Source organism: Rhodothermus bifroesti (genome assembly GCF_017908595.1).
In the GTDB taxonomy this organism is placed as follows: Bacteria; Bacteroidota; Rhodothermia; order Rhodothermales; family Rhodothermaceae; genus Rhodothermus; species Rhodothermus bifroesti.
The window spans coordinates 57,672-115,342 of sequence record NZ_JAGKTL010000003.1 but is presented as its reverse complement, the minus strand read 5'-3'; the positions used below and the strand labels follow the sequence as shown (position 1 = coordinate 115,342).

General features: G+C 56.2%; 49 protein-coding genes and 2 tRNA genes (1 of these 51 only partly in view). 11 read left to right on the top strand and 40 right to left on the bottom strand.

Features of this window, described 5'->3' with window-relative positions:
• Window positions 1–51: 51 nt before the first annotated feature.
• The 26 genes from nadD to J8E65_RS07290 form a co-directional block, all read right to left on the bottom strand.
• Window positions 52–642 carry a nicotinate (nicotinamide) nucleotide adenylyltransferase gene (gene nadD / locus J8E65_RS07415; protein ID WP_210375131.1) on the bottom strand — a complete coding sequence of 197 codons (591 nt, stop codon included), beginning with the start codon at window positions 640–642 and terminating at the stop codon, window positions 52–54.
• 9 nt (window positions 643–651) lie between these two features.
• Window positions 652–1,476 (bottom strand): outer membrane protein assembly factor BamD, encoded by an 825-nt coding sequence (locus J8E65_RS07410; RefSeq protein ID WP_210375130.1) that lies wholly within the window; start codon window positions 1,474–1,476, stop codon window positions 652–654.
• Between the two features lie 73 nt (window positions 1,477–1,549).
• A complete protein-coding gene (locus J8E65_RS07405) occupies window positions 1,550–2,989 on the bottom strand; it encodes an ABC transporter substrate-binding protein (protein ID WP_341481747.1) in 1,440 nt (479 codons plus the stop codon).
• Window positions 2,980–4,548: a glutamine-hydrolyzing GMP synthase gene (gene guaA / locus J8E65_RS07400; protein ID WP_210375129.1), complete on the bottom strand. Its 1,569-nt coding sequence runs from the start codon at window positions 4,546–4,548 to the stop codon at window positions 2,980–2,982. Before guaA ends, J8E65_RS07405 begins: the two co-directional genes overlap by 10 nt.
• Window positions 4,549–4,553: 5 nt before the next feature.
• On the bottom strand, window positions 4,554–4,937 hold the full coding sequence (gene gcvH / locus J8E65_RS07395; RefSeq protein WP_210375128.1) for a glycine cleavage system protein GcvH: 384 nt from the start codon (window positions 4,935–4,937) through the stop codon (window positions 4,554–4,556).
• Window positions 4,938–4,968: 31 nt separating this feature from the next.
• Window positions 4,969–6,324, bottom strand: coding sequence for an acetyl-CoA carboxylase biotin carboxylase subunit (gene accC, locus J8E65_RS07390; RefSeq protein WP_210375127.1), 1,356 nt, complete (start codon window positions 6,322–6,324; stop codon window positions 4,969–4,971).
• A gap of 31 nt (window positions 6,325–6,355) precedes the next feature.
• Window positions 6,356–6,904, bottom strand: a complete 549-nt coding sequence (accB, locus tag J8E65_RS07385; RefSeq protein WP_210375126.1) for an acetyl-CoA carboxylase biotin carboxyl carrier protein — start codon at window positions 6,902–6,904, stop codon at window positions 6,356–6,358.
• Window positions 6,905–6,927: 23 nt separating this feature from the next.
• On the bottom strand, window positions 6,928–7,506 hold the full coding sequence (gene efp / locus J8E65_RS07380) for an elongation factor P (RefSeq protein WP_210375125.1): 579 nt from the start codon (window positions 7,504–7,506) through the stop codon (window positions 6,928–6,930).
• Between the two features lie 158 nt (window positions 7,507–7,664).
• Window positions 7,665–8,465 (bottom strand): bacillithiol biosynthesis deacetylase BshB1, encoded by an 801-nt coding sequence (gene bshB1 / locus J8E65_RS07375; protein ID WP_210375124.1) that lies wholly within the window; start codon window positions 8,463–8,465, stop codon window positions 7,665–7,667.
• A 3-nt stretch (window positions 8,466–8,468) separates the two neighbouring features.
• Window positions 8,469–11,189 (bottom strand): leucine--tRNA ligase, encoded by a 2,721-nt coding sequence (gene leuS, locus J8E65_RS07370; protein ID WP_210375123.1) that lies wholly within the window; start codon window positions 11,187–11,189, stop codon window positions 8,469–8,471.
• Between the two features lie 91 nt (window positions 11,190–11,280).
• Window positions 11,281–11,967, bottom strand: a complete 687-nt coding sequence (locus J8E65_RS07365) for an HD domain-containing protein (protein WP_210375122.1) — start codon at window positions 11,965–11,967, stop codon at window positions 11,281–11,283.
• Window positions 11,968–11,970: 3 nt separating this feature from the next.
• Window positions 11,971–13,611: a bacillithiol biosynthesis cysteine-adding enzyme BshC gene (gene bshC, locus J8E65_RS07360; RefSeq protein WP_210375121.1), complete on the bottom strand. Its 1,641-nt coding sequence runs from the start codon at window positions 13,609–13,611 to the stop codon at window positions 11,971–11,973.
• Between the two features lie 99 nt (window positions 13,612–13,710).
• Window positions 13,711–14,298: a bifunctional nuclease family protein gene (locus J8E65_RS07355; RefSeq protein WP_210375120.1), complete on the bottom strand. Its 588-nt coding sequence runs from the start codon at window positions 14,296–14,298 to the stop codon at window positions 13,711–13,713.
• A gap of 52 nt (window positions 14,299–14,350) precedes the next feature.
• Window positions 14,351–15,463, bottom strand: coding sequence for a histidinol-phosphate transaminase (hisC, locus tag J8E65_RS07350; protein WP_210375119.1), 1,113 nt, complete (start codon window positions 15,461–15,463; stop codon window positions 14,351–14,353).
• 14 nt (window positions 15,464–15,477) lie between these two features.
• Entirely contained in the window at window positions 15,478–16,812 is a 1,335-nt protein-coding gene (gene hisD / locus J8E65_RS07345; protein ID WP_210375118.1) for a histidinol dehydrogenase, read from the bottom strand.
• 116 nt (window positions 16,813–16,928) lie between these two features.
• Window positions 16,929–17,327 carry a DUF3276 family protein gene (locus J8E65_RS07340; RefSeq protein WP_210375117.1) on the bottom strand — a complete coding sequence of 133 codons (399 nt, stop codon included), beginning with the start codon at window positions 17,325–17,327 and terminating at the stop codon, window positions 16,929–16,931.
• Between the two features lie 149 nt (window positions 17,328–17,476).
• On the bottom strand, window positions 17,477–18,319 hold the full coding sequence (locus J8E65_RS07335; protein WP_210375116.1) for a purine-nucleoside phosphorylase: 843 nt from the start codon (window positions 18,317–18,319) through the stop codon (window positions 17,477–17,479).
• Entirely contained in the window at window positions 18,316–20,775 is a 2,460-nt protein-coding gene (locus J8E65_RS07330) for a PP2C family protein-serine/threonine phosphatase (protein WP_210375115.1), read from the bottom strand. Before J8E65_RS07330 ends, J8E65_RS07335 begins: the two co-directional genes overlap by 4 nt.
• Window positions 20,772–21,884, bottom strand: coding sequence for an AI-2E family transporter (locus tag J8E65_RS07325; RefSeq protein WP_210375114.1), 1,113 nt, complete (start codon window positions 21,882–21,884; stop codon window positions 20,772–20,774). The genes J8E65_RS07330 and J8E65_RS07325 overlap by 4 nt, the downstream gene beginning before the upstream one ends.
• Before the next feature lie 4 nt (window positions 21,885–21,888).
• A complete protein-coding gene (locus tag J8E65_RS07320) occupies window positions 21,889–22,551 on the bottom strand; it encodes a regulatory protein RecX (RefSeq protein ID WP_210375113.1) in 663 nt (220 codons plus the stop codon).
• Complete coding sequence (locus J8E65_RS07315; protein ID WP_210375112.1) at window positions 22,548–23,426, bottom strand: DUF4249 family protein; 879 nt, start codon at window positions 23,424–23,426, stop codon at window positions 22,548–22,550. The genes J8E65_RS07320 and J8E65_RS07315 overlap by 4 nt, the downstream gene beginning before the upstream one ends.
• Window positions 23,423–26,056, bottom strand: a complete 2,634-nt coding sequence (locus J8E65_RS07310; protein WP_210375111.1) for a TonB-dependent receptor — start codon at window positions 26,054–26,056, stop codon at window positions 23,423–23,425. The genes J8E65_RS07315 and J8E65_RS07310 overlap by 4 nt, the downstream gene beginning before the upstream one ends.
• A gap of 72 nt (window positions 26,057–26,128) precedes the next feature.
• Window positions 26,129–27,262: a FecR domain-containing protein gene (locus tag J8E65_RS07305; protein WP_210375110.1), complete on the bottom strand. Its 1,134-nt coding sequence runs from the start codon at window positions 27,260–27,262 to the stop codon at window positions 26,129–26,131.
• A gap of 75 nt (window positions 27,263–27,337) precedes the next feature.
• Entirely contained in the window at window positions 27,338–27,877 is a 540-nt protein-coding gene (locus tag J8E65_RS07300) for an RNA polymerase sigma factor (RefSeq protein WP_210375109.1), read from the bottom strand.
• A 71-nt stretch (window positions 27,878–27,948) separates the two neighbouring features.
• Window positions 27,949–28,431 (bottom strand): asparaginase domain-containing protein, encoded by a 483-nt coding sequence (locus J8E65_RS07295; RefSeq protein WP_210375108.1) that lies wholly within the window; start codon window positions 28,429–28,431, stop codon window positions 27,949–27,951.
• A gap of 37 nt (window positions 28,432–28,468) precedes the next feature.
• The gene (locus J8E65_RS07290) at window positions 28,469–28,900 is read right to left on the bottom strand and encodes an archease (RefSeq protein ID WP_210375107.1); all 432 of its coding nucleotides are present in this window, start codon (window positions 28,898–28,900) and stop codon (window positions 28,469–28,471) included.
• Window positions 28,901–28,945: 45 nt separating this feature from the next.
• Here J8E65_RS07290 and J8E65_RS07285 point away from each other — a divergent pair, with 45 nt between their 5' ends.
• The 4 genes from J8E65_RS07285 (at window position 28,946) to smc (ending at window position 35,125) form a co-directional block, all read left to right on the top strand.
• The gene (locus J8E65_RS07285) at window positions 28,946–29,617 is read left to right on the top strand and encodes a phosphoribosyltransferase (RefSeq protein ID WP_210375106.1); all 672 of its coding nucleotides are present in this window, start codon (window positions 28,946–28,948) and stop codon (window positions 29,615–29,617) included.
• An 81-nt stretch (window positions 29,618–29,698) separates the two neighbouring features.
• A tRNA-Leu gene (locus J8E65_RS07280) sits at window positions 29,699–29,783 on the top strand.
• A 284-nt stretch (window positions 29,784–30,067) separates the two neighbouring features.
• The gene (gene csx2, locus J8E65_RS07275; RefSeq protein WP_210375105.1) at window positions 30,068–31,270 is read left to right on the top strand and encodes a TIGR02221 family CRISPR-associated protein; all 1,203 of its coding nucleotides are present in this window, start codon (window positions 30,068–30,070) and stop codon (window positions 31,268–31,270) included.
• 297 nt (window positions 31,271–31,567) lie between these two features.
• On the top strand, window positions 31,568–35,125 hold the full coding sequence (gene smc / locus J8E65_RS07270) for a chromosome segregation protein SMC (RefSeq protein ID WP_210375104.1): 3,558 nt from the start codon (window positions 31,568–31,570) through the stop codon (window positions 35,123–35,125).
• Here smc and J8E65_RS07265 read toward each other — a convergent pair.
• Both J8E65_RS07265 and J8E65_RS07260 read right to left on the bottom strand, forming a co-directional pair.
• A complete protein-coding gene (locus tag J8E65_RS07265; RefSeq protein ID WP_210375101.1) occupies window positions 35,122–35,412 on the bottom strand; it encodes a hypothetical protein in 291 nt (96 codons plus the stop codon). The two genes, smc and J8E65_RS07265, sit on opposite strands and share 4 nt — an antisense overlap.
• Before the next feature lie 175 nt (window positions 35,413–35,587).
• Window positions 35,588–36,016 (bottom strand): FKBP-type peptidyl-prolyl cis-trans isomerase, encoded by a 429-nt coding sequence (locus tag J8E65_RS07260; RefSeq protein ID WP_210375100.1) that lies wholly within the window; start codon window positions 36,014–36,016, stop codon window positions 35,588–35,590.
• A 181-nt stretch (window positions 36,017–36,197) separates the two neighbouring features.
• On the opposite strand from J8E65_RS07260, the gene J8E65_RS07255 reads away from it, so the two are divergent.
• The 3 genes from J8E65_RS07255 (at window position 36,198) to J8E65_RS07245 (ending at window position 38,344) form a co-directional block, all read left to right on the top strand.
• Complete coding sequence (locus tag J8E65_RS07255; RefSeq protein ID WP_210375098.1) at window positions 36,198–37,787, top strand: sodium:solute symporter family protein; 1,590 nt, start codon at window positions 36,198–36,200, stop codon at window positions 37,785–37,787.
• Between the two features lie 5 nt (window positions 37,788–37,792).
• On the top strand, window positions 37,793–38,083 hold the full coding sequence (locus J8E65_RS07250; protein WP_210375096.1) for a hypothetical protein: 291 nt from the start codon (window positions 37,793–37,795) through the stop codon (window positions 38,081–38,083).
• Between the two features lie 117 nt (window positions 38,084–38,200).
• Window positions 38,201–38,344 carry a hypothetical protein gene (locus tag J8E65_RS07245; RefSeq protein ID WP_210375467.1) on the top strand — a complete coding sequence of 48 codons (144 nt, stop codon included), beginning with the start codon at window positions 38,201–38,203 and terminating at the stop codon, window positions 38,342–38,344.
• A gap of 2 nt (window positions 38,345–38,346) precedes the next feature.
• Here the strand turns inward: J8E65_RS07245 and J8E65_RS07240 are convergent, their stop codons facing one another.
• The 5 genes from J8E65_RS07240 to mrdA form a co-directional block, all read right to left on the bottom strand.
• Window positions 38,347–39,228, bottom strand: coding sequence for a cell division protein FtsX (locus tag J8E65_RS07240; protein WP_210375095.1), 882 nt, complete (start codon window positions 39,226–39,228; stop codon window positions 38,347–38,349).
• Between the two features lie 3 nt (window positions 39,229–39,231).
• Window positions 39,232–40,098: a prephenate dehydratase gene (gene pheA / locus J8E65_RS07235; RefSeq protein ID WP_210375093.1), complete on the bottom strand. Its 867-nt coding sequence runs from the start codon at window positions 40,096–40,098 to the stop codon at window positions 39,232–39,234.
• 2 nt (window positions 40,099–40,100) lie between these two features.
• Window positions 40,101–41,792 (bottom strand): arginine--tRNA ligase, encoded by a 1,692-nt coding sequence (gene argS / locus J8E65_RS07230; protein WP_210375092.1) that lies wholly within the window; start codon window positions 41,790–41,792, stop codon window positions 40,101–40,103.
• 66 nt (window positions 41,793–41,858) lie between these two features.
• Window positions 41,859–43,115 (bottom strand): rod shape-determining protein RodA, encoded by a 1,257-nt coding sequence (gene rodA, locus J8E65_RS07225; protein WP_210375090.1) that lies wholly within the window; start codon window positions 43,113–43,115, stop codon window positions 41,859–41,861.
• Between the two features lie 3 nt (window positions 43,116–43,118).
• Window positions 43,119–44,969, bottom strand: a complete 1,851-nt coding sequence (mrdA, locus tag J8E65_RS07220; RefSeq protein WP_210375088.1) for a penicillin-binding protein 2 — start codon at window positions 44,967–44,969, stop codon at window positions 43,119–43,121.
• A gap of 298 nt (window positions 44,970–45,267) precedes the next feature.
• Here mrdA and J8E65_RS07215 point away from each other — a divergent pair, with 298 nt between their 5' ends.
• On the top strand, window positions 45,268–48,357 hold the full coding sequence (locus J8E65_RS07215; protein WP_210375086.1) for a BamA/TamA family outer membrane protein: 3,090 nt from the start codon (window positions 45,268–45,270) through the stop codon (window positions 48,355–48,357).
• 2 nt (window positions 48,358–48,359) lie between these two features.
• On the opposite strand, the gene J8E65_RS07210 is transcribed toward J8E65_RS07215, so the two are convergent.
• Window positions 48,360–49,160 carry a PhzF family phenazine biosynthesis protein gene (locus J8E65_RS07210; protein ID WP_210375084.1) on the bottom strand — a complete coding sequence of 267 codons (801 nt, stop codon included), beginning with the start codon at window positions 49,158–49,160 and terminating at the stop codon, window positions 48,360–48,362.
• 142 nt (window positions 49,161–49,302) lie between these two features.
• Between J8E65_RS07210 and J8E65_RS07205 the strand changes: the two genes are divergently transcribed.
• The 3 genes from J8E65_RS07205 to J8E65_RS07195 all read left to right on the top strand — a co-directional run bounded on the left by J8E65_RS07205 (window position 49,303) and on the right by J8E65_RS07195 (window position 52,523).
• A complete protein-coding gene (locus tag J8E65_RS07205; RefSeq protein ID WP_210375083.1) occupies window positions 49,303–50,397 on the top strand; it encodes a quinone-dependent dihydroorotate dehydrogenase in 1,095 nt (364 codons plus the stop codon).
• A gap of 72 nt (window positions 50,398–50,469) precedes the next feature.
• Window positions 50,470–52,368: an AMP-dependent synthetase/ligase gene (locus J8E65_RS07200; protein WP_210375081.1), complete on the top strand. Its 1,899-nt coding sequence runs from the start codon at window positions 50,470–50,472 to the stop codon at window positions 52,366–52,368.
• Between the two features lie 81 nt (window positions 52,369–52,449).
• Window positions 52,450–52,523 (top strand) — tRNA-Pro (locus J8E65_RS07195).
• Window positions 52,524–52,636: 113 nt separating this feature from the next.
• Here J8E65_RS07195 and J8E65_RS07190 read toward each other — a convergent pair.
• The 6 genes from J8E65_RS07190 to J8E65_RS07165 all read right to left on the bottom strand — a co-directional run.
• A complete protein-coding gene (locus J8E65_RS07190) occupies window positions 52,637–53,542 on the bottom strand; it encodes an SMP-30/gluconolactonase/LRE family protein (RefSeq protein WP_237181771.1) in 906 nt (301 codons plus the stop codon).
• A 71-nt stretch (window positions 53,543–53,613) separates the two neighbouring features.
• Window positions 53,614–54,267: a glycosyltransferase family 2 protein gene (locus tag J8E65_RS07185; protein ID WP_210375079.1), complete on the bottom strand. Its 654-nt coding sequence runs from the start codon at window positions 54,265–54,267 to the stop codon at window positions 53,614–53,616.
• A gap of 85 nt (window positions 54,268–54,352) precedes the next feature.
• Window positions 54,353–55,381 (bottom strand): sugar kinase, encoded by a 1,029-nt coding sequence (locus tag J8E65_RS07180; RefSeq protein WP_210375077.1) that lies wholly within the window; start codon window positions 55,379–55,381, stop codon window positions 54,353–54,355.
• 20 nt (window positions 55,382–55,401) lie between these two features.
• The gene (locus J8E65_RS07175) at window positions 55,402–56,046 is read right to left on the bottom strand and encodes a bifunctional 4-hydroxy-2-oxoglutarate aldolase/2-dehydro-3-deoxy-phosphogluconate aldolase (RefSeq protein ID WP_210375075.1); all 645 of its coding nucleotides are present in this window, start codon (window positions 56,044–56,046) and stop codon (window positions 55,402–55,404) included.
• Between the two features lie 6 nt (window positions 56,047–56,052).
• A complete protein-coding gene (manD, locus tag J8E65_RS07170) occupies window positions 56,053–57,261 on the bottom strand; it encodes a D-mannonate dehydratase ManD (protein ID WP_210375070.1) in 1,209 nt (402 codons plus the stop codon).
• 16 nt (window positions 57,262–57,277) lie between these two features.
• Window positions 57,278–57,671: the final stretch of a TRAP transporter large permease gene (locus tag J8E65_RS07165; RefSeq protein WP_210375068.1), read on the bottom strand. Its footprint extends 908 nt past the window's final position; 394 of the gene's 1,302 nt are visible here — the last part of the coding sequence; its start codon lies beyond the right edge, outside the window — the gene reads right to left on this strand; its stop codon occupies window positions 57,278–57,280.

The window sequence follows — 57,671 nt, the reverse complement described above, 5'->3', positions numbered from 1 at the left end:
CCGGGCAAGGCGCATAATGTAATTGGAATAAAACACAAAATTTTTTCTCTGTCAAGTTTGATATAATCGATGTGTGTAAATATAGTGTCGGACAGGGTCAGGAACGAGGTAGCGAATAGATCGGCCTTGGCGGCAGCGCTGTCGGATTTCGGTAGCCGATATTTCCAAAAGTGGGGCTTCGACAAACGTAACGTGTTGCAAAAAGCGCGGATCGACGTCTTCTAGGGTTGTCCCAGGCCGACGGTAGACCAAAAGCTTAGCGCGCCGGATGATCTCTTCTGGTTCGCGCCAGGTATGAAACGTACGCAGATTATCTTCACCGAGAATGAGCAGTATTTCCCCCTCAGGATAGTGGATTTGTAGCTGGCGGAGGGTATCGATGGTGTAAGAACGGCCGCCGCGCCGGATCTCCAAATCGGAAACGGCAAAGTGTGGATGGCCTTCGATAGCCAGTTGCGTCATCGCTAGCCGGTGGTGCGGCTCGGCCAGTTCTCCTTCGTTTTTATGAGGAGGAAAATGGCAAGGCATCCAGAGGACCTGGTCGAGCCGGGCTTGCTCGCGTACCTGTTCAGCCACGATCAGGTGAGCCAGGTGTGGGGGGTTAAACGAGCCGCCAAAAAGTCCAATGCGGAGACGGGCCATAGGCCGTCTTTAAGGTTGCGTTCGCCCTTGGGCCAGTGAAGCTGCGCCGAGTTCTTTGAGGTGACGCTGCGCTTCGGCATAAAGGGTTTCAGCTGTTTGCAGCAAGGGGCTATCGGGGAAAAGTTGCAACAGGCGTTCGTAGAGTTCAATGGCACGCTGGTAGCGTTCGGGCTGGCGCGTGCGCACGCTCTGATTTGCAAAAGCGATGTAGGCCTGCATTGCACCCACCAGTGCATCATCGGCCCAAGGAGTGTCCGGATAGCGATCGAAAACGGCTTCGTACGTTACTGCTGCAGCTTCGTAGAGCTCTCGGCGTTCGTAGAGCCTTGCAGCTTCGTACTGCTTACGGGCCAGTTTTGCCCGTAGCTCGGCAATTTTCTGCGTGGCATCGGCTACCCGCTCGTGATTGGGGTAGCGATCGATAAAAAGCTGAAAAGCCTCGATAGCTCTGCGCGTGTCGGTCTGATCTAGCTCATACGGGGGCGACAGGTTGTAGTAGCACATCGCCCGTTCGTATTCGGCCTCTGGCACGCGGGGGTCGCTGCGGTGGATCTGGGTAAAACGCTCGTATTCGCTGGCGGCCAATAGGTATTCCTGGTTGCGGTAATAGGCACGTGCCAGATAGAACTGGGCATCGGCGGCCCACTCGTGCATGCGACCATAGGTAAAAACTGCCTGGAAATACTCAATGGCCCGGGCGTATTTACCTTGGTTGTACAAAGTCATTGCCCGCTCATACGCTTCTTGAGGGGAGTTATGACGCAATCTTCCGCTGCCGGCACACCCAAGCAGCATCAGGATAAGCAACACACCGTAGCGGCTTATGCGTTGCATTTGGTTTACTTTTGGCATAGCGGGCCACTGATGGCGACTGGTACGTAAAGGATTCAGGCCGGTTCCGTGGGCTTTAGCGCAGAAGTTCCAGACGACCATCCCGATAGCGATGGAAATAAAGCGCTCGGTTAACCTGTCCCCCTTCAAAATGCAGCCGTACACCTAAACCTTGATATGGGGGAGCTTCACGCAACCGGTCGGGCAAATCGCCCAGCGCGCTGCGCTCTGGCAGATGCTGCAGCAGAAAACGCGCTACATCGTAGCCTACATAGGCCAGCCGGTCGGGCTGTTGACGACGCAGCGCCTGGTATTGCTGTTGAAACGACCGCACCTCAGCGCGCGTCGAGTCCACCCAAAAGTCGTTACTAAAGGTCAGCTGGTAGCGACTGGCCTGGCGCGGGGCTTGCACCTCACGCCAGGCTGCGTTGCCCAAAATGCGCATTGAAACGCCTGCCCGCTCCAGGCTGCTCAAGGCTGCTTGCCCCAGTGCAGGCGCTTGCGCACCCGAAAGGGGTAAATACAGCGCTTCGACCTGCCGGAGCGTGTCTTGGCCAATTTGCTCGACCAAATTGCCATAGGCTTGCGCATTAGGGAGGAGCTTATAAAAGACCACATGTGCCCCTAATCGCAATGCTTCAGCTTGAAAAGCCTCTGCCATGTGCTCTGTGGTCGGATCATCAAACAGCGCGGCCACGCCTAACTGCCGCAGTCTTAGACCATAGACGGCCATCCGGGCCATGAGCTGTCCACGGACAGAAAGCGTTGGATTGGCCTGAAATACCCAACGCCGACCACGTGAGACGGCAGCGTCGGTTGCCAACGGGGCAATCAGCACAACGCGAAGCTGCTCGGCGACTTCTGCCGCAGCGATAGCTTGTTCGCTGTAGAGCGGCCCGATCACAAGGTCGGCTTTCTGATCTTGAACCAAGCTGCGCAAAGCAGCTTGCACCTGCGCTGGCGTGGTTCCTGCATCCCGAAATACCATGCGCACCGGTGCAAGGAGGCTATCTGCATTGCGTGCAGCAACTGCCAGTCGGATGCCATCGAACAGCGACTGGGTTAGCACTGCATTTTCGGCATCTATCGGCAATAGGATCCCCAGCGTAATGGTCTGGGCCTGGCGTTGCTGCCAGGCTTGCGCCGCTTCAGCCAGCTGCTCCAGCTGCTGCGCTTGGGCAAGATACTTACTGGTAGGATAGCGGGCTCTAAACGCCTCTAGCCAGCTGCGCACCTGTTCATATTCCCCCAGCCGATAGAGCGCCTTAGCGGCCATGATCCAAGCTGCGGTCGTCTTGCGATGCAGCGGATAGGCTTCAACGACGTGGCGAAACTGCCGATAGGCTAGGCCGTAGTTGCCGCGCTCAAAGGCTTCAAGGGCTTGCGCAAATTCGCTTTCAGCCGCTTCAATGCGCGGAATTTCCGTCCGCTGAGCAGCCGTTTCTAGCGCGCTCAGGGCAAGGAGCAGCCCAAACAGGGTGCCGCAGCTTCGGTATATCCAGTGCCTTACTCCCACTCGATGGTAGCCGGTGGTTTGGAGCTGATGTCGTAGACTGCCCGGTTGATCCCACGCACTTCGTTGACAATCCGGTTGGACACGTAGGCCAGAAACTCGTGCGGCAGCCGCGCCCAGTCGGCCGTCATGCCATCGAGGCTTGTAACCGCACGCAAAGCACATACATACTCATAGGTGCGCTCGTCGCCCATCACCCCCACCGTCTGCACCGGCAGCAGCACAGCAAACGCTTGCCAAACCTGATCGTACAAGCCGTGGCGCTGCAGCTCTTCGATAAAGATCGCGTCTGCTTCACGCAGCAAGTCCAGCCGCTCTTGGGTTACAGGCCCAAGCACCCGAACGGCCAGCCCTGGTCCCGGAAACGGATGGCGATGCAAAATAAGTTCAGGCACTTGAAGTAAACGTCCAATGGCGCGGACTTCGTCTTTAAACAACTCGCGGAAGGGCTCGATAATCTCGAAATTCAACTGCTCGGGCAAACCGCCTACGTTATGATGCGTCTTGATTGTAGCCGATGGTCCTTTGTAAGAGACGCTTTCGATAACATCCGGGTAGAGCGTGCCTTGGGCCAGAAAGCGTGGCCGGCGGCCTAATTCCCGGGTTAGCTCTTGGGTGGCTTGCTCAAAGACCTCGATAAACGTAGCGCCGATGATCTTTCGCTTCTGCTCAGGGTCCGTAACGCCTTGCAGCCGGGACAAAAACAGCGACCCAGCATCGACAGCCTTCAGTCGGATATGAAAATGATCGCGAAACGTCGTGATCACCTGCGCAGCTTCACCCTTACGTAGCAGGCCATTATCCACAAAGATGCAGGTAAGCTGATCCCCTAAAGCCCGATGCAGCAAAACAGCAGCAACCGAAGAGTCTACGCCCCCAGAAAGTCCGAGAATGACATGCTCGTCACCCACACGGGCACGTACTTCGGCCATTTTTTCTTCAATGAAGGCCGCAGGAGTCCAGTCTCCCCGGCAGCCACAAATCTTAAGCGCAAAGTTTTGCAAGATCTGGCGGCCGTAGTCTGTATGGACCACTTCAGGATGGAATTGGACGCCGTAGAGCGGGCGATCTAAGGCACGCACAGCGGCGATAGGTGCATTCTCGGTATGGGCAATGATGGTAAACCCTTCAGGTAAGCGCGTTAGGTGGTCGCCGTGGCTCATCCACACGGTTGTCCCTGAAGGTACACCCGCAAATAGGTCCTCCGCCTCATCGATATGGAGATGGGCCCGCCCAAACTCGCGGCGCGCGGCACGCTCGACGCTTCCCCCCAGCGTGTGCGCCATAGCCTGCAATCCGTAGCAGATGCCCAGTACGGGCAGGGGCGAGCCGTCCTCCCGTTGTAGTTCCAAAAGCGCCTGGGGCAGCTGAGGTGCACCAGGATCATAAACCGAGCAGGGTCCACCCGAAAGGATCAATCCTTTGGGGCGAAGCGCAGCGACTTGCTCGGGCGTAAGGGTGCACGGGTGGATTTCAGAATAGACGCCCACCTCGCGCACGCGTCGCGCAATAAGCTGTGTATATTGGGAGCCGTAATCAAGAATAACAATTTTCTCATGCATGGCCTTTAGCCCACCATCGCCGCATAAGCTTCGGCCGAAAGCAGTGTTTCTAGCTCAGCCGGATCTTTCAGCACAATGCGGATCATCCACCCTTCGTCGTAAGGCGACTGGTTTACCAGTTCTGGATGGTTTTGCAGTGCCGTATTGATGGCAACAATCGTCCCCGAAACCGGCATGTAAAGCTCAGAAACCGTCTTCACGGCCTCTACGGTTCCAAAGACTTCATCTTTGGCCAGTTCGGTGCCTATCGGCTGCAGTTCGACGTAAACAATATCGCCCAGCTCTCGCTGGGCAAAGTCGGTAATGCCTATGGTAGCCTCTTTGCCATCGGCCTCAAGCCGCAGCCACTCATGTTCTTTGGTGTAGCGGAGGTTTTCAGGAAATTCCATAGCAGCTTCTGATTGGATAGACAGCGCTTAGCTATGAAGCCGGTTCTGGTTGCAACCGGAACGACTCCAAAAAGCGGGTATCAAAACGGCCTTCCTGAAAGTCAGGATGCATCAGCAGTTGACGGTGAAAAGGAATCGTGGTATGTACGCCTTCGATGACAAACTCCTCTAAGGCCCGAAGCATACGCCGAATAGCCTGGGCCCGCGTCGGCGCATGCACAATAAGTTTAGCAATCATCGAGTCGTAGTGAGGCGGAATGACATAGCCTGCGTAGACATGGGTATCCACGCGCACGCCGGGACCTCCTGGTGGATGAAACACGGTGATCATGCCCGGCGAAGGGCTAAAGTTGCGAAACGGATTCTCTGCATTGATGCGACACTCAATGGCGTGTCCTTCCAACCGAAGGGAGGCTTGAGGTGGTAGCGGCTCGCCCATAGCAATGCGCAGTTGCTGCTCGATCAGGTCAAGTCCCGTCACCTCTTCGGTCACAGGATGCTCTACCTGGATGCGAGTGTTCATCTCCATGAAGTAGAAGTTGCGCTCGGCATCGACAAGAAACTCGATCGTGCCTGCACCTTCGTAGTTAACCGCCTGGGCACCGCGGACAGCTGCCTCGCCCATTCGTTGGCGGAGTGCTTCATCGACAATGGGGGAAGGCGATTCTTCAAGCAGCTTCTGATGCCGGCGTTGAATCGAACACTCGCGCTCTCCTAAGTGGATGACATTGCCCTTGCCGTCGCCCAGCACCTGAATTTCGACATGGCGCGGCTGCACGATAAACTTCTCTAAGTAGACGTCAGGTCGGCCAAAAGCCGCTTCTGCCTCTGTTCGGGCTGCATTGAACTGGCGTGCAAAGTCTTCTTCGCGATGGACAATACGCATACCGCGCCCGCCTCCCCCAGCCGCTGCCTTAATCATCACCGGATAGCCAATCTCAGCTGCAATGCGCATGCCTTGCTTGACGTCTTCGATGATGCCATCTGAGCCTGGCACCACCGGAACACCTGCTTTGCGCATGGTTTCTTTGGCTAGGCTTTTATCGCCCATAAGCCGTATGGCCTCAGGAGAAGGGCCGATAAACTTGAGGCCATGATCAGCACAAATTGCACTAAATTCGGCATTTTCTGAAAGAAAGCCATAGCCCGGATGAACGGCATCGGCGCCCGTGACCTCGGCAGCTGCAATGATCCGATCGATGCGCAGATAGCTCTCGGAAGAGGGCGGAGGGCCAATGCAGACCGCTTCATCGGCAAAACGCACGGGAAGGGAATCCCGATCGGCGGTGGAATAAACCACCACCGTTTTCAGACCCATCTCTCGACAGGTGCGGATCACCCGCAAGGCGATCTCTCCCCGATTGGCAATCAGAACCTTACGAATCACGGTAGTCCAAGGGGCAGCTCCAGACCACAACTTAGTCGAGGGCAATGACAAACAAGGGCTGGTCGTATTCGACAGGTTGGCCGTTTTCAACCAGGATCTCTTTGACCACACCAGCTACCTCGCTTTCGATCTCATTCATGAGCTTCATCGCCTCGATGATGCACAACACATCGCCTGGCTTCACCCGATCGCCGACCTCCACAAAGGGGTCAGCATCGGGAGAAGGTGCTCGGTAGAAGGTACCGACAATCGGCGCCCGAACCACATGGGTCTTGGCCTTTGTGACGACCGAGGCGCCGTCTGAGGTACTCTGATTCGGCGTTACGGCTGGTGGGGTTTCAGGTGCAGGCGGTGCCTGGGGGGCTGGTGCAACCGGGGCAGGCGCAGTGGGCACCACAGTAGGTGACGGTAGCGCCTGAGGCATAGCATACATTGGATAGGGCAGCGAGGCCGGCTGCATCACAATAGCCGGTGCGTTCTTGCGAATGACCAGCTTGAAGTCTTCTTCCTCGATCTCTACTTCAGCTACCCCACTTTCTGCCACGATTTTAAGTAGTTCGCGAAGCCGTTCCAGGTCCATGGTTTACACTGGGTTGGTGAAGATTAGCCGGCCTCTGCCGTGGCTACGCGGGTAATGTACTCACCGGTTTCGGTATTGACGCGTACCACATCCCCTTCGCTGATAAACAGAGGCACTTGAATTACCGCACCACTTTCCAGCCGGGCCGGCTTGGTAGCCCCCGTAGCGGTATCGCCGCGTACACCAGGCTCGGTTTCAACGACGCGGAGCTCTACGTGCTTGGGAATTTCTACCGTAATCGGTGTTTCGGTTTCGGCATGCACCAGAATATCGGCTTCTCCCCCCTCTTTGAGGAAGGCACGGTTCGGAACCAGATCCGGCGAGAGGGTGATCTGTTCGTAGGTTTCCAGGTTCATAAAGTGCATGCCCAGTTCGTCTTCATAGAGGAACTGGTGGGGCCGCCGCTCAACGCGTGCCGTTTCCACCCGTTCGCCTGCCCGGAACGTGTTGTCGACCACACGGCCGGTACGGACGTTTTTCAGCTTGGTCCGCACGAAAGCCCCGCCTTTCCCAGGCTTTACGTGCAAGAACTCGACAATTTGCCAGATATCGCCGTTCCAGACAATCGTCAGGCCATTTCGGAAATCGCTCGTGTCCGCCATCGGTTGCCTGCAGATCGTTTTGGTGGTAAGGTGGGAAGAGCAATATAGCCTGCCGGTCGCCTTAGTGTCAACGAAGCGGTCCCAGCAGTCAGAGTGGATAGCAAACTGGAGAGCCTGGGCTTGGTCTCCCGGCTCATCAAGATTTCACGGTTAGAAGCTTAGCGATAGGGTTTTTCATACTGCAAGACGGCCATCAGATCGCGTACGCCAAACGGCCCATGCCGGTACAAAAAGGGCTCTCCGTAGACAGCGCCGATCTGGTAACCATAGGTGCGTGCCCGTGCTTCAATCCATTGAAAAAAGGTAGGATTGGAGACAAACGTCTCGGGTTCGTCCTCAGAGGGCACATAGTCGGGGTTATAAAACTGAGAGCGAAAAGCCTGTAGGGCTTCCAACCGCTGTGGCCACACCTCGGTCACATCGACCACCAAGGTAGGGTCAAAAGGTACTGCCTGCATGTAGTGCAGCACGTGATGTGGCCTCCAGGGTTGCTGGGGATTTCCCTGTTCATCAAAGGTTTCAATGCGCCGAAGACCGGCAAAAAATATGGCCGATGTGGCCAGTTGTGCTGCAGCGCTGTGATCCGGATGGCGGCACTCGGGTGCATTAATCAACACAATATGGGGACGGTAGCGACGGATGACGCGGATGACGGCTAGCCGCTGTTCAGCGGTATCGGCCAGCCCACCATCCGGAAGCCCCAGGTTTTCTCGGACGGCCAGACCAATAATGCGGGCTGCCTCGGTGGCTTCTTGCAAGCGCCCTTCGGGGGTCCCCCGTGATCCCAGTTCGCCCTGCGTTAGGTCTACAATCCCAACCCGGTAGCCCTGTCGGACCAGCAGGCATACCGTCCCCCCAGCACACAGCTCGACATCGTCGGGATGCGCAGCCAGAGCGAGCACATCCAAAGGCCGCTCTGGTTCTGGATCCTCGAGCAGCACCAAGCGACGGCTTTCCATCGATCAGCCTACTACAAAATTGACAATACGACCTGGTACGTAAACCGCCCGTCGAATCTGCTTCCCATCCAAGTAACGCGCTACATTCTCATGCTCTCGGGCGATGGCCAGCACGACTTCCTGATCGGCTGTGGCCGGTACGCGCACTGTAGCCCGGAGTTTGCCATTGACCTGCACTGCGATCTCCAGTTCCTCGACTTGGAGATAGGCTTCGTCGACCTCCGGCCAGGGCTCGTAGGCCAGCGATGTGGTGTGCCCAAGCCGTTCCCAAAGCTCTTCAGCCAAATGCGGGGCAAATGGGCTCAGCATCAGCACAAAAGGCTCGGCTACTGCCCGCGGGAAAACCTCCCATTTGTGCGCTGCGTTGACAAACTCCATCATAGCCGCGATAGCCGTGTTGAAGCGCATGGCCTCAATATCGTCGGTAACCCGGCGTAGCGTTTGGTGCAACAGCTGGAGCTGCGGGCGCGTAGGCTCGGCCTCTGAGACTTGAAGCGCACCTTGGGCTTCGTCCACATAAAGACGCCAAACGCGGTTTAGAAAGCGGGCTACCCCCTCGACGCCTTTGGTGCTCCATGGCTTGACCTGCTCGAGCGGCCCCATGAACATTTCATAAAGCCGCAAGGCATCGGCACCATACTGCTCAACCACATCATCGGGGTTAACCACGTTGCCGCGGCTTTTGCTCATCTTATAGGCTCGGGCTTCAATGCGGATCTCTGGCTGTGCACGCAGGACAAACCCTGTGGCTTGCTTTTCGACCTCGTCTTCGCTGAGCCGAACGGCTTCAAGCTTTTCGCCGGTACGCACGTCAACCCCGTCATCTACATGCTCAGCCGATACCCAGCGTCCCTGGGCATCTCGAAACGCGGTGTACTCCAATTCCCCCAGAATCAGCCCTTGATTGACCAGCTTCATGAAAGGCTCCGGCGTAGAGACCAGCCCGAGGTCATAGAGCACCTTATGCCAAAAACGTGCGTAGAGCAAGTGCAACACTGCGTGCTCAGCACCCCCAACGTACAAGTCGACAGGCATCCAGTAGCGCTCTTTCTCCGGATCGACAAAGCGGGCCTCATTGTGTGGATCGAGATAGCGCAGGTAATACCAGCACGAACCGGCCCATTGGGGCATGGTATTCGTTTCGCGGTGGAAAAGCTTGATTTCGACCCCAGGCGGAGGCTCGAGTCCAGGCTTAAGCAGCCGTACTGTACCTTGGGGTGTGACCCAGCCGCGCACGCGCACCCAGTCGACAGCCCTGGCCAGTGGCGGCTGGGGTTCGGTGTCTGGATCCATGGCCGGCTGCGGTCGAAAATCTTCCAGATCCGGCAACAGTACCGGCAGTTCCGATTCGTCCAGGGGATAGGTTTGACCCGTGCGGCGACCTGCTTCGTCCACTTCGTGCACGATCGGGAAGGGCTCACCCCAGTAACGCTGCCGGCTAAAAAGCCAGTCGCGAAGCCGATACTGTACCGATCGCTTCCCCAAGCCTTTATGCTCTAGCCAAGCGACAATCGTGCGTTTGGCCTCCTCATTGCCTAAGCCATTGAGCGACACTTCCGCATTGGCCGAGTTAACATGCGGTCCATCTCCTTCAAAGGCGCCTGCTTCTAAGTTTCCACCGGCAACGACTTCCACAATAGGCAGGCCATACTTGCGGGCAAACTCCCAGTCGCGCTGGTCATGACCTGGCACGGCCATGATGGCGCCTGTGCCATAATGGCCCAGCACGTAGTCGGCAATCCAGATCGGAATTTTTTGGCCTGTGGCCGGATTGATCGCATAGCCGCCAGTAAACACACCAGTTTTTTCACGCGCTAGCTCGGTGCGCTCTAGGTCCGATTTCTGCTGGGCCTGAAGGCAGTAGGCTTCGACACTTGCACGTTGCTCGGACGTGGTAATGGCGGCTACCAGTGGATGCTCGGGCGCCAGCACCATATAGGTCGCGCCAAAAAGCGTGTCGGGCCGGGTAGTAAAAACGCGCAGGCGCGCTTCCAGTCCCACCACAGGGAATTCAATCTCAGCGCCTTCAGAGCGGCCAATCCAGTTGCGCTGCATTTCTTTGATGTTCTCTGGCCAGTCCAGCAGCGCCAAATCTTCAAGCAGCCGCTCGGCATAGGCAGTGATGCGCAGCATCCACTGGCGCATTGGTCGGCGATAGACGGGATAGCCCCCCCGCTCCGACTTTCCATCGACCACTTCTTCGTTGGCCAGTACCGTTCCGAGCGCGGGGCACCAATTCACCGGCACTTCGGCTTCGTAAGCCAAACCTTTTTTGTAGAGCTGGAGAAAAATCCACTGAGTCCATTTGTAATAGTTGGGATCGGTGGTATTGATTTCACGATCCCAATCATAGGAAAAGCCCAACCGTTTGAGCTGTGTGCGAAAGCGGGCAATGTTGCGCTCAGTCGTCAGGCGCGGGTGTGTATTTGTTTCAACGGCATACTGCTCGGCTGGCAGGCCAAAGGCATCCCATCCCATTGGATGAAGTACGTTGGCCCCCTTCATGCGACGGTAGCGGGCCAAAATATCGGTAGCGGTGTAGCCTTCCGGATGACCTACGTGCAACCCTGCCCCGCTGGGATAAGGGAACATGTCGAGCACGTAGAACTTGGGTTTTGCCGGATCAAACCCTGGCTCACCGGGGCCTACTGCCCGAAACGTTTTGTGCGCCTCCCAGTAGCGCTGCCATTTGCTTTCGATTTCCTTGAACGGATACCCTGCCATGCTGTATAGATGGGGATGAATCCTTAGGGAATGCAGGCGCAAATATACGCTACCGCCTTAAGAATTGTTTACCCAAATTGGCAACGGCTGTTTACTGCGTGCGGGCTATCCAATTCAGAAATCGCTCCACTTCATACGCGAAGCGGTCGCGGAGCGGGTTCAGGCGCGGCTCGGTATGCTGGCGAGAGAGGTCAAGTAAGGCTTGATGGAATTGTGCCTGAGCTTGAGGCCCGGCATTAAGCGGACGCCGGCCGGGTGCTGGTGCAAAGATATCGATGCCTGCCTCCAGCGTTTGGTTAATGGTCCAGAGATTATGCAACTTGTCGGCCAAGCTGATGGCCATAGCTGCTGGCGTGGCCACGCGCAAATGGTTCAGGTAATCGGCCTTGCGGGCCTCCCAGCTACGCCATTGGCCTGCAGCATCGAATTTCTGTTCGGTCACATCCTGAACCAGGCGTGCGACTGCCTCTCCCATACGCGCACGCAACACTTCGTAGCGTAGTTGCTGGCCATAGCAGTTGGTATCTTCCAGGGCATCATGTAAAAAAGCAGCTGCAACGACCACATCATCCCATCCGGCCCGGTCCACCAAAAGCGCTACGGTTGTCACATGCGCCATTACGGGGACCGGCACCAAATCTTCGGGGTCAGGTGCAGGCAACAAGGGGGGACGCCACTGGCTTTTACGATACGTACGGTCATGCCAGCGGGCAGCCAGCTCGATCGCCTGTTCTACCAGGGGGCTAAACAGTACCCGTCCAAAATGCACCGTTCCCATAGCTTACAAGTAGACGATGTGCAGGTTAGCAGGATCAAGCGGCCAGTCATTGTATAACGCCTCGATGAGCCCCAGCCCATATTTACTCAAAAAGTAAACCGGCGAAAACACGCGTTCCTGCAACACACCGTTGGGAAACAGGCTGGCGTGCAGCCGAGCAATTTGGTTATGCAGTGTAGCTTCACGTTGCTTAGCCGCCTTCAGCACACGTCCTTCAAAGCGGTCTAGTTCATGCCGCAGTGCTGCACCCAGCGCTTCGGTAGCTGGACCTAACGTCGGCTCGATGCGCTCGACTACTGGACGCAAACGCGCCACCATATCGTCAAGCTGCTGCTGTGCTGCTTTAAAAGCGGCTTCTAGTTCACCGTCCAGCTGCTGACGCACCAGTTCATGAAACAAGTGATCTGGGTCGTGTTGCAGCATTTCTGGTCGCAACTTGTAGCGCTCGAGCAGTTGTGCAACCCGGGGCTCAACGAGCAAGGCCATCGTGCGCGGAAAGACCAGCGGCATTGGCACGTTTGCCCAAGCATAAAGCGGTTTGAGCTGCGCCCAGTAGGCCGTTTCCGAAGGTCCAGCTACATATACCAACGTGGGCAGGAGCCAATCTTGATAAAGAGGCCGCAGCAACACCCCGGGACTGAAACGCTCGGGTGACGCCTCAAGCAAGCTTAGCGCTTCTTGACGCGAGAGCTGCCGGTCGGTACCCCGCAGTCGAAAGCCTTCGCCGAAGGCATCGAGTGCAAGGCGCTGGTGGTCTTCAAGTAAAAATAAGTTGGTGGGCTGGGTGCGCACCTGTACGTGATAAGCGTGCTCTAAAGAGCGGCTTACGTGTTCCAGATGCGCCTGTGCGGTCTGCCAGTCTTCGAGCTCTTGGGCAAACAGTGGACGTGCCAGCGCTTTGAGGCGGGCATCGTCTGGATCGATCAGTACCAGGCCGGAGCCTGGCAGCCAGCGCTTGAGTAAACGCGCGAAGGCATCTTGCAGCGTTACCCCAGGCTGGTAGGTCTCGTTGAGCAAAGCCATTAATGGCTCCCGAAACGCTGTAGCAGGCAGTAGGGCTTCTAGGGCTGCCAGGAGGTCACGCACCGACGCTGGTAGCGGTAGACGACCTACCGCTCCGGCATAACCTGGCAGCGGCAGCTCCAAACGCAGCGTAACCGGCTCAGCCCCCTTAAGCACCGTTAGCGCAGCAACTTCCTCGTAGTCGTGGTCTTCCCCAGCCAGCCAGAAGACAGGAATGACCGGTCGCTCCAGCTCCTCAGCAAGCGCCTGAGCTAGCCGACACAGCGTGAGCACTTTATAAAGCGTAAAAAGCGGCCCGCCGAACAATCCTACCTGTTGGCCCGAGACCACAGCTACACTGTCGGGCAGGCGCAATGCTTCAATGTTCGCCTGCGTAGCCGCGTCTAGTCCCCAACGGGTGTTTTGCTCCAAGAGGACACGGACGAGCACGTCGCGCTGGCGGGGATGCTGGGCTACGCGTTTGGCCAAGGCGCGGCGTACGCTAGGCGATCGGTAGTCACCGGCATAAAACGCATCCAGCAGCGCGTAATCGGTGGCATACGTCACAAAGAGCTTTGAAAGCTTCCGCAATGTGGGAAGCGGCAAACGGTCAATCTGCTGGATTCGCAAGGCAGCTGTCATGAACGGAAAAGGTTTACCCCAAGTAAAACAAAAAGCGAAGCTTTATGGCTTCGCTTACCGGAGAGCTTCGCTGTGGATAAGGTGCACCTTCGATGCGCGTTAGTTTTGTCCTTGTTCTTTTTTTAGGCGAGCAATCTCATCCCGCAATTGGGCAGCACGTTCGTAGTCTTCCTCTTCGATAGCTTTTTCGAGCATTTTCTGCATACGTTCCAGGCGCGACATGGGCGGCTCGGGCTCCTCCATTTCGCGGCTGCTGCTCACCGAAAGGGTTCCGCCTTCTTCGGCCGGAATGCCTGCCTCTTCCATCACGGCTGGGGCTACAAAGATAGGCGCATCGACACGTACAGCCAGCGCCACAGCATCGCTGGGTCGAGCATCCAGTTGACGCTCTCGTCCGTTATGCACAAAGCGAATCTTGGCATAGAATGTACCATCGCGCAGCTCATCAATCACCACGCTCAGCACCTCCGCACCCACTGCCTCGAATAGGTCACGCAAAAGATCGTGCGTCATCGGGCGTGGCGGCTGAATTTTCTCTAATTCCAGCGCGATGGCTTGCGCTTCAAAAGCACCGATGATGATCGGTAACCGCCGATTGCCGTCAACCTCTCCTAAGACCAGCGCATACGCCCCACCACTGGAAGGACTCGTAGAAAGCCCAACGATGTCAACCTGTATGAGCTCCATTGTACGTATGCTAACGTTTAGCCCGCTACCCGCACTGCCAAGGCTGCGTGACCTATTCAGGTTCGGTAAGCGCCTCTTTCAACGCGTCCATAAAGGCCCGGTTCTCTTCTGGCCGCCCAGCGCTTACGCGCACGTAACCCCGCAGCTCAGGATAGTTGCTCAGGTCGCGCAGCAAAATGCCTTTCTGGGCCAGACGAGCAAGCAGAATGCGAGGTTGCAGCTCTGTCCGAAAGATAACAAAATTCGCCTGTGAAGGCACCGGTGCTACACCAGCCAGCGTAGCCAGCTCCTGGTAGAGCCAAGCCACTGCTTGCTTGATGCGCGCGGCTTGCTCCTGCACGAGTTTGTAGTGCCGCAGCAGCGTTAGGGCTATCGTCTCAGCCAACCGATCTACCATAAAAGGAATACGGGCCTTGTAGAGTTCCTGAATGATGCGCGGGTGGCCTACCAGATAGCCCAATCGCACTCCGGCCAAACCAAAAGCCTTCGAAAACGTGCGCAGCAACAGTACGTGGGGGTAGTGATCTAAAAACCTCCGAAACCCAATGCCATCGGTAAACTCTACGTAGGCTTCATCGATCAAGACCAAACCAGGAGCTGCCTGCACGATGGCCTCCACGTCTTCAGGCGCCATTGTCAGGCCCGTTGGATTGTTCGGGGTGGTCAGCACCACCAGTGCAGGCCTGTTACGGCTGATGGTTTCAAGCAGTGCCTCGGTATCGAACTGCAAGTCAGGACGCGGCGGCACGCCCAGCACGTTTCCACCGTGCAACCGTACCATCATTTCATAGAAGGAAAACATGGGCCGCGGCAGCACCACCGGAGTACCTGCATCCACCACCGCTAGGCCAAGGGTAAAGGTCAGCTCGTTAGAGCCGTTACCTACAATAATGCCCTCAGGGCTCCATCCAAGGTGCTCAGCTAGGGCCTGGCGCAAGCGTTCTGGATGCTCGGCAGGATAGCGGTTCAGCGGAACTTCCTGAAGCGCCTCGAGCAGCTCACGTTTAACCGCTTCGGGCAGCTCGAAAGGATTTTCGTTTTGATTAAGCTTGATTGGCGCCTCAGGGGGCGCACCTACGCTATAGGGCTTACCTTGGCGCACTGCAGGCCGGATGACCTGCAATGCCTGTGTTAAGGCGTCGACGGTCAGCACATCGTGAAGCATAAGGTTACGACCGGTTACGACACGGTTTTGGAAGTCGAGAAGGCCGCAGAAGTTTCACGCAAGCGCGCCAGGCGGATGGCAACAGCCTGGGCATGGGCTGGCAGGTCTTCGGCCTCCGCAAAGCGGATAATTTGCGGTCCTGTCTGCTGCAATCGCCGGGCTGTATAGGCAATAATCGACTGGCTACGCACAAAATCATCTACACTGAGTGCGGAAGCATACCGGGCCGTCCCCCCGGTAGGTAGTACGTGATTGGGACCGGCAAAGTAGTCTCCCACAGGTTCGGTGGCATAGGGTCCGAGAAAGACGGCGCCTGCATGGCGCACCTGTGTCAGCGCTGCCCAGGGGTCGCGGACGAGAAGCTCTAGATGTTCAGGTGCCAGCTCGTTGACCACGGCAAAAGCTTCTTCTAGAGACTCGGTCACAATGCAGGCACTATAGCGGGCAAGCGATACCTCAAGAATAGGGCGGCGCGGTGCACGGGCTACCAGTTCCCGCACTTTTGCCTGCACCACTTCGGCCAGCAAACGGTGCGGCGTCACTAGAATGGCCGAAGCCCGCTCGTCGTGCTCGGCCTGCGACAAAAGGTCAGCTGCCACAAATTCCGGGTCGGCCGTGTCGTCGGCCACAACCACGATCTCACTAGGACCCGCTATGGCATCAATCGCTACTGGGCCGTAGACTAGCTTTTTAGCCGTTGCTACGTAGGCATTGCCAGGACCCACGATTTTGTCCACGCGCGGGATTGTTTCTGTGCCAAACGCCAAAGCCGCAATGGCTTGGGCACCTCCTACAGCGTACACATGGCGCACGCCCAAAAAATACGCTGTAGCCAAAACCAAAGGATGCGGCCTGCCCGAAGCAGTTGGGGGAGAAACCAGGTGCAATTCTCGTACCCCAGCCACCTGTGCTGGAATGGCGTTCATCAGCAAGCTCGACGGGTAAAAGGCACGCCCCCCCGGAACGTACAAGCCCACCCGTTCCAGAGGCAACACCCGTTGACCCAGCACCACGCCATCGTCTTCTTCGATAAACCAAGACGTGCGGCGCTGGTGTTCGTGAAAGCGGCGGATGTTGGCTGCTGCTTCGGCTAAAACGGCTTTCAGCTCTGGATCTATCGCGGCATAGGCCGCTTCCAATTCGGCCTCCGAAACACGCAAAGACGGAGGGCGCACGCCATCAAACCGTTCAGTCAATTCCTCAAGCGCTGCATCCCCTCGCTGGCGCACTGCTTCGAGAATTTCGCGAACGCGTTGCTCAATAACGGGATCGAACGTGCCGCTACGCTGCAAGATTGCTGCCAACCGCTCATGCCGGCTCCCATAGGCTACAATGGGCAGCAGTTCCATGGGATTTTTCGTTTGGGTTAGAAAACAAAAAGCCGGCTAAGCCGGCTTTGGGCATAGTTCGAATTGGATCGAGGCCAACACGCCTCCCCACCAACCGTACACGACAGATCGCTCTTTTACACCTCGTCCTCGTCCCGCGCGTGTCGGGAAGGTACAGTAAGCTCAGGCAGATCCTTAAAGTCGTAGTCCGGCAAGTAGGTCTTGCGGATGTGCTGCACCACCTCGTGGATCGCAGCGATAAACTTGCCAAAATCTTCCTTGTAGAGAAAGATTTTGTGCTTTTCGTAGTGGTGGTCGTCAATACGTTTGCTCTCAGTGATCGTGATGAAATAGTCGTCACCAGAGCGCGTTGGCTTGACGTCGAAAAAGTACGTACGCTTTCCAGCTGGCACCCGCTTAGAGTAAACTTCTTCTCGGTAGTGCCCGCCTTCCCGGGTGTCTCGCACGTCACGCATATCCTCGTCGTAGGACTCCCGTCGATACCGATAATCGGTGTGCTGCGAATCGTAGCTCATGAACGTCCCTTCACTGCTTCACAAGAGCTCATTACTAAGATCGTAGCACCGACTTTGGTGCCAGTGCTACACAAACGTAAGTAAATATGCAAACAATCAATTTAAAACACAACGTCTTGTCTGATTTTTTGTTTATCGACAGTAAAATTCTAAAAATTTTTTGCATAGAGTTGCCGCATAATCCCGCGCACAAGCTGCTCTAGGCGATCGCGCACCTGAAGTCCTACCGCCAGCACTTCTTCATGGGTTAACGGTCCACGGTGCATGCCGGCAGCCATATTGGTCAACGTGGAAATGCCCAGCACTTTCATGCCAAGCTGGCACGCTTGGATCACTTCTGGCACCGTACTCATGCCCACAGCATCGGCGCCTAAACGCCGGTACATACGGATTTCGGCCTTTGTTTCGTAGCTAGGTCCTAGCGTCCACAAATATACCCCGCGGCAGGTAGGAATGCGAAGTTGCAATGCCACCTGCTCGGCGGCCTCGATCCAGCCCAAATCATAAGGTGCACTTAAGTCGGGACTGCCTCGCCCAAAAGATGGAGGGAAATGCTGCAACGCACCGACGAGCGGACTGCGGAAAGCTGCATTGATATGGTCGACCAAAAACATGAGCATGCCGGGACGAAAATGAGGATTGAGTGCACCAGCCGCATTCGTCACGATTAGGCGTTGGGCCCCCAGGGCATGCACCAAGCGCACTGGAAAAGCTACCGCTTGTGGACTATACCCTTCATAGCAATGCACGCGTCCCTGCACGACCACTACGGGGCAACCCTCCAGGTAACCGCCCACCAAGCGTCCCGCATGTCCTTCAACCGTAGAGGAAGGATAACCGGGAATCTCTGCAGCAGGTAAGACAACCGCCTGCTCAACCGCTTCAGCAAGCGTTCCTAACCCTGATCCCAAAATCAAGGCTACTTCAGGCTGCGCCGGAAGCTGCTGGCGCAACCGCGCCACGGCACGATCAAACTCGGCTTGTTGCTTCATGCTTTGGCCGTAACTTCTAGCCAAATGGCGGTCAGGTCATCGGCAAGTTTGTCGTTCTGCTGCTTTTGCAAGGCTGTGCGGAGTGCTTCTAGCCATACTTCGGGCGAACCTGCTTTAGGGAGGTGCTGCGCAATCCACTGGCACAGCCCATCAACGCCCCAACGATCGGGTTGCTGCCCGACACGCTCCATAACGCCATCCGTATACAGCAGCAAGCCGTCGCCTTCCTCAAGGGTCAGCGTATACTCTTCCAAGACGGCATCAAACAGCGCAGCATCGGCCAGTCCAATACCAAGGCCTAAAGGTTGCAGCATAGCAACGCGGCCGTCGTAAGCGCGCCAATGGAACACTGGGGGATGGCCTGCCCGAGATAAAGTAAAAATTCGCGTCTCTGGATCGAGAATGCCATACACCATAGTGACAAACAAACCTCGGGGTGCTTGCTCCCGAAACAGCCGGTTTAACCGGCTTAGCACATCCCGTGGGCGATCGCCGGAGAGGCTGAGGGCACGTACGTAGCCCTTAACCAGAGTCATAAAAAAAGCTGCCTGCGTACCTTTACCACTGACGTCGCCTACGACCACGACCAGCCTGCCATCGGGCAACAAAAACACATCGTAGTAGTCCCCCCCTACCTCATAAGCGGGCAAGCAAAAAGCAGCCATCTGTACACCCGGAACCTGCGGGAGCCGATGTGGGAGCAAAGAAGCCTGAGCTTGACGTGCAATCTCCAGCTCGCGCTGCAGGCGCTCCTGGCGGGCCAATTCTTGCACGTAGAGCGGCACATACTGGGGCAATTCGGTCTCTGGACGTCGGCTAACCAAGCCCGCTACCCCTATTCCTCCAAGCAAACCTATCCCTCCCAGCACGATCAAGCCATCCATACCTAAAGGCCCGCTTAGGTTTACCCAGCCAGGCACACTCTTCCACAACCATAACCCTATCATTAATCCCAACCCACAGCTAACCACCTCACCGCGCCAAAGAATGCTTACGAGTACTACAGCCCACAGCCCCTGCAGCAGCAATGCGTCTGCCAGCGATTGGTAAAAGGTAAAGGCTCCCATCACGCCCCACCCAATGGTGAACAGCACAGGCAATGCCCAACGGCCGAGCCGCCGTAGCCGCGCGACAACAGCCAGCAACAGGTGCATCTGCATTAAGCCTGTCCAGCCAAGCGTCCCTAACCACACGACGGCTGTCAAGCCGGGCACGATGGTCTCGGTAGGGCTCACTTCCAGCTTTAGGGGTGCATACGGGCGCAGGACCATCCAAGCCGTCAGCACCCCCAAAAGCACTCCCCCAACAGCCATGGCCCGCAACAGCGCCAGACCTACGGGGACATTCCGAATTTGCCCATTGCGCAGCAGCGAAAGTACCGATAGCTTCTCTGGCCAGTAGTCGCGAGCTAGGGCGTCGGAGGTGCTGGCCACCACAAAACTGCTGGTCACCCCCAAAATCCCTGTAGCAAGCACGCTGGTCCCCACAAAGATAAGCCGCAGCTCTAGCGATTCCGTGCGCAGCAAAACCGGCAACGAAGCGCTCAGCACCCCACTGCCCAACAACACTCCCCCCACCACCGCATCCCGCAACGTGGCTTGCGTGTCGAGCAAACGTCGGCGCAATCGCTGCAGGAAAACACCCAAAAGCCACAGCAGCAGCCCAGCATAGGTAACAATCGTCAACCAGCTCTTCAGATCGAGGCTAAGCTCTTGCTGAAAAGGCGGTGCTGTTTGCTCAGCCTTTGCCCATGCCACCCGAAGCTCCTGCAAGGTACCTGTAGCCGTAACCTTTGTCCATACAGTCAGCGTATCTCCGGTCGGAGCAAGTCCTCGAAAGCGTACCCGCGCCAGGTTTGCGCCTTCGAGTCCTACCGAGTCTGGCTCAAGACGCACGTGGCGTTCTAAGCCCTGTGCCACATGACGGCGCGCCCAAGCCAGGGCTTCTGCAGGACCCGGACGCAACGTTGCACGACCAAGGGTATCGGGAAGCTTGCCCCAGGAAGCTGCTGGATCAAACGTTACTGCCGTGTCAGCGCGAAGCGTCTGCATGCGCCGAGGGTCAAGGCGCATGGCCCATACTGTTCTATCGCTCGCAAGATGCACCGACCATGCAGGCGGCCCTTCTTCGCTCGTTACCCCTTGCACTTCCCAAACGTAAGCCGGCATCCAGGGCATCGCCTCGAGTTGCCGAAGCAGCTCGGCCCTACCCCAGCGACGCTGCCAAGAACCCAGCAAGGCAGTATCTCGCCGAAGCGTTACAGTGACTTTAAAGGAATCAATGGCGTAGCCTTGCTGACGCATAAAACGCACCGCTTCCTGACGGACAGCTTCTAGCGAGCCCATCTGACTGAGAAAAGCATCTGGATGCTGGCGTGGCAGCAGCCAAAAGCTCCAACCCAACCCTGCCAGACCCACAAGCAGCAGCAAGCGATCGATTGGTGCAATGCGACTCATGAAGAAGTAGCTCTGACGATATGGTAATTCTGCATGCCCCAGCGCAGTTGCACAAAGGCTGTACGCACCACGGTCAAAACCGGTATTGCCAGCAGCATCCCAACAATGCCGGCCAGCTGAGCGCCTACAAGCACGGCAAACAAAATAATCAGCGGATGCGCCTGAGCAGCTCGTGAAAAAATCATCGGCTGGAAGAGCACGTTGTCCACTACCTGGGTCAGCCCCATGGCCACAAGTACCCTAAACACCATGGAAAAATCGCCCGTTTGGGCGATGCCCACTAGCGTGCCTGCAACAAACCCCATCAGAGGTCCAAAATAGGGAATGGTGTTGGCAATCCCGGCAAATACCCCTACAGCCAAAGCAAAGTGCAATCCAAAAATGTACAACAAAACACTAGCCAGCGTCGCAACGGCCAGGCTTTGCAAAAACAGCGCGCGGAAATACCGCCCCACACTTCCTCCCAACTTTTCCAGTATCGCTAGGGTCAGTTCAAAATATCGATTGGGTATGAGTTGCAACAACGAGCGGCGCAAATGTACCCCGTCTTTTAGTACAAAAAAGGTAACAAACGGAATAACCAGTACAGCATAAAACAGGTTGGTGAACAGGTCCAAAATAGAGCTGACCGTACCTGCCAGCTGCTGTTCTCGGATCAGGGTTTCAAATCCTTGGCGTAGCAGTCGCATCAGCGTACCTGGCTGTATAGGAATAAAACGCACTAGCCAACGCTCTAGCTCACCAATAGCACTCTGGAGGGCTTCCAAGGAGATCAGCTGAGACAGTTCAGCCACCTGCCGGGCTAAAAAAGGCAGCAGCGAGGTTAGCAGCAGACTAATCAGGGCAATGCAGCCAGCTAGCGTGAGCAAAATGGCCGGCACGCGCCCCAACCATTGCAGCCGGTCGACAATCGGTCGCAGCAAGTAGGCCAACAGCCAGCCTACCAACAAGTAGACAAGCAGATTGGTAAAGGCGTAGGTTACCCAAACCACCGCGCCTAGCATGAGCCCTGCCAGGACCAGCCGCCCCAGCCAGTGGCGGGTTAAGTGATGCCACACCGCACTTGAGGACGCAGTATTCGGTTCGTGCGCTACGTTCGCCATAGTCATGGGGTCAAGCTAGCTCCCGCAGCACGGCATAGGCTACTTCTAACGTAAAGCCACGCCGCTGAAGATAATTAAGCAGTTTACGCCGGCGCTTGCGTACGTCAGGCTCGCTTTGCAGCAATCGCGCCCAATGCTTTTGGCCCACGTGCCGAGCAACCGCTATGGGGCTGACGGCACGCAGCGCTTCAGCCAACGCGGTTTCAATAATATCTGGCGAAATACCACGTTTTTGCAGCTCAGCACGCAGCCGGCGCGGGCCGTAACCCCGGTGTTGCAGCCGGTTGCGCGCGTACTCCCGGGCATACGCCTCATCATTTAGGTACCCATGCTCTTGCAACCAGGCAACCACACTTTGGATGCTGCTTGCGTCAAAACCTGCACGTTCCAGGCGACGCGTAATTTCCTGTGCAGTGCGCGGACGATGCTTTAGGTAATGCAAGGCGACATCGCGTGCTTGCCGCTCCTGTTCTGCCCGGTAGAGGGCTTGCTGAGCCGCGGTCGAAAGCACCTGTCCCTCTTGCACTCCAAAGGCGGCCAACAGCTCGCAGTGCACTTCCATGACAAAGCGATCAGCTACAAAAAGGGCAAAACGTTCCGAATCCTTTTGCTGAGGCCTAAGACGCGTCACCAGCCCCTCTTGAAAGTGCGGTTTGTACTGAGTGGGTTTCATGGCAACGGCCTAACGGTGAGGAATAAAGAATCCAGCGCAAGTGCTGCTGCAATACCTAAGCCTCCAACCACGTTGGAAACGGGCTCTCGACGTTCGGGCGCTTTCCGGCTGGAAGCAAAACGAGCATAGGCCTGCCCACTCCGCACAAGGGCCACACGCAACCTGTGCGGAGGAAGCGGGTCGTGGGCTTTCTCCACCGGTATCGCATACACACCGGTCCAGTAGTGCTGCCCACGGCTATTCTGATCGCTTTGCGACTCTCGCAGAATTTGCTCAGTGCGCAAGAAGAGATCAACTATTGTGGAAGAAAAAGACACTTCAGGCCGCAGGTGTGGGCGCACCCAGTAGAGGCGCTGCGTTTCGATCGGCGCTTGCCACCACAGCGTAACCGTGACAGGATACAAGTAGCCAAAACGCGCACCCGTAGCCAATGAATCGTTTAGGAGGAGTGAGTCGAGTAGTACGGCTTGTACTGGAGATTCAGGTACCATCACCTGTACGCTGTCGATCCGAATAGGCGGTGGAAGCGTATCGATAGCTTGAACTTGGATTCCTTGCCAAAACACCTGAAGGCGCACCACCTGTCCAGCCTGCAAGGGCGTGAGAGCCCCTAGGGGCTGGTAAACACCGGGTACGGCTGCATCAGGCTGATAGGGGATGTGCAGTGTATCCACCTGCAGCGTCACTTGCGCATCGGTAACAGCCGGTACTGAGGCGCTATAGAGGGGGCCAGTTTGTCGGAGACGGATGGCTGGTGGCGGCGCCCCCGTTTGGAAAAACGCCTCGACGACCAGCACGGGTTCGCTACCCGGCATGAGTGTATCGCAGCCCAGGAGCCAACACCCCAGCAAGCCAAACACAAGCCAGCGCCTCATAGCTTCATTTGCAACTCAATCAATGGTAGCAGTGGCAGTCCTTTACGGTCGATTTGGCGCACGCCCGTAGGCGCAGGTTCGTAACGACGATCGATCACGTTACGCCGATTGAGCAGGTTGTAGAGATAAAGTGCCGCATGCCAGTTTGCGCCTAGCCAGTGAAAACGATAGGTAAGCTGTCCGTCAATGCGCCAGTAGGGAGGCAGGCGACCGTTGTTAATTTCCGGACGGTAGAGGTACACAATCGGCTCGGGCGCTAAAGGGTCGCCAAGGGCATAGCGTGCTACCGGGACGGTCGTGGGGTAGCCGCTGCGCAGTTCGGCGGCCAGCGTAAAGCTCCAGCGCGATTGGTCGTAGCCCATCACGGTGCGCAAGGCCTGCGGGACCTCAAAGCGTGCTGGCCGGTAGCGCGTTTCGTGCTGGGCGCGGTTAAGTGATCGGCCAGCCTGATAAGCTAGCCAAAGATGCCAAGGCTCTCGGTCCAAGCGTACCAGCAGCTCTCCCCCGTAGGCTCGCGCCCGAGCCGGCGTGTACTGCCCTAGGAGCACCCCCATCTCAATGCCCGGTCCCTCCAAACCATCTTTGGTCTGGTATTCATCGTAGGGTAACAGCTGCTGCAACAGATGCCGATAGTAGAGCTGCGCTTGCATCGTCACCCCTGGACGCAGGTGCCCTTCCAGCTCCATTGCTCCCTGCCAGGCAACCGCGGGCCGCACAGTAAGTCCGGCAGGAATCCAGCGCGAAGAGACCACATCGTACACATAGGAATACCGATCCCGCAATTGATGCAAGTACTGCACAGAGCGTCCTAGGCTGGCCCGAGCAACCCAAACCCCAGGAAGCAGGCTGTAGCGCACGGCCAAGCGTGGTTCTAGCTCGAGTGGCAGCGCATCAAACCAGCTCACCCTCAGGCCTAACTCAGCTTCCCACCGCGTTGTTGGACGCCATACATGCTGTCCGTAGACGGCGGCTTCAAGCGCTTGCTGCCGGCTGATTTGGGCTAGGGTATCCACAGCTAAAGGCGCCCGTTTCACCCAAGCATCTAAGGTGCTATGGAAGCTCCGCCACACCAGCTGCAAGCCGGCTTGCGTTTCGTGCATAAGCGAAGCGTAGTGGTTCGCTTCTAAACGCACGCCAAAGTCTTCTAGGCGAACGGTATAATCCGACGCCACAGCAGCCGCACCTGTAGGCTTGACAAAAAACGACTCTTGCGCTTGGTAACCCGACCAATACGCTACTGCACTTACAAAAAAGCGCCGCGTAGGCAAGTATTGATAACGTAGGCTGGCTAAGCGATTGTCCCAGTGCTGGGCCACTTCAAAAAACAGATCTGCCGGACGCAGCCACGAAGAAAAGTCCAGCGAAAAATCAAACGGCAGCCGTAGGTCTAGATCGTCCCCCCCTTCGTAGTAACTGACCGATAGGCGATGTCGTACGCCAGGGCGGTAGGTCAATTTGGCGCTTACATCATAAAAATAATAGCCTGTACGCAACGTATCCCGTCGGCCCGAGGCGTCCTCGACAGGATGCTGTCGCCCTATAAGCTGATCGAGATAGGAACGCCGGCCCGAGACCATAAACGAGCTGTGGGTATTTAGCGGGCTTTCAACCACAAAGCGGGCATTAAGCGGGCTTAGCCCCAATACGGCCTGTGGCTTTTCCTGGTTGCCGTCGCGCAGCTCGGCCTCCAGTACAGCACTGAGCCGACCACCATAAGCAGCAGGGAAAATGCCTCGGTAAAACCGAATGCTCTTGAACGTTTCGGTTTGAAACGTCGAAATCAGACTGAAAGCATGCCAAGGATGGTATACCGGTGCCCCATCGAGCAGGTAGAGGTTCTGGTCCGGCGCTCCGCCTTGCACGCTTAAGCCCCCGTTCACTTCACCAGAGCGCTGCACGCCAGGAAACCACTGTAGCGTTTGGAGCAGATCCTGCGTTCCTGGAAAAGAGGGGAAACGTTCCAAATAAGCCACCGGGAGCATTAAAGCTCCGGTAGTGGTCGGTTGCTGCTCCAGGGCCAAACGGCCAGCGTCAACAACGAGCGGCTTAACTTCAAGTGCGACAGGTCTTAGGCGCACCATCAGCGGCTCGCCCCCAGCCCAGAGCACCGTATCCACTGGGGCATAGCCCAAATAGGTAATGCGCACGCGATAAAAAGCCCTTGAAAGCGCAGGCAAGGCAAAATAGCCGGCAGCGTTGCTGGTTGTGCCTCGGCGCAGGTCTGGGAGGTAGATATGTGCTCCGGGCAGCACTTCGCCACTTTGTCCATCCAGCACAAATCCAGAAAGCATACCGGTTTGCCGTCCCCATGAGCGGCGGGTAATATGCGTAGCGACCAGCACATATTGCCCGTCTTGAATGCGCTGGGCCCGCAGACCCGACCCGTTTAAGATGCACGCCAATGCAGCTTCAAGTTGGTTGCCCCGATAGTGGCAGGTGCTGCGCTGACCGGTTACTAGGCGTTGGGCATAGATCAACCGTACTCCGGTTTGCCCGCTAAGCTGCTGCAAGGCGGCTTCGAGCGGGACATCCTCAAGCGCAAGATGAATGGAGACGGTCTGCGCTTGGACGACCAGGCATCCTACCATCCAAGATAGACATATCCAGGCGATGCAGCGAAATGCTCGCATTGGCGCGCAGCCCGCTCGTTTAGGAACGCTCCTATCTTACGCACGGCGAGCTGCAGAGTTGTCACGCGAAATTTATCGCCCAGGCATGAGGCGATAGCTACCGTCTTGCTGCTCCAGACGCGCACCCAGCGTTGTTGCCAGCGCACTAAGAATTTCTTCTAGCGGTTGCGTTTGAGCAAAAGTACCTACCACAAGCTCATCGGCTAAAGTCGTGTCGACAAGGATCGGCATCTGGTAAAACGCTGTAAGATGGCGGGCAATTTCAGCCATGGTCACGCCCTCAAACACATGCAAACCTGTCCACTGCAACGCTTGGGGCACGTTAACCATGGTGGGTGGGCTTATTTGCCCATCAGCTGCAACGCGAACCAATTGACCTGGCGACAGCGCAACAGCTAGTGCACGGTTTTGTCTTCCATGCACGGTTAGCCGACCTTGAGCCAGAATGACCTCGGTGGTGTCCTTCCAGGCACGTACGCCAAAACGCGTGCCTTGCACGGTTATCAGGGCTTCGGGCGTTTCTACCACAAAAGACCCTTGCGAAGGCTGCACCTGCAGCAAAGCTTGACCCTCAAGGTGCACGCGACGGTTGAAGTGTTCCGCGTAGCGCAGCACGGCTGGCCCCACAAGCCGTACTGAGGAGCCGTCGGGAAGCGTAAGCGTCTGCACTGCACCAGCATCCACGATCTGGGTCAACCACGCGGTGCGTTGCTGCCACCAGAGCAGCCCAGCAAAGGCCAGTACGACGCCGCCAAGCGCCAAGCGCACGCCCCATCGATAACCCCTAGCCCGGCGGTGCAAGGGCCGAGGCCCTCGATCGGTTGCAAAGGTAGCATCCGTACCACAGTGTGCCTTCCAAACCTCATCAAAATCAGCACATGCTGCCTCAAGGTCTCGCACGACATCGGCCAGACCCGGGTGAACAGCCAGCGCCTGCTCGAGTACAGGTTTTGCTGATTCGAGCAAGGCTTGCTCTTCGGCAGAGAGCGCCTCCCGGCGCCCACTCCGGGCTAGGGCGTAAAGGACCCAAAGCCTGCGATCAGGCACGGCTCCTTCAAGGGCACGGTGCAGCTGTGCCTGCACTGCTTCCCACGTTGCCAACACCTGCATCAGCACAGGATCCTGCCTGAGCAGTTCCTGAAGGGCTGCCCGAGCCTCAGGCGACAGTTCATCCCAAAACGGCAGCAGCTCCGGGAAGGCATCCATGACCGTTTCCCTTCAAACAAAGGTTAACTGCACACTACAGTGTAGCCGCCCAATGCGTTTCCAAGGTAACAGGTCTTACTCACTCCAGGGCAACACAAGCAACTGGCGCATTTTCTCAAACGCCCGCTTGACCTGCATCTTGACCGCTGCTTCGGTAGTTTGGAGCAAGCGCGCGATCTCCTGATAGCGATAGCCGTAAGCACGCAACTCCAAGATGCGGCGGGCGCGTGGCGTCAGCGCAGCCAGTGCTTGTTCGATATCCAGTCGCTGCTCCGCCGCTTTGTCATGCATCCATGCCAGTGGCGGCCGATCCGGATCAAAAAGCCGCTCGCGGCCGTGGTAACGCCCCCGATACCAATCCTGCAGTTCAAACAAGGCTGCTTTCATGGCAAAGGCCTTCAGCCGACCGTTGTCTTTCAGGTCGGTCAGGCCTGTATGTACACGAAGCAGCGTATTTTGAACCAAGTCGTCAATTTCTGGAATTGCACCCAGACGCTTCAAAAAAAACGCCCGAAGCACAGGCTCCAGGTGCCTTAAGAGTTGATTTTGGGCTTCAGCCTCGCCCGTACGGGCGCGGGCTACCAATTCCTCGGAGATCTCAACCCGAGCGGCCATGGGTGAGCTGCTACATAAGCGGTTGCCTTCGCCAGTGGGCTCACACCCGGAAGCTACACGGTTCGTTCCCGTTAAATAGCTTCAAAGCGGTTGGCCTCCCGGTTTTTCCGAACGCGCTCGGGCGTAAAAATGCGACCGTTCATCGCAATGTACACGCCTGGTGGTAGAGTCTGCACAGCGGCCAGGGCAAAACCAATATTAAACTCGGCATCACTCCGCTTAAAACGGGCTGGACTCAACGACCCAACCAGCACAATCGTCTTATCCCGAATGCCTTGCAACGCCCGGGCGGTTTCAATCATGGTATCGGTACCGTGCGTAATGAGAATACGCGCACAAGGCTCTTGCCGCACTTTTTCTACAATAAACGCCCGGTCTTCATCGGTCAATTCCAAACTATCCTTTCGGAAAAGCGTCTCTAGGTCCCACGTAAGCGTAACATTGGCCTCGTGCAGGATGTCTACAATCTGTGGATCGCCTACCTCGTAGACGCTCTGCGCATCGAAGTACACTTTATCGATCGTACCACCGGTGGTGAAGATTTTCACGTCCATATCGATCGCTGCCGTACTAGAACTGCTTGTCCGTCAGTCAAAGATCGAAAATAATTCGAGCATACCACTGCCCATTTTGGTGTTGCAAAATCAGTCCGTGGTAGGTAATGGCCTTCACTTCGGTATAAATGGGATGCCGCTTAGGATCAATGGGCTCACCCCATGCCAGAGCTTGCAGCTGCTGCTCGCTAAGCTGCTGCACAGCAAACCGTGAAAAGACCCAATGTTTGGTAATGTGCTCATAGTTTAATTCCGAGAGCCAACGCACCAAAAGCGCCTGCACGTCCGGTGCTTCCACCGTAAAAGCCATCGCCTCCCGAGGTACGACGCTTTCGGGATCGGTAATGATCGCAAACAACCCCCAGGCTGCCCGCTCAAAAAGCACTGCCAAACCGTCGGCCCAAACCTCAATACCCGTGTCGGCCGTATGGTCGAGCTCTCGAAACCAGGATGGCGTATCTTGTGCCATGACTCCCAACCCCTAACGCGTGGCTGCTGCCATCATACGCGCAACATGACTGCTTTTGTTCGCTTCCGCGATCGCTCCGACGCCGGCCGACAACTGGCACAGCACCTGTTGCCTTATCGGGCCGAGGCCCCACTCGTGCTGGGACTGCCGCGTGGCGGCGTAGTGGTCGCCTACGAAATTGCCCAAGCCCTTCAGGCACCACTGGGCGTTCTTGTCGCTTGCAAAATCGGTGCACCACAACAGCCTGAGCTGGCCATCGGGGCCGTCGCCCCTGGAGGCATCGCCTTTTTTTATGCGCATGCCTTACACGCCCTGGGTATTACCCCGGAAGAAGCCCGTCAACTCGCTCGGCAGGCACAGCAAGAGTTGGAGCGCCGCATGCAACGCTACCAAGGGAACCAACCTCTCCCTGAAGTGCGCAACCGGACGGTGATTGTGGTCGATGACGGCCTGGCTACCGGGGCAACAGCGCTCGCAGCCGTGCGCGCACTACGCCTGCAGCAACCCCGCCGGATTGTGCTGGCCGCCGGCGTCTGTGCTCCCGAAACAGCCGAGATGCTCGAGACCGAAGTGGACGACCTGGTTTGCGTGGCAATGCCCGAAGACTTTGTAGCCGTCGGTCAGTGGTACGAGGACTTCCGCCCGGTCAGCGACGAAGAAGTGATGGCTTTACTTGAAGCTGCACGCCGCTGGAACCCCCCGAATCGTGCAGAATAACGCGCTCGCTAAAGGCTGCGCAGAAAAATGTGCGCCCTCCGAAACCGAAACTTTGGGATGAAGGTTCACTGCGGCAGATCTGCCCGGGTGGCGGAATCGGTAGACGCACGTGACTCAAAATCACGTGGCCCTCGGGGCCGTGGGGGTTCGAGTCCCTCCCCGGGCACTTAAGCATCGCTTCATGACCCTTCAGCCTTACCTGTGGGGCAAAGCGCGTTTTTAAACAGTTCGCTGAAATGCTCTGGACTAACGCGCCACCCTTGAGACGTGTCTTTGGCTAAGAAATACACCTCCATGATGTGGACAACTACCCGAAGTGCCTAGTGACCTGCTCGCGGGCATAGGGGTAAATCCTACAGTGCGCAATTTTGATTATTTTGTCCACAAACGCAAAACCGCCATTAACAACACTCGGCATTCCCTACAAATCCACCCGCCTCCAGTAGGCGTATGCGTATTCAAATTTCTTTCCTTGGTGCTGGCGACTATCAGCGTTGTCGGTACCAATACAACGGACAGATTTACGAAACACCTTACTTTCATGAAGCGGCTCAGCACTTCTTTGGGCCCGATCGGGTGCTGATCCTCTGCACCCCAGAGGCAGCCCAAAAACATAGCGCAGCGCTTAGCGACTCCTTTGAAGCCATTTCTATTCCTTCAGGAAAAACCGAGGAAGAGCTTTGGGAGCTTTTCACGGTACTTACCGAGCATGTGCCTGAAGGCGCTACCCTGATTGTCGACGTGACGCATAGCTTTCGCACGCAGCCCATGCTGGCGCTGGCTGCGGCGTACTTCTTGCGCACCGTTCGGTCAGTCCAGATCGAACATATCGTTTACGGCGCTTTCGAGGCCAGAGACGCAGCAACTGGCGAGGTGCCCGTTTTCGACTTAATGCCGTTTGTTCAGCTCATCAATTGGAGCGTGGCCGTTCACCAGTTTGTGCACTACGGTCAGAGTAAGGACCTAGCCGATTTAATAAAAGATGTTCACAAAACCACCTACTTAACCCCTAACGCAAAACGCGCAAAGTTTGCTGCTAAGGCAGCATCTTCTTTGAAGCGTTTTGCCCAAGGGCTTCAGTTGGTTCGGATCCAGCAGGTGCACCAAGAGCTTGCCCCACAGCTGCTTGAGGCTTTGGACAAGGTGCAGCAGGACGTCCAGACGCTTCCTTCGCTGCGTCCCTTAGGTGTACTGCTCGACCAAACCCAAAAGCGCATTCGTCCTCTAGGCGCAGCCCATCCATCCACACGTGAAGGTCTCAAAAGCCAAGCCGCCTTAATCCAGCTCATGCTGGACTTTGACCTGGTGCAGCAAGCGGTCACCACAGCCCGGGAGGCGGTCGTCACCCGATATGCCTTAGATCGAGGGGAAAATCCGTGTGAAAAACGAGAAGCGCTCGAACGCTGCCTAGGAGCACTCAGCAGGGGGCTGCAAGATAAAAACCAGTGCGATCAATACTCGGCCGAAGAGCGTGAGCTGGCCGAGTTGTGGAATACGCTCAGCAACATACGTAACGACATCAATCACGGCGGCATGCGTCCTCATCCTATAGCTGAGGATAAGCTTTATAAAAACGCGCGTGAAGTAGTCCAAAAGACAGCAGCGTGGATTACGCGCCAGGCCGATGAAGCCGCAAGCCCTTCCTCTGGATAGAATGCCGAGCAACAAGCGGCAGCGTGCATATTCAGAACACTAACCTCGTGAACGCCCAAAGGCTGCGACGCAAACTTCAGCACCGGAGCTTTTGGGGAATGCTCCTGGAGCTGCGCCTCAAGCGCGGGAACGCGATCCTTAAGCGGACGATCTAGCCGCTAGCAAGCCATTTTGAACTTTCAGCCAATCGGCTTATGCTAGTGATGTTTTTCAGGATAGCGTTGCTCGGTGGCCTACCTTGCTATAGGATTCAAGAAGCATTATTTTGGGCGGCTTTCCTAGGAGAAAGGGCAAACCATGTACCTCAGCAAGCTCGAACTGCAGGGATTTAAAAGTTTTGCTGATCGGACAGTTTTGTACTTTGACCCCGGCATTACGGCTATTGTTGGACCCAACGGCTGCGGCAAGTCGAATCTGGTCGATGCGGTTCGTTGGGTCATTGGGGAGCAACGGGCCCGTGTACTCCGGTCCGAGCGCATGGAGCATGTGATTTTTAACGGCACAGCACGCCGTAAGCCTGTTGGCATGGCCGAAGTCTTGCTCACGGTCGAAAACACGCGTGGCGTGCTCCCCCTGCACTACAGTGAGGTCACCATTGGCCGGCGGCTTTATCGCTCTGGTGAGTCAGAGTATCTCCTCAACGGTACGGTCTGTCGCCTGCGTGACATCCAGGAGCTCTTTATGGACACCGGTATGGGCGCTGGTGCCTACTCGGTCATTGAGCTCAAGATGATTGAAGAGATTCTCTCAGACAATGCCCAAGATCGCCGCCACCTTTTTGAAGAAGCTGCTGGTATCACCCGCTATAAACTTCGTCGTACGCAAACGCTCCGTAAGCTTGAAGCTACGCGGGGCGACCTAGCGCGTTTGCGTGACGTGATCGAAGAAGTCCAGCGCCAGGTTGATACGCTCAAGCGGCAAGCCGATCGGGCTGAGCGGTACCGCCGCCATCGTGAAGCGCTGCGAGCGCTAGAGCAGGCGCTCGTGCGTCATGATTATGAACAACTCCGCCTACAGATCGATGCGCTTAGCAACGCACATCAGGAGGCTCAGCAGCGCTTGCGTGAGATCCGCACGCGCTACGCAGCCTTAGAGGCCGAGCAGGAAACCCTTCGTCAACAGCTTGCCCAAGTAGAAAGTGCGCTCGAGGCTGCCTTAGCTCAACAGCGCAACCTGCAAGGCCAGCTTCAAGCACTGGAAAGTGAAACGCGTTTGCTGGAAGAACGCCTTGCGAACGCGCGGCGTGAAAAATCGCGCTTTGAACAAGAACTGGCCGAAGCTCGCCGCCTTGAAGCGCAGCTGCAACAGAGCCTTGCGACGGTCGAAGCAGCCCTTCAAGAGGCAATCCCCCAGCGCCAGCAAGCGGAGACCGAACTGCAAAAAGCCATCCAAGCCCGCGAAACAGCCCAATCGATCTTGACGCAGCGGCAGTCAGCTGTGCACCAAGCGCGGCGCCAGCTGCAGCAAGCCGAGCAAACCCTACATGAAGCCCAACGGCAGCTGGATCGCCTTAGCAACCAGCGTGAATTTTTAGAACAAGAGTGCAAGCGCATCGAAACGGAACGCGCGACCATCACCCGTCAGCTCCAGGACCTCGAGGCGCAACAGCACCAACTAAGCGCCCAGCAGGCAGCAGCACGGCAGCAGCTTGAAATCCTAAGAGAGGAACTGGCTACCTTACAAACCCAACAGGAGCAACTCCAAGCCGCCTATGAAGCGCATCGCCAGCAGCTCCATCACGTAGAGCGCCGCCGCGAAGCTGTCTTGGCGGAAATCCGCCTACTGGAAGGGTTGCTTTCGGCATATGAATCCTTCCCCGATGCTGTACCCTTTCTGGCACGCACGCCGGGATGGTCCAATGCCCCACTGGAAACCGTAGCCGACGTGCTGGGCATTGCTCCTGAGCTGCAGCCGGCCCTGGAGGCGGCTCTTGGCGAACGCGCCACCTGGATTGTAGTCGCTACCGAAGCCGAGGCCCAACGCGCACTGGATCTACTCGGCAATGCCCAAAAGGGTCGCGCGACGTTCATCATCTTGGAACGCCTCTCTCCTCCACCCCTGCCTCTTGAGCTACCCGGTGCCCAGCCATTACTTGCACACGTACGGCTAGCCCGCCCTGAGCTGCGCACACTGGCGGCTTTACTTTTGCACCACACCTACCTGGTGGACGATCTCGAAGCCGCACGCCAGGCCGCCCTAGCCACCCCTGCTCCGGCACGCTTTTTCACCCCTTCAGGGGAATGGATCGATAGCCGGGGCTGGTGGCATGGAGGCAGCACCCAGCCTCCCCGCGCTTCTTTTAGCAGCCGCTTAGATCACCGCGACCGCCTGGCAGCGTTGCGCCAAGAGCAGCAGGTGCTGGAAGAAGAACGGGCACGTCTGCAGCAAGCCATGCAGCGCTTGACCCAAACCCTGCAAAACCTCCCGCTCGAACAGCAGCACAACGCTTTGCAAAAAGCTGAACAAACCCTACGGATTCAAGAACAACACCTGCTGCGTCTGAACATCGAGCAGGAAAACCATAGGCACCGTTCCGAGGCACTAAAAAAGCGCGCAAACGAACTCAGCAAAGAACAAACTGCCCTTGAAGCTGCACTGGCAACTCAGCAGGAAAAGGTACATCAAGCCGAGTTGGACCTGCGCCGCTACCAAGCAGCACTCGAAGAAGCAGAAGGCCAGTTTCGCCAAGCCGAAGAGGCTTACCACGCAGCCATGGAACAGCTAAGCCAGGTGCAGCTCCGAGCAGCTGAAGCCCGAAATCGCCAGGAAAATTTGGAACAAGAACGCCGGCAAATAAAGCAGCGCCTGGATGGTCTGCACCGTCGGCAACAAGAACTTGCGCACCAGCTGGCGCAATGGACGCAGCGCCTTCGCGAAGATCAGGACCGACGTGAAGCTGTCCGGCAAGAACAGGAAGCTTTGAACACTGCCCAACCGCCCATCGAAGCCGAAGTGCAGCGCTTGCGCACCCACACGCTGGAACTACGCGCGGCTGCCGAACGCCTCGAACGACAACTCCGTGAACTGCGCCGAGCCTACGAAGAGGCACAGCAACAAGCACAGCAATACGATCTGCGTCTGACCGAAGCGCGCACGCGCCTTGAGGGGCTCCTGGTCCATAGCCGGGAGCACCTGGGTATTGACAACCCCCATCAGCTGCCCGATCCCCCAAGCGACTTCAATGCAGGCCAGGCCCGCGAAGAAGTCGAAAGACTTCGACGCCGCCTTGAAACCTTAGGCGTTGTGAATGAGCTCGCCTTAGAGCAATACGACCAAGAAAAAACGCGACTGGATTTTCTGCTTGCCCAACAGCAAGACCTGGAATCGGCCGAAGCAACCCTACAGACCACAATCGGGGAAATCAATCAAACGGCAGTCAAACGTTTTTTGGAAACGTTCGAAACTATTCGACGCAACTTCCAACAGCTCTTTCGTCAGCTTTTTGGCGATGACGCTGCAGCCGATCTCAAGCTGCTGGACCCCAACGATCCGCTAGAATCACCTATCGAAATTCTAGCCCGACCACGCGGCAAGCGCCCTAGCACCCTAGCCCAGCTCTCCAGTGGGGAAAAGGCGCTGACGGCCATTGCCCTCCTCTTTGCGCTCTACCTGACCAAACCTAGCCCTTTCTGCATCCTCGATGAAGTCGATGCGCCACTGGACGAGGCCAACATCGAGCGCTTTATGCGTCTGCTGCGCAGCTTTGCAGACCACACGCAGTTTATCTTGGTGACGCATAACCTGCGCACCATGGAACTGGCCGATCGCCTCTACGGCGTAACCATGCAAGAACCTGGGGTTTCCACACTGGTGGGCGTACGCCTGCAAGAAGCTGCTGAACTGGTAGGCCGTTAAGCGGAGACCACCTCGGAAGGTGCTTCCGTAACCTCCCACACCCCCTGCAAAATCAATTGCGCTAGCTCATGTTTGGCAAACCATTTATAGCGCAGCTCGGGTCCGTAGGGTACGGGCTCGCCTTCTTCGGTCAACCACTCATAGTAAACATTTAGCGTGTCTTCAAACAACACACCTAAGCGAGAACCCTTCCCTTCTAGATAGTATTTGTAGCGCCCCTTTCCAGGAAGCAAATGAAACGTAAATCCTTCCGGTGCCGCCTTCCGAAATGCTTCCAGTATGTGCATCGCCCTATGGACAACATAACTTAGATTCAATCTAAGTTAACGCTTAATGCAAAGCAGGGATACGCCGGTTTTGTGAAGTTTGGATGGTTTTTGCAACGCAAAAAAACGCCGGCCTTGTTGGTGACCGGCGTTTCTCGGTTTAACCCAATGACGCCCGCATGTTGCAGCTGTTGCCTTAGGCTATGGCCACCAGCTCGATTTCAAAGGTCAGGTCTTCACCGGCCAGTGGGTGATTAGCGTCGATCGTTACCGTCTCCTCGCTTAGGTCAGCCACAACCACTGGAATCACGCGGCCATCTTGCAGCCGCAGTTGAAGCTGCTGGCCTATGGCAAGCTGCAGACCAGGAGCCACCTGGTCGCGGCTAACCTCGATGATCATATCTTCACGGCGAGGGCCGTAGGCTTCCTCAGCTGGAATGGTGACGGTTTTGGTTTCACCGGGCTCCATGCCCAAAACCGCTTGCTCAAATCCCGGAATCACTTCGCCGATGCCTAGCGTGAACTCGAGCGGTTCGCGATCGCGGGAAGAGTCGAAAACGGTGCCGTCGCTAAGACGACCGGTGTAGTGGACCTTGACGTGGTCGCCTGCTTTTGCGTGTGCCACGGTAGACGCTCCTGAATTGGCCTATAGTTGCTATGGTTTAGCGGCTAAACGGTCAGATTTTCTAAAAGTTCGCACCATGCTGATCTTTTTTAAGCTTTCTGCCATGTTTTGTGCATTGACATTTTAATCCATACTTTTTAGCATTTGCGACATCTTCACGTTTCGCTAAAAAACCCATACTATGGTTGTCTTTGGTTGGCTAGACTGGCTTTGGGTTGCGCTTTACTTGCTGATCATGATCGGCAGCGGGTTTTTCTTTTATCGCCTAGGCAAACGCTCGCAGTCAGATTTTTTTCTGGCGGGCCGTGGTTTACCCTGGTGGCTACCGGCGGCCTCGGTCTATGCTACGCACACAGCGACGGACACGCCCATGTGGGTGACTGGCGTAATTTATCGTTATGGGCTTTCCGGCATCTGGTACACGTTCTTTTCGGCCTGGTGCGCCATTAGCGCCTTTGTTTCCACACGCATTTTTCGCCGCTCGCTGGCTTACACGCAAGCCGAATGGAATGTGCTGCGCTTTGGGGGTTTGGGGGCTGAACTCATCCGTGGTTGGATGGCTGGCTGGCAGGTTTTTATGAACATGTTCATTCTGGGCTGGGTAGGCATTGCAATGGGAAAGGTCTGCCAGTTTTTGTTTGGCTGGGAGCCGTGGGTGGGGCTTGTGGTCTTTTCGGGCGCCTGCGCGCTTTACGTATTGGCTGCAGGCTACTGGGGCGTTGTGGTCGCTGACTTTCAGCAGGGGATTATTGCCTTTTTCATCATTGTACTGGTTTCGCTTTGGGGGATTGCCGAAGCTGGTGGTCCTTTGGCCATTGTGCAAAAGCTAACGGCTATGGGCGAAGCGCACCGCCTCAATCCTTTTGCTTTCACGGGATGGTTTACGGGCGATTTTCCTGTAGCCTGGTTTCTGACCATGCTTTTTATTGCGCTACTAGGCGGATTTGGCATGGGCACCACCATCGACTGGTTCGCTGAGGCACAACGCATTCAGTCGGCCCGGACAGTGCGCGATGCCAGCTACAGCATTTGGTGGGGCAGTGCACTGGTGCTCATGCGCAATGCCTTATGGGCAGTAGCTATTTTAGCCTTTTACGTGATGTTTCCAGGTATCGAAAACACGGCTGAGTACGAGCTGGGCTGGTTTCGACTAGGATTTGACTTTTTGCCTGCTGGACTAGTAGGCTTTTTCTTTGCCGGTATTGTAGCCATCCACTTGTCCACCATTTCTACGCACCTCAACCTGGGGGCGCTGTACGCCACACGCGACCTTTACCAGCACTACGTGAAGCCGCACGCCTCTGAACGTGAGCTGGTGTGGGTCGGACGCATAGCCACGTTGATTTTACTTATCGGCTCGCTGATCTACGGGCTGATGATGGAGGAAATCACCTCATGGCTTATTTTTGCCCTTTGGATCATGGCTGCAGGGGTATGGCTGCCGAATATTCTCCAGGTGGTCTGGTGGCGTTTTAATGCCTGGGGATATCTTTCGGCTTGGATTGCGAATTTGGGCTTTAGCTGGCTGGTGGTCTGGGTGCTGCCGGCCTTTGACATATTACCACCGCTGGCCGACTACGAGCAGTTTTGGCTGCTAATGGTGCTCGGCGCGCTGGTGTACCTTCCGGTTACGCTGCTAACCCCACCCGAAAATATGGACCACCTGGTGAAATATTACGTGATGGCTCGCCCCCTTGGCTGGTGGGGACCGGTGCGTCGTGAGGCTGAGCGCCGCGGCTTACTTACCCCCAAAACGCAACCTGCAACGTAAATGCTATGGGCTGGATTCGACGCTCCTGGACGGCAGCTGAAGCTGACGAGTGGACCAAAGAAGACGCTATAGCGATTATTCTTTCCCCCCTGGCCTATGTAACACTCACCTTAGGTACAGCACTAAGCTTGCTGCTGCGTTGGGAGGGGTTAGTTACGCTGGGGGTCGGGATTGTACTCACAGCGTTGCTGCATTGGGTAATCGACCCCAAACTCAAGGCCATCTCCGAAGAATACGAGCAGCGCCAAAAGGAATACTTGCAGCAACTGGAAAAAACGGTTCGTTGGGAGACCTAAAATGGAACAAGGGCTGGCAACAGTTATCGGGATGACCATCGCGTACGCCGCCTCACTCCTGGGGTTGCTGTTGGCTTGGCGCTCTTACCGACGCCATCACCGCAAAGGAAACCGCGTATGATGCAAGCGCTGTTTTTGCTGTTTCAGCACGCTGAACCAACACGCTCAGTGACGCTTTGGGGCGTGGTGATTCCTGCGGCTGTCTTGCTGCTTTCGCTTGGGGTTGCTGTGGCCCTCTACCGCCACTTTTCCCAAAAATAAGCTTAATGCAGCGACACTTGACGAATAAACCGTCGCGCAGCCCAAGCCGCTCCAAACCAGCCGAGCACAATGCCATACAGCAGCAGTCCCACCACCAAAACCAGCAGAAAAGTCCGCGGACTACTGCTTAGCTGCGGCAAATAGCCTATGGTCAGTTGATAGGCTGCAGCCACCACCAAAGCAGCTAACAAGCCGGCTAGTGCCCCCTGCACCATGCCTTCTACTACAAAGGGACGTCGGATAAAGGCATCTGTTGCCCCTACAAGCTTCATGGTGCGGATCAACAGCCGCCGGGCATATACGGTAAGCCGAATTGTATTCGCTACCAAAAAAACAGCTGCCAACATAACCAGCAACCCTAGCGCTAGCCCTGTTAAGGTGATAAGACGCAGGTTTTGCTGCACCTTGACCAGTAAAGGTTGATTAAAGACCACTTCGTCAACGTGATTCCAGCTTGAAATCCAAGAAGCCAGGCGCGCTAGTGTATCCGGGTTGGCTAAGGCAGGTTCAAAACGCACGCGAATGGAAGCGGGCAGAAAAGGTTCATCTAAAAACACTTCCCCCCCTTCGCCAAACTCTTCTAAGAAAATCTGCCGCGCCTCTTCGCGGGAAATGTAGCGCGCTTCGGTTACACCGGGCAAACTGCGAACGCGCGCATAGAGGGCCTGCGCCAAAGCTTCATCGGTATCGTCTTTGAGGAAAATCTCGATTTCGCCAACGCGCTGGCGCAGCCAGTTGGTGATCTGATGCGCATGGTAGCCTACTGCAGTAAACAGGCCGATGAGTACCAGCGCGACCGTCATGGCGCTAATGGCTGCCATCGAGGCAAAACGGGCCCGCTGCAATCCGGCCAATCCTTCCCGAAGCGTATAGCGCAGCGACATGGCTTAATCTACCCGTTCTCCGCGAGGATAGGAACCCAGTAAGCGTACAAACGCGGCCACTTCGGCTAAATGATCCAATGCGCGCTGCAATGCTGCATCGTGGATCGAACCGGCTACGTCCAAATAAAACAAGTAGCTGCCTGGCATGCCAATTAAAGGTCGGCTTTCGATTTTGTACAGATCCAAATCGCGCAGGGCAAAAACGGCCAGACTTTTAAAGAGTGCACCCGGGACGTTTTCGCGTAACGCAAAAACAATAGAAGTTTTCATGGTTTTGGGATCGCCGTTCGGGGGCTTTACCTGGGGTCGAGCCAGCAGCAAAAAACGCGTATAGTTTTGCGGGTGGCTCTCGATGCCGGAGGCCAGTATCTTGAGGCCATATTTAGCTGCTGCTCGGGCTCCAGCAATAGCTGCAGCTTCGGGATCTCCTTTTTCGGCAACCATACGGGCTGCCCCAGCCGTGTCGTAGGCGGGAATGATTTCGGCATGGCGCAATTGGGTGCGCAAATACGTTTGGCACTGGCCCAACGCTTGGGGATGCGAGTAGACGCGGCGAATCTGCGATAGCCGACTTCCGGGTAGTCCTAAAAGATGATGCCGGATGCGCAGCTGCAGCTCGCCTATGATGGTCACCTCGTGCGTTCGCAGCAGGTCGTAGTTCACATGTACGCTCCCAAAGAGGGAGTTTTCGATCGGGATCATTGCCCGATCCACTTCGCCGCGTTCTAAGGCTTCAAACACTGCCTCAAAGGTAGGTAGGGGTACCGGATCGGCCTGTGCTTCTCCAAAATAGGCCAGGATTGCTTCTTCGCTAAAAGCGCCTAGCTCTCCCTGAAAAGCTACCGTGTATTTTTGGACCGCCGTTTCCATAGCTACATCCGTTCAGGAGCTGAGATACCCAGCACACGCAATCCGTTCGCCAGTACCCGTTGGGCTGCGCGCGCCAGGGCCAAACGCGCTAGGGCCAGCGGCTCATCTTCGCCGATAATCCGGCACTGATCGTAAAACTTCGTAAATGCCACAGCTACCTCGCGCAAATAAACGGCCAGTCGGTGCGGCTCATAGGTCTGCGCTGCTTCTTGAATGACTTCTGGGAAGCGCATGAGCTCCTTGATCAGGCCTTGCTCAGCCTCGTGGCGCAGCAGAGTAAGGTTGGGGTTCGGTCTTTCTTCCAACCCTACCTCGGCAGCCTTGCGCATAATGGAGCAGATGCGGGCATGCGCATACTGCAAATAAAAGACAGGGTTTTTTTCGCTGGCCTCGCGCGCCAGGTCGAGGTCAAACTCTAAGTGCGTATTGGGCGAACGCATTAAGAAGAAAAAGCGCGTAACGTCTTCTCCCACTTCATCGATAAGCTCATCCAGCGTTACATACGTTGCGCGGCGTGTGGACATTTTTACCGGTTCGCCGCCGCGGACCAAAGTGACAAACTGGTAGATCACGACATCGACCTTACGCACGTCGTAGCCTAGCACCTCCAGCGCACGCAATACATCGGGATAGGTGGCAATGTGATCGGCCCCAAAAACATCAACAATACGTACAAACCCCCGTTCGAACTTGGTAATGTGGTAGGCGATATCCGGCAACCGGTAGGTAGGCTCTCCGGTCTGTTTGATAAGTACCGTGTCTTGTTCTTTGCCTAAAGCGGTAGTACGAAACCAAACCGCCCCATCTTTTTCGTAGATGTAACCTTTGGCACGTAGCGCCTCAACCACTTCCCAGATTTTGCCGTTCTCGTAAAGCGTGTGCTCGTTGTAGTAGCTATCCATGCGAATGCCCAGCCGCTCAAGCGTCCGGCGAATATCGGCAAAAATGACCGCTTCGGCCGCCTCTTTAAAGGGCGCCACGTCCACGGTTTTGCAGAGTGCATCGCCGTGGCGTTCATAGAGCATGCGGGCAATATCGATGATATACTCTCCCAGGTAGCCATCTTCCGGAAACGATTCAGGCACTTCAACCCATTCCCCCTCAGCGACCTGTATTTTCTTGGTAGGAAGCGTTGGATCTACCAAGGCCAGGTAACGTGCACGCACCGATTCGCCCAAGATGCGCATCTGGCGCCCGGCGTCGTTAAAGTAATACTCGCGTGTAACGCGGTAGCCTATCCAGTCCAGTAGATTGGCAATGGTATCTCCCAGGACGGCGTTGCGGCCATGGCCAACGGTCAGTGGGCCGGTCGGATTGGCGCTGACATATTCTACCAGCGCAGGTTTTCCCTGGCCAACGTTGCTACGGCCATACTGGTCGCCCGCTGCCAGGATATCAGCCAGCACTTGAGCGAGGTAATCGGGGGCAAAGCGAAAATTCAGAAAACCAGGCCCTGCCACCTCAACCGCTGCAATCCGCCGTGCATCAAGCAACGCACGCAGCCGTTTGGCCAGCTCATCGGCTAGGGCCCGAGGCGGTCGCTTAAGCACGCGGGCCAGTTGCAAAGCTACATTCGTAGCCAAATCGCCGTATGCTGGATTGCCAGGCTTTTCAAATTCCGGCGTGAACGTCTCGGGCACGCCATCGATCTCCTGCAGCACTTGCTGCAGCACTTGCGTCAAGTAGGCTTTCATGCCACGCTAAAGGAATGCTCCCATGAACAGCACGGCCCGAATCTACAAAAAAGCAGCCCGTCTTGTTCAGACAAAGATTGAAAAGTCGTCACGACGCCGGTGTAAATCGAGCACAATTGCCAACATGAGCGTATGGGTCAGCAAAGCCGAACCACCATAGGATAAAAACGGCAGCGGGATACCAATGACGGGAAGTAAACCGGTGGTCATGCCAATGTTGATGAAAACGTGAATCAGGATCACGCCAGCAACCCCTGCAGCCACCAGCATACCAAAAGGATGGCGGCATTCGCTACCCAAACGTATCAGCCGTATTAAAAGTAGCGTAAAAAGCAAAACCACCAGTCCAGCACCTACAAAGCCAAACTCCTCCCCAATGACACTAAAAATAAAGTCGGTCGACTGCTCAGGTACGTAAGCGCCTTGCGTCTGCGTGCCCTGCATAAAGCCTTTGCCCCAAAGACCACCGGACCCAATGGCGGCTTTCGACTGCACTAGGTGGAAGCCGTAAGTTTTGCGAAAAGCTTCCGATTCAGGGTTGGTAAACGAAATCACACGTGCTAACTGATAGGGTTTAAGCACATACGCTAAGGCAAACGAGGCTGCTGCAGCCGCACCACCCGTGAACAAGCCAGCTAAAACACCCATATAGGCCTCACGGGTACGCCAGTACATACCCACTGTAAACAGCACAGCAAAGGCCAAGGCCGCAGGCCAGTAGACCACGGTCAGGTAGCCCGCAAGGGCTGGGGAAATCACCAACAAAACCGTGGCCATAGGGAGACCGCTCCAAAACAGCATGATGGGAATAAGCGCCAAAAAGATCAGCGCCGTTCCGGTATCGTTTTGGAGGATAATGATTCCGGCTGGGAGCAAAATCAATCCAACAGCAGCCAAAGCGTAACGCACCGTATCAACGCGCGCTTGACGGCTTGAAAGCAGCCGCGCCACGGCCAATACCGTTCCTACCTTAGCCAGCTCTGAAGTCTGCAAACCCACAGGCCCAAAGTATAGCCAAGCTTTAGCGCCGTTGACTTCGCGCCCAATGGCCAGCGTGATCACGAGCAGCACAAGGGTTAGGCCATAGATCGGATAGGCCATAGTTTGGAAAAAGCGAATGGGCAAGGCCAGCACAGCACCCAAGGCTACCAGCGATAACCCAGCCCACAACAGCTGTCGCATGAAGTTATCCCTTACGCTTTGCGGCAAAAATTCTGCTGCTGGACCATGCGTTGTGCTATAGATCGCCATTAGGCCTGCACTGACCAGCAGCACCCAGAAGCTGATGAGCACCAAGTCTACTTTACGCCGCTCGCTGAACATAAGCTATTGTGAGGCTGCTGCTTGCACGACAGGGGTTTCGCTTAGGGGCTGGCTGCGCTGACGCAGCACATGCTCCAGCATGTAACGCCGCTGGGGCGTGGTAGCAACTTGACCGGTCAGGTAAAGTTCAGCCATCAGGCTAGCAATAGGCGCCGCGACCGTGGCTCCAAAACCTGCATTTTCCACCAGTACGGCAATAGCGATTTTCGGGTCATCAAACGGTGCAAACATGATAAACAGCGAGTGATCCTTGCGGCCTCCAGGAGCCTGGGCTGTACCTGTTTTCCCCCCGCTAGGGATGCCAGGAAGCTGCACCCAGCGGCCTGTACCGGCTTCCATGACACGCCGCATGCCCTCCCGAACGATCTCAAAGTACTCAGGCTTGATCGGAATGTGCTCCGCAGGGGGCAACTTAGGCTGAAGCTCTTGGCCGGTTTCGGGATGTACCAGCTTGCGTACGAGATGCGGGGGGTAGAGCGTCCCTCCATTGGCAATCGCTGCCACATAGCGTGCCAGTTGCATAGGCGTTACGGTCATGTCCCCCTGACCAATGCCCAGATTGATCGTGTAGCCCGGTGTCCAGCCCCTCGGATAGCGCCGGTTGTAATAGTTTGAATCGGGAATAAGGCCCGGATTCTGTTCAGCAATATCCATGGGAGCCAGTACGCCAAAACCAAAGCGGTTAGCCCAGCGGCGGAAGGTGTTTACATCAAGACGCATCATCACCGTAAAAAAGTAGGTATTGCACGAATACTGAATGGCCTCTCGCACGCTAAGCGCCCCATGGGCCCCGCCGTGACAACGGAAAAGCCGCCCGCCAAGTAGATACCCGCCACCGCAGTAAATGGTGCTGCGCTCGGTGATCACCCCTTCCTGAAGTCCAACAAGCGCCATAAACGGCTTCCATGTCGACCCCGGGGGCACACCGCTCATCGTAGCCCGGTTGAACATGGGCTTTTCAGGACTACTGGTCAGGTAGTGCCAGGTAGCCGGATCTACAGACCTAGCAAAGATCTCTGGATCAAAGTCGGGCATGCTGACCAGCGCAATGATCTCGCCGCTGTTCGGATCCAGTGCTACGGCAGCACCCCGCTTACCCACAAAAAGCGATTCAGCTAAGGCTTGTACCCGGTAGTCCAGTCCCAAGTGAAGGTCGTAGCCGCTGATAGGGGGCGTATCTTCAGCACCATCGCGATAGGGCTTGATCTCCTGACCGTGAATGTTGACCAGTTTAAAGGCACGCCCAGGCACGCCGCGCAGGGCCTTTTCGTAGAACTTCTCCAGGCCTGCTTTACCGATGCGATCGCCCATGGCATAGTCTTCTTGCTGCAGCTGGCCAAGCTCCTCTCGCGTAATTTCCCGCACGTAACCCAAGGCATGAGCAGCCCGTGCTGGTGTGTGATAACGTCGACGCTGGTCGATCTCATACTGCACCCCAGGCAGTCGGTACAGATTCTCGACTACCCGGCTAAAGGTCTCAAACGACAAGTCGGTAAATACCCTGCTAGGCCGATAGGCACTCCAAGCACGGGCTTGCGCTAGGCGGTTCGCTACAACCGAGTCCGGAACGCCTAAAAGCTGCGCCAGCAGCGGGATGTTCTTGGGGTCAAAATAGCGCGGTGTAATCAGCAACGAATAGGCCGGTGCACTGTCGACCAGGAGCACACCGTTTCGATCGAAAATTGCCCCCCGCGCCGGCATAACACGCTGCTCTCGAATGGCACTGCTGCGCGACTCGCCCCTGTAAAGCTCGGTCTGCACCAGCTGCATCTGGACCAGCCGAAGCAGCAGCACTCCAAGTAACACACTGATAACCCCAATAAAAATCCTCGCCCGAAGTCGGTAGTCAACCATCGCCTTTGCCTATCTAACGCAAAGCTTTGAAGACGCTAAAGGCCCTCCTGTTCCACCATGCGCTGCACCTCTTCTCTTTGCGGGGAATCAAGGCAACCCTAGGGGAAATGCCTACAAGCTATACAAAAGGTACCGGCTTTAGCGTTTATTGGACACAAGGCAACCCTAGGGGAAATGCCTACGCAATGGTGTACTTTTTGTGTAAAGCAAATGTTTGCGGGTTGCAGAACCCTATGCAATCTGCTACGTTTGGAGTTTACGTAAAGGCCGGCACTTAAAGCCCAGACGCAAAAACATCATGCGTGCTTTTCGTCTTTTTGGCGCGCTGCTGCTCGTTGCCTGCTGGACGGTCCCAGCTACGGCTCAGTATTTCGGGCGCAATAAAGTGCAGTATGAACGATTTAATTGGCGCGTGCTGCGCACGCCGCACTTTGAGATCTACTACTACCCCGAAACCGAGCTGGCCGTGCGTGACGCCGCACGCATGGCCGAACGCTGGTATCAACGCCACAGCCGTACGTTTTTGCACGAGTTCGGCGAGCGCAAGCCAATTATCTTCTATGCCGATGATGCTGATTTTCATCAAACCAATGCTATTAGCGGCGAAATCGGTGAAGGGACAGGGGGCGTCACTGAATCGATCAAAGAACGCGTCATTATGCCCTTTACGGGCATCTACCGCGAAAACGACCACGTGTTGGGCCATGAGCTGGTGCACTCCTTTCAATACGACATTGCGCTCAACCGCTCCGATAGCCTTAGCCGCTTTAACCTAGCCCTGCTCCCGCTCTGGCTAGTCGAGGGCATGGCCGAGTACCTCTCGCTGGGTCGCAACGATCCGCATACAGCAATGTGGCTGCGCGATGCTGCACTGCGCGACGACTTGCCTACGATCCAGCAGCTCACGCGTGGCTACCGCTACTTTCCCTACCGCTACGGCCAAGCTTATCTGGCTTATATCGGTGGCAAGTATGGAGATCAGGCCGTAACCAACCTCTACAAGCTGGGCGGAATTGTCGGTGTCGATACAGCCATCTCCATCACGTTGGGCATCACACCGGATTCGCTTTCCAAAGAATGGATTCAGGTCGTCAAAAACACCTATCTCCCTTTAGTTCAGGACCGTACGCCGCCTACCCAGGCCGGACGTAAGGTGCTGGCACCTGACCTGGATGCTGGCGAAATTAATTTGGCCCCTGCTTTAAGTCCGGATGGACGTTACGTTGCTTTTCTTTCGGAGCGAGATCTGTTTACCATCGATCTCTTTTTGGCTGATGCTGAAACTGGCCGAGTACTCCGGCGCTTAAGCAGCAGTGCTGGCAACCCTCATTTTGACGCCATCCGCTTTATTAACTCTTCCGGTTCTTGGTCGCCCGACGGTCAGCGCTTTGCATTTATCACGTTTGCCCGCGGAGGCAATGAAATCGCCATTTGGAACTTGCGCACGGGAAAGCTCGAACGCCGCATCAACATCGAGCATGTAGGCGCCATCCATAACCTGGCTTGGTCTCCCGATGGCCGTAAGATCGCTTTCTCCGGCCTTGAGGGCGGCATTAGCGACTTGTACCTGCTCGAGCTGGAGACCAACCAGGTCCGCAAGTTGACCGACGACCGCTATGCTGACTTGCAGCCAGCCTGGAGTCCCGACGGTCGCACCATTGCGTTTGTATCCGACCGTGGGCCCGACGGGACCGACTTCGACATCTTGCGCTATGGACAAGAGCGTCTGGCGCTATTAGACCTAGAAACGGGCCAGGTGAGGCCACTTCGACCCTTCCGTAACGGTCAGCAAATTAACCCCCAGTTTTCTCCCGACGGCCGCAGCCTGTACTTTATCTCTGACCACGATGGCTTTAAAGACATCTATCGGATGGAGCTGGCCACTGGCGCCGTCTACCGCATTACAAAGCTGCAAACGGGCGTTAGCGGCATCACCAGCATCTCGCCCGCTATGAGCGTAGCCGCCCAAAACGGCCGCATGGCGTTTTCGGTCTTTACCAATAACCAGTACCTGGTCTTCTCCCTAGAACCCAATCAACTTCAAGGTGAACCCGTCGAACCAGAGCCGAAAGCTGGACTGGCCAGCGCAGGCATTCTGCCTCCCTTGCAACCCCCAACGCAAGGCTTGGTCAGCAGCTACCTAAACGATCCACTTACAGGACTACCCGACGAGTTGGCGCTGCGGCCCCAGCCTTACCGGCGTCGCCTGCAGCTCGACTACGTAGCACCCCCAAGCTTTGGGGCTTCGATCGGTGGCCCCTTTGGCACCATGATTGCTGGTGGCGTGGGCTTCTTCTTTAGCGACATGCTAGGCGACCAGCAGCTGGCTGTTGTAGCCCAGGCCAACGGTACCTTCAAAGACATCGGTGGCCAAGTGATCTACCTCAATCAAGGGCGCCGTTTAAACTATGGCGCTTTGGTCAGCCATATCCCCTTATTGTACGGGTATGCCTATCTCGATCCGGTTTGCCTCGATCCAGCTACCGGACTGCAAGTGCCCTGCTACGTGCAGCTTTTACAGCGCATCTACATCGATGAAGCTGGCGCTATTGGTTACTATCCGCTGAACACAACGCAGCGCTTTGAGCTCATGGTAGGCTTTCAGCGCTACGGCTTCGACTACGACGCTGAAATCTACTACCTTTACGGTGCTGGGTATCGACGCGCGACGCAAAACTTGCCCGCACCTAGTCCGATTTACTTTTTCCAGGCCGCTACGGCTTTTGTCGGAGACTTTTCGTTTTTCGGGTTTACTTCGCCTGTTCGCGGTGCCCGCTACCGGCTGCAACTAGCCCCCATGATCGGCACCGAACGTTTTGTGCAGGTCATTGTCGATGGCCGCAAGTACTTTTTCTTGCGGCCGTTGACGTTTGCCATGCGGCTTACCCATGTAGGCAACTACGGCGCCACCCCCCGAAGTCCAAACGAACTGTCCTTTGCCCAAGAATACTTGGGCTATGGCAGTACGCTGACGTTCGTGCGCGGCTACAGCTTCTATTCGCTTGAGCCCAATGAGCGTTGCACCCCGGATCCACAAACCGGCTACTGTGCCGAAGTCTCCCGACTGTTTGGTACCCATGTCGCCGTAGCCAGCATGGAGCTGCGCCTACCGCTGTTTGGGACTGAACGGTTTGGCCTAATCAATTTTCCTTATCTTCCGACCGAGCTTTCGCTCTTTGCCGACGCCGGCGTAGCCTGGTCGAAAGATAGCCTGCCCGTGTGGAAGTTCAAGCGTGTAACCGCCGAACGCGTCCCGGTATTCAGCACGGGCATTTCGACGCGTTTCAACATCCTGGGAGCGATGGTGCTGGAACTGTTCTACGTGTACCCATTCCAGCGGCCAGACAAAGGCTGGTATCTGGGAGCACAACTGGTACCGGGTTGGTAAACTCAGTCCCCCAGCAGTTTGCCACTTAAGACCGTAATCGCCCATCCACCCAGGTGAACCCGGTCGTCGTGCACCACGACGGCTACGCGACCACTTCGGGGTGAAACTTGCACACCACACAGGTGCGTCTTCCCTAGCCGCTTAGCCCAAAACGGCCCTAAACAGCAATGGGCCGAACCGGTTACGGGATCTTCTGGAATGCCCAAGCGCGGCGCAAAAAAACGCGACACAAAGTCGACGCCTTCTTCCTCGGCTAAAGCGGTCACAATAAGACCCCGCATGTCTACCTGTTGCAAGCGCTCCAGATCGGGCTTGAGCAACCGCACCGTTGCTTCCGCATCGAGCAACACCAAAAAATCCATACGATTATGACCAACGTAGCGCACCTCTACTGGTCCCAGCGCCAGCAACAGCTCAGGGGGCGGCTCGCATGGCACAGGGGCCTCTGCCGGGAAATCCATCCATATCATTCCGTCTTCAGCACGCCAGGCGGTTAGGCGGCCGCTCCGCGTAAAAAAAACGGCGGGTTCTTCTGGCTCAAGGCATCCCGTTTCCCACAGCACATGTGCACTGGCCAGCGTGGCATGTCCACACAGGTCAACTTCGTGCACCGGCGTAAACCACCGCAGGCGAAATCCTTCCCCTTCGGGAAGTAAAAAAGCCGTCTCGGAGTGGTTCAGTTCGGCCGCCACCCGCTGCATCCAGTCTTCTGAGCGCGCTCGGTCGAGCAAGCATACTGCTGCAGGATTTCCCGTAAACGGTCGCTCTGCAAACGCATCGACCAAAAAAAGGGGAAGCTTCATAAAACGCGTTTGCTTAGACTCAAGCTTAAGATACGGTTTTTCCCTGACTTGTTGCTTGTTTTTTCAACCGGCACAACCTCGGCTTTAGGGATCCTAGACTTCTGCCTGATCTTTGAAAGGAGGCGCTATGGTTGGAGGCGTTATGTACCATCTACTTCGTTCTCTGCTTTTTCACTTGGAAGCCGAGCAAGCACATCGGCTCACCTTGGGGATTGCTCGCGGTCTGCAGCCGCTCTCACCCTGGCTAGTGCGGCCATTTTTGGCCTTTGAAGATCCTGCCCTGGCTGTTACGTGTTGGGGAATTACGTTCCCCAATCCAATTGGGCTAGCCGCTGGCATGGACAAAAATGCACGCTTAGTGCGTTTTTGGGAAGCCATAGGTTTTGGCTTTGTAGAAGTAGGTTCAGTCAGCGCGCGCCCCAGTCCAGGCAATCCGCGCCCACGTTTGTTTCGCCTTCCTGAAGATCGGGCCCTGATCAACCGTATGGGGCTCAACAACGACGGGGCGGTACGTATCGCCCAGCGTTTATCTCACTTGCGCCATAGCCGACCCATAGGCATCAATTTGGCTAAAACGCATGACCCAAGGGTGCTTGGCGAGGCTGCCATCATGGACTTTTGCGAAAGCTTCAGGCGTCTGGCCCCACTGGCCGATTACGTGACGCTGAACATTTCTTGTCCCAACACGGCTGAGGGCAAGACCTTTGAGGACCCAGAGGCACTGGAAGCGTTGCTGCAAGCGATTTTTGCCACCCGTCGGGATTTGGGCCTGTCAGTGCCTGTACTGCTAAAGCTTTCTCCCCCGCCTTCTGGCCAAACCATCTTTGACAGCCTACTTGAAGAGATCGTAGCGGTGGCTAAAACATACGGCATTGCAGGCTTTGTAGCCACCAACACGGCTGCAGATCGTCAAGGCTTGCGTACCGACCCTGCTGTGCTCGCCCGCATTGGCCCTGGTGGCCTAAGCGGAGCTCCGCTGACCCACCGCGCGCGCAGCTTGCTGTTTTACCTGTATCGCTTAACCGATGGGCAATTGCCGCTGATTAGCGTGGGTGGGATCGATTCAGCCGAAGAGGCCTACGTGCGCATCCGCGCTGGCGCCTCTCTTGTGCAGCTGTACACCGGCTTGGTCTATGAAGGACCCAAGCTCGTGCGCCGCATCAAGCAAGGCTTGCTGCGTTTGCTCTCGCGCGATGGCTTCAGCTCGCTCTCAGAGGCCATTGGGGTGGATGCCTGAACCCCAAATTGTTTTTTCGCGATCTATCGCATAGTTTGTAGCAGGCCTACCACGAACCGCAAGACGAACGTCATGCCTGCGCTTGTAGCGTTTGAAACCATCCCGCAGCTATTTCATCGGCTTATTGCCCACTATCAAGGCCTGCAGCGACCGGCGCTCTCCTACAAAGACAAGCGCACCAAACACTGGGTGAATATTACTTGGGAGGAACTGGCCGACGCTGTGCATGCCCTGGCGGGTTATTTCTATCAGCGGGGCGTGCGCAAAGGCGACCGCGTGGCCATTCTTTCTGAAAACCGTCCAGAGTGGGCCATTACAGATTTGGCTACGCAGCTGCTTGGGGGCATCAACGTGGCGCTCTACACCTCGCTTCCTGCCTCCCAGGTAGGCTACATTCTGCAAGATTCCGGAGCAAAGATCTTGGTGGTTTCTTCGGCTGCCCAGCTTCGCAAAGCCGAGTCGGTCTTTAACGAATGCCCGGCCTTGGAGGAGATCATCACCCTCAGCGAAATGCGCAAGGACCACCCGCCCTTTGTGCGTGCTTGGGAAACAGTGCTTGCTGAAGGAGCCATCTACTGGAGAGCGCACGCCGCTGAGCTAAGCGCTTTAGCCGACCAAGTGCAGCCCGACGACCTAAGCGCCCTCATCTACACCAGTGGCACTACAGGCCTGCCCAAGGGCGTCATGCTTACGCATCGCAATTTCTGCACCAACGTGCAGGCTGCTTTGCAGCGCGTGGACTTTGGCCCTGAGGATCATCACCTCTCGTTTCTCCCGTTGTGCCACTCGTTCGAGCGCACCGCAGGCTACACGGCAGTTATGGCCTGCGGTGCCCGCATTTCCTATGCGGAGAGTATCGAGGCGCTTGGGCAAAACTTGATCGAAGTGCAGCCCACGGTAATGATTTCTGTGCCGCGGCTGTTTGAACGCGTCTACAATGCGATGCACAAAGCGATCGAAGCAGGCCCTGCGCTGCGCCGGCAAATCTTCAACTGGGCGCTTTCGGTGGGTCGTCGGGTGGCCGAACTTCGTCTTGCCGGCCGTACGCCTGGGCCTTTTTTGCAGGCGCAACACCGCCTGGCGCATCGACTGGTTTTCCAGAAGCTGCATGCACGCCTAGGAGGTAAGCTGCGCTTTGCTGTCTCAGGCGGGGCAGCACTGCCCAAACATATTGGTGAGTTTTTCTTGGCTGCTGGCATTACCATCATCGAAGGTTACGGCCTCACAGAAACCGCACCGGTGCTTACCGTCAATCCTATGGATCGACCGCGCTTTGGTACCGTGGGATGGGTGCTTCCCGGCGTCACCATCGCCATCCAACGGCTCAGCGATGGCGCTATTGTGGGCCAGCTTTCAGGCGACGACTACCCCAGCAACCTGAGTACGGAAGAAGGCGAAATCCTGGTCAAAGGCCCAAATGTGATGAAGGGCTATTGGAACAATGAAGAGGCCACGGCCGAAGTGTTTGATGCTGATGGTTGGTTCCACACCGGCGATGTCGGTCGCTTTGATCAGGGCTATTTGGTGATTACCGACCGCATCAAGCACATGATCGTGTCGCGCGGGGGCAAAAACATCTACCCTGGGCCTATTGAGGAAAAGCTGAAGCAGGAGCCCTGGATTGACCAGATTGTCGTCCTAGGTGAGGGGCGAGAATTTTTGGCTGCGCTGATTGTGCCCGACTTCGAAGCACTCCGCCAATATGCACAATCGCAAAACCTCTCTGTGACGGACGATGAAGCACTGCTTTCTCACCCCCAAGTTTTGGGGCTATTTGAGCACAGCCTGCGCCAGTACAATCGCCAAGCGCCAGCCCACGAGCGCATCCGAGCCTTTCGCCTGCTGCGCGAGCCGTTCACTGTAGAAAATGGTTTGCTTACACCTACCCTTAAACCCCGCCGCCGACAGATCGAAGCGCAATATGCCGAACTCATCGAAGCCATGTACGCCCAGTTTGGTGACAGCGATTAATTCGCTTTGAACTTAGGCAGCCAGACCTATTTCACCCTGGAACCCCAAGGCAATTTGGTGTATATTTGGGATCTACGTATTCGGGGCGTAGCGCAGCCCGGTAGCGCGCTTCGTTCGGGACGAAGAGGTCGCCGGTTCAAATCCGGCCGCCCCGACCCTAAAAAAGCCGTGTTGCTTGAGCACGGCTTTTTTGTTTGCTCTCCACCGGTACGCACCGTCTAGGACACAAAAACCCTTCTAAAGAGGCCGAGAAAACTCATGTAGAACGCTACTCTTCTTTGCTTGGCCTGACCTCATAGGCTATGAGCCGGTCCGACATCATCACGGGCACGTAAAGCCGTTGTTGCTCGGGTACATAGTCGAAATCGGCCGTACCTTGGCTGATTTCGGCCAATAGTTGGAGGGAGTCGATCGTCACGTCATAGAAGAAGAGGCGGCCTGCTCCCCAGTCAGACAAAAAGAATCCGCCATTAGCCGGTTCAACAGCATCAAGTCCCCCAAGCGGCCGTGTAGCGCCGAAAGGACGTATGGTGCGTTCGGCATAGAAAACGGCATGTAAATAGCGCTGCGCTCCGGGATTTTCAGCACGGTTGTCTGCAGCAGCTACCACCAGATAGGTCGGGAGGGCATAGAGTCCGTTGGGGGAACGCAGCAGCGGCGACTCGAGCCAGACTTCCATCGCATCGCCTTGCAATCGGTAGATGCGGTGCGTTTGCGAATCGGACACGTAGACGTTTCCGGTCGTATCAACCGTGACATCGTTAAGAAAACGGGCTCCCGGTGCACCATAACGGGCCGTAATCTGTCCTGTGGCCACGTCGATCTCAACAAGGGTGTCGATGTCGGCCACGTAAAGGTGCCCTCGGCTAAGTGCCATACCTTTGGGTGCATGCAATCCGCTTACCCATCGGGCCTCAAGCAACCTACCTTCAGGCGAGATGCGGCTAATAAAGCCGTTTCCATCTTTCTCGAGGGGCCCACCGTTTATGTTCGATACATAGATCACCCCAGACGCTGCATCAAACAGCGCCGACTCGGGTCGGGCTAAGCTGTCGTGTAGCTGCCATAGCTCAACCAAGGTCCAGCGCGTGACGTTAGGATTGGGCGTAAGTTGGCAAGCTATAAGGATTGCCCCACCTCCAGCAACCAGTAAGCTCCAGTAGCGCATGGCCATACCCCTGAATAAGGTTCGCGGGTGTCCCTTAAGATGGCCACATCCTTCCTAGAAAACAAGAGGGTTAAAGCTCAAAGTCCTAGTCGTTCAAGCAGATAGGCTAAGCGGCTACGCCAACCCAGTCCATAACCGTAGCGACCGGCCGTACCTCGCCCTAAGTGGTGCACATAGGTCTCAATAGGGAAGGGGAGTAGGTGATAGCCTGCCTGCTCAGCTGCCCGAAAGTTTTCGATGGTCGGCAGTCCATGATGGATAAAAGGAGGCAGTCGGAAATACAACACGCGCCGCAAGAGCATGTAGGGTGTAGCAAGCACGGGCATGCCTTCAGGCTTTCGGAAACCGCGGCGTCGGTCGACCGTCACTACACGCCCAGCCCCGTAAGCCATTGGGTCGGCCTCTAGTGCCGCGATCATAGGCTCTAGAAATCCCCCGCGATGCGTCTCAGTATCACTGTCAAAAAAATACACGTACGGGGTATCGACTTCCTCCATGGCTCGATGCATGGCCGGCCCGTGATACAGATTCCGGGGCATCCAAAGTGCTTGTGTAGGACCGCCAACGGTGGTGATCAAAGCTTCAATGACCTGGCGGGAGTGATCCTGCGAGCCGTTGTCCACAATTAAGAGCGGCACCTCCGGATAACACTGCCGAAAAGAGCGAACGGCTAAGTCTACCAGATCGGGGGTCTGGTAGTGAATCACAACGGCTGTAACAGGCAGCGACATGGTTCTTGGACGCAAATCGAATAAGGCGACGGATCGTCAAACGCCGGTCCGTCGCCTTAGCGTTCCGCCTTTTGGGCCTTGGAGTTTAGCGTTCGACGCGGCCCGAGCCGACCCCACGTGCCAGCTTTTCAACCTCATCGGCACTGACCAGGTTGAAGTCACCAGGGATGGTTTGCTTAAGGCACGAGGCAGCCACGGCAAATTCCAAAGCCTGTCGCGTATCGTTTTTGGTGAGTAGCCCGTAGATCAACCCACCGGCAAAGGCATCCCCACCGCCCACACGATCGACAAGCTGGATTTCATAGCGACGCGAGCGGTACGGGCTGCGGCAGTCCCGGTCATCCACCATCAACGCACTCCAGCCGTTGACTGAGGCCGAAAAGCTTTCACGCAACGTGATGGCTACAGCCTGAAAGCCAAACGTTTGCTTAAGCTCCTGAGCCAGCTCCGCGTAAGCCGCCTCGTCGAGCTTTCCCGTCTCCACATCTACGCCTTTGGGCTTGATGCCAAGGCTTTTTTCAGCATCTTCCTCGTTGGCAATGCATACGTCCACGTACTCCATGAGCGCGCGCATGACGCGCTGCGCTTCCTCAACGCTCCAGAGTTTGGCCCGGTAGTTCAGGTCGGCACTGATGGTTACGCCTGCCCGACGGGCCGTCTGGCAGGCCAGGCGGAGCTGTTCCCGTACCGTTTCCCCCAACGCTGGTGTAATACCGGTCCAGTGAAACCAGCGTGCCCCTTCGAATACACGTTCCCAGTCGATTTCCCCTGCTGCCAGCGTGGTAATGGCAGCACCCGCGCGATCGTAGATCACCTTAGAGGGGCGCTGACTGGCACCAGTTTCCAGAAAATAAATCCCGATACGCTCGCCTCCCCGCACGATGTAGTCGGTATGCACGCCAAAGCGACGCAGGTGATTCACAGCCGCCTGGCCGATTTCGTGCTTCGGTAACTTGGTGACGAAATAGCTTTCCAGGCCGTAGTTGGCCAGCGAAACGGCCACGTTTGCCTCGCCACCGCCAAAGGTTACGTCAAACGAGGCAGCCTGCACAAAGCGCGTAAAGCCTGGCGTAGAGAGCCGAAGCATGATCTCACCGAAAGTAACGACTTTCATAGCACATCTTTAGATTGGGTTCATGCAGCACGGGCTTGTCTAATGCTTGCCATAAGCGTACGGGCATTTTCGGTCAGTTTTTCCCAGCGTCCTTCAGCAATCGCTTTCTGGTCCAGCAATGCACTACCCACGCCCACGGCACAGGCCCCAGCCCGTAGCCAGTCGCCTGCGTTGGTGAGCGTTACACCCCCTGTAGGCATTAACCGCAGTTGTGGCATGGGCGCCTTGATCGCCTTGAAGAAGGCCATGCCGACTACGTCGGCAGGGAAAACCTTCACGATGTCGGCTCCGGCTTCGTGCGCAGCCAAAATCTCGGTTGGCGTAAAAGCTCCAGGCAGTGCAGGGACGTCGTAGCGATGCGCTGTCTGGATGATTTCGGGTTTAAAGACCGGACTGACCACATAACGGGCGCCGGCAGCAATAGCCAGCCGGGCTGTTTCGGCATCGAGTACCGTTCCGGCACCTACAAGCGCCGCGTCGCCCAGCTGCCGAACAACCGTTTCGATCATTTCAAAGGCTCGCGGCACGCTCATCGTAATCTCGATAGCCGTCACGCCCCCGGCACAAATGGCTTCAACCACACGCAGCAGCCGTTCGGTATCGGTCATTCGAATCACAGCCACCGCACCCCGTGCAATTAGATCGGCTACAATTTCGTGTCGCATAGCAACTTACCAGTTAAACATTGTGCCGTCTTCTTTACGGTTGATTGGCAAATACGCCCGCACATAAGGATAACGGCTAGCTAGCTCCTCGTTGAAGTCTACACCCAAACCCGGAGCATCCCCTGGATGCAGGTAGCCTTCTTTGAAGAAGTAGGCATGGGGAAAAACCTCGTCGGTTTCGGGTGTATGCCGCATGTATTCTTGAATCCCAAAATTGGGTACCCACAAATCGAAGTGCAGCGCTGCCGCCATGGTGATGGGCGAAAGATCAGTAGCGCCGTGAAAGCCTGTACGTACGTGATAGAGCTCGGCCAATGCAGCCACCTTACGCATATGGGTGAGGCCTCCACCGCGCAAAACCGACGTCCGCAAATAATCAATAAGCTGTTCGGTAATCAGCAAATGGGCATCGTAAATGGTGTTGAAAACCTCGCCCACCGCTAGGGGTGTAGTCGTATGATGGCGAATCCAGCGGAACCCCTCTTGCAGCTCGGCCGGCACAGGGTCTTCTAGCCAAAACAGGTGGTAAGGCTCTAGTTCTTTGCCGAGCCGGGCTGCTTCGATCGGGGTCAGGCGGTGATGCACGTCGTGCAACAAGTGCACCTCATCGCCATACACATCGCGCAGCCGCCGAAACAGCTTAGGGATAAAGTTCAGGTATTTTTCAGTAGACCAGATGTTTTCCGGGGGCAGGCCTTTTTCGGCCGGTTCGTAGAAGAGCTTACCTCGGCCAACGCCGTAGGTACTCGGCAATCCGGGAATGCCGCACTGGGCACGGACAGCCTTGTAGCCCATCTCCAAATAGCGTCCTACTTCGTCGACTACCTCTTCGATATCGTTGCCGCTGGCGTGGCCGTAGACCATCACGCCGTAGCGGCTGGGCCCACCCAGTAAATTGTAGACGGGCGTATTTAGCGCCTTGCCCTTAATGTCCCAAAGCGCCATATCAACGGCAGCGATGGCACTCATGGTCACCGGGCCTCGCCGCCAGTAAGCACCACGATACAAATATTGCCAAATGTCTTCGATCTGAAACGGATCGCGCCCAATCAGGCAGGGAATCACATGGTCTTCCAAGTAAGCAACCACCGCCAATTCACGGCCGTTGAGCGTAGCATCGCCCAGACCATAGATCCCCTCGTCGGTGTAAAGCTTGAGCGTAACGAAGTTGCGGCCAGGAGAACAGACAAAGACCTTCCCATCAACGATTTTCATAGCTGCTGCAGTAGGTTTAGTTCACGTATCCAAAAATCCGAGGCAACCACAGGCTCAGTTCGGGCAGGTAAGTAACCAAAAGCAACGCAATAATCATCGCGCCGTACATAGGCAACAAGGATGGGAGCACGCGTGTCATCGAAGCCTGTGCCACGCTTAGTCCCACAAACAGGACCGTGCCCACAGGCGGCGTGCACAGCCCAATGCAAAGGTTGAGCACCATGATGATCCCAAAGTGAATCGGATCGATACCCAAACTCAGCGCTACAGGCAGAAAAATCGGGGTAAAGATCAGCACAGCTGGCGTCATATCCATAAACGTACCCACAGCCAGCAAGATGAAATTGATGATCAAAAGAATAAGGAGCTTGTTATGCGTTAGCGTAAGCAAGGCCTCACTTACCCGTTGC

Excerpts from the sequence above, each read along its gene's own strand:
- pheA (WP_210375093.1), bottom strand. The coding sequence starts at position 40,098 with ATGGAAACGGCGGTCCAAAAATACACGGTAGCTTTTCAGGGAGAGCTA.
- J8E65_RS07290 (WP_210375107.1), bottom strand. The coding sequence starts at position 28,900 with ATGGCACAAGATACGCCATCCTGGTTTCGAGAGCTCGACCATACGGCC.
- J8E65_RS07310 (WP_210375111.1), bottom strand. The coding sequence starts at position 26,056 with ATGCGAGCATTTCGCTGCATCGCCTGGATATGTCTATCTTGGATGGTA.
- J8E65_RS07180 (WP_210375077.1), bottom strand. The coding sequence starts at position 55,381 with ATGAAAGTCGTTACTTTCGGTGAGATCATGCTTCGGCTCTCTACGCCA.
- J8E65_RS07190 (WP_237181771.1), bottom strand. The coding sequence starts at position 53,542 with ATGGCCATGCGCTACTGGAGCTTACTGGTTGCTGGAGGTGGGGCAATC.
- J8E65_RS07320 (WP_210375113.1), bottom strand. The coding sequence starts at position 22,551 with ATGAAACCCACTCAGTACAAACCGCACTTTCAAGAGGGGCTGGTGACG.
- smc (WP_210375104.1), top strand. The coding sequence starts at position 31,568 with ATGTACCTCAGCAAGCTCGAACTGCAGGGATTTAAAAGTTTTGCTGAT.
- csx2 (WP_210375105.1), top strand. The coding sequence starts at position 30,068 with ATGCGTATTCAAATTTCTTTCCTTGGTGCTGGCGACTATCAGCGTTGT.
- bshB1 (WP_210375124.1), bottom strand. The coding sequence starts at position 8,465 with ATGGAAAGCCGTCGCTTGGTGCTGCTCGAGGATCCAGAACCAGAGCGG.
- rodA (WP_210375090.1), bottom strand. The coding sequence starts at position 43,115 with ATGTTCAGCGAGCGGCGTAAAGTAGACTTGGTGCTCATCAGCTTCTGG.
- hisC (WP_210375119.1), bottom strand. The coding sequence starts at position 15,463 with ATGCTTCACGATGTGCTGACCGTCGACGCCTTAACACAGGCATTGCAG.
- leuS (WP_210375123.1), bottom strand. The coding sequence starts at position 11,189 with ATGGCAGGGTATCCGTTCAAGGAAATCGAAAGCAAATGGCAGCGCTAC.
- J8E65_RS07240 (WP_210375095.1), bottom strand. The coding sequence starts at position 39,228 with ATGTCGCTGCGCTATACGCTTCGGGAAGGATTGGCCGGATTGCAGCGG.
- J8E65_RS07355 (WP_210375120.1), bottom strand. The coding sequence starts at position 14,298 with ATGGAGCTCATACAGGTTGACATCGTTGGGCTTTCTACGAGTCCTTCC.
- guaA (WP_210375129.1), bottom strand. The coding sequence starts at position 4,548 with ATGCATGAGAAAATTGTTATTCTTGATTACGGCTCCCAATATACACAG.
- J8E65_RS07315 (WP_210375112.1), bottom strand. The coding sequence starts at position 23,426 with ATGAGGCGCTGGCTTGTGTTTGGCTTGCTGGGGTGTTGGCTCCTGGGC.
- J8E65_RS07265 (WP_210375101.1), bottom strand. The coding sequence starts at position 35,412 with ATGCACATACTGGAAGCATTTCGGAAGGCGGCACCGGAAGGATTTACG.
- J8E65_RS07215 (WP_210375086.1), top strand. The coding sequence starts at position 45,268 with ATGCGTGCTTTTCGTCTTTTTGGCGCGCTGCTGCTCGTTGCCTGCTGG.
- J8E65_RS07325 (WP_210375114.1), bottom strand. The coding sequence starts at position 21,884 with ATGACTATGGCGAACGTAGCGCACGAACCGAATACTGCGTCCTCAAGT.
- bshC (WP_210375121.1), bottom strand. The coding sequence starts at position 13,611 with ATGACAGCTGCCTTGCGAATCCAGCAGATTGACCGTTTGCCGCTTCCC.
- J8E65_RS07365 (WP_210375122.1), bottom strand. The coding sequence starts at position 11,967 with ATGGGAACGGTGCATTTTGGACGGGTACTGTTTAGCCCCCTGGTAGAA.
- efp (WP_210375125.1), bottom strand. The coding sequence starts at position 7,506 with ATGGCGGACACGAGCGATTTCCGAAATGGCCTGACGATTGTCTGGAAC.
- accB (WP_210375126.1), bottom strand. The coding sequence starts at position 6,904 with ATGGACCTGGAACGGCTTCGCGAACTACTTAAAATCGTGGCAGAAAGT.
- nadD (WP_210375131.1), bottom strand. The coding sequence starts at position 642 with ATGGCCCGTCTCCGCATTGGACTTTTTGGCGGCTCGTTTAACCCCCCA.
- J8E65_RS07330 (WP_210375115.1), bottom strand. The coding sequence starts at position 20,775 with ATGAGTCGCATTGCACCAATCGATCGCTTGCTGCTGCTTGTGGGTCTG.
- J8E65_RS07340 (WP_210375117.1), bottom strand. The coding sequence starts at position 17,327 with ATGAGCTACGATTCGCAGCACACCGATTATCGGTATCGACGGGAGTCC.
- J8E65_RS07205 (WP_210375083.1), top strand. The coding sequence starts at position 49,303 with ATGTACCATCTACTTCGTTCTCTGCTTTTTCACTTGGAAGCCGAGCAA.
- J8E65_RS07185 (WP_210375079.1), bottom strand. The coding sequence starts at position 54,267 with ATGTCGCTGCCTGTTACAGCCGTTGTGATTCACTACCAGACCCCCGAT.
- J8E65_RS07335 (WP_210375116.1), bottom strand. The coding sequence starts at position 18,319 with ATGAAGCAACAAGCCGAGTTTGATCGTGCCGTGGCGCGGTTGCGCCAG.
- J8E65_RS07175 (WP_210375075.1), bottom strand. The coding sequence starts at position 56,046 with ATGCGACACGAAATTGTAGCCGATCTAATTGCACGGGGTGCGGTGGCT.
- J8E65_RS07285 (WP_210375106.1), top strand. The coding sequence starts at position 28,946 with ATGACTGCTTTTGTTCGCTTCCGCGATCGCTCCGACGCCGGCCGACAA.
- J8E65_RS07305 (WP_210375110.1), bottom strand. The coding sequence starts at position 27,262 with ATGGATGCCTTCCCGGAGCTGCTGCCGTTTTGGGATGAACTGTCGCCT.
- J8E65_RS07210 (WP_210375084.1), bottom strand. The coding sequence starts at position 49,160 with ATGAAGCTTCCCCTTTTTTTGGTCGATGCGTTTGCAGAGCGACCGTTT.
- J8E65_RS07295 (WP_210375108.1), bottom strand. The coding sequence starts at position 28,431 with ATGGACGTGAAAATCTTCACCACCGGTGGTACGATCGATAAAGTGTAC.
- J8E65_RS07300 (WP_210375109.1), bottom strand. The coding sequence starts at position 27,877 with ATGGCCGCTCGGGTTGAGATCTCCGAGGAATTGGTAGCCCGCGCCCGT.
- J8E65_RS07200 (WP_210375081.1), top strand. The coding sequence starts at position 50,470 with ATGCCTGCGCTTGTAGCGTTTGAAACCATCCCGCAGCTATTTCATCGG.
- gcvH (WP_210375128.1), bottom strand. The coding sequence starts at position 4,937 with ATGGAATTTCCTGAAAACCTCCGCTACACCAAAGAACATGAGTGGCTG.
- mrdA (WP_210375088.1), bottom strand. The coding sequence starts at position 44,969 with ATGGTTGACTACCGACTTCGGGCGAGGATTTTTATTGGGGTTATCAGT.
- J8E65_RS07250 (WP_210375096.1), top strand. The coding sequence starts at position 37,793 with ATGGGCTGGATTCGACGCTCCTGGACGGCAGCTGAAGCTGACGAGTGG.
- J8E65_RS07245 (WP_210375467.1), top strand. The coding sequence starts at position 38,201 with ATGATGCAAGCGCTGTTTTTGCTGTTTCAGCACGCTGAACCAACACGC.
- J8E65_RS07255 (WP_210375098.1), top strand. The coding sequence starts at position 36,198 with ATGGTTGTCTTTGGTTGGCTAGACTGGCTTTGGGTTGCGCTTTACTTG.
- J8E65_RS07410 (WP_210375130.1), bottom strand. The coding sequence starts at position 1,476 with ATGCAACGCATAAGCCGCTACGGTGTGTTGCTTATCCTGATGCTGCTT.
- argS (WP_210375092.1), bottom strand. The coding sequence starts at position 41,792 with ATGAAAGCCTACTTGACGCAAGTGCTGCAGCAAGTGCTGCAGGAGATC.
- manD (WP_210375070.1), bottom strand. The coding sequence starts at position 57,261 with ATGAAAATCGTTGATGGGAAGGTCTTTGTCTGTTCTCCTGGCCGCAAC.
- hisD (WP_210375118.1), bottom strand. The coding sequence starts at position 16,812 with ATGGAACTGCTGCCCATTGTAGCCTATGGGAGCCGGCATGAGCGGTTG.